Below are 56,775 nucleotides of genomic sequence, written 5' to 3'. Positions count from 1 at the left end.
GCACGCCGCCACTCCGACCTGCCACTGGCCCACTGGGTCGGGCTGGCAAGCTTTTTCTCACTCATGGCCATTCTTGCGCTGACCACTTTCTGGCCAGCCCCGGTGGAGGGCGCTTCCAAAGCCGCCATCCTGGCCATCAAACTCGTGCCTCTGGTCATTTTTGTGCCCGGGCTCCTGCGGGGCCGGAACATCACCTACATCTGGGCCTGTTTCATGATGATGATCTACTTCGCGCCCCTGTCGGTCAGCTCCTATCTGTACGGCTGGCCCCTGACGAGTGTTATTCCGCTGATCCTGACACTGGTCTTTTTCGTAGCGGCCCTTTTCAAGCTGCGCCAGGACCCGCGCAACCCCGGCATCACCTCGGGCTGAGCAACCATGGCGAGAGCATCCAGCCCCGAGCGTGACCAGCCACTGAGCCTGCCCCAGGTCTGCGATGCCCTGGTCAGGGATGGGCGCATTTCCGAGGAGGAAGCGCGCGAGGTACGCAACGCCAACCTGGGCTCGGATGCCCAGAGGCACCCGCTGGAGATGATTGCGGACGCGCAGCTCCAGGATGCCAATACCGGCCGCCTCCTGGACCTGGATACCCTCACACAGTGGCTGGCCCACTGGTCCGGGCTGGAATACGTGCACATCGACCCGCTCAAGGTGGATGTACCCTCGGTGGCGGACGTGATGTCGTACGCCTACGCCCAGCGCAATGGCATCCTGGCCGTGAAAGTCACCCGCGATGAGGTCCAGGTGGCAACCGCCCAGCCGTTCCAGCGCGAATGGATCAGCAACCTGGAACACATCACCCGGCGGACGGTGACCCCCGTAGTGGCCAACCCGGCGTCCATCCGCCGCTTCACCGTGGAGTTCTACCAGCTGGCCAATTCCGTCAGCAAAGCGGGTGGCGAGGATGCCAGCAAACACGTCCAGAGCTTTGAGCAACTGCTCGACCTGGGCGAAGGCAAGGCGGACGCCAATGACCAGCACGTGGTCAGCATCGTCGACTGGCTGCTGCACTACGCCTTTGAGCAGCGCGCCAGCGATATCCACATCGAACCCCGCCGGGAGATGTCCCAGGTGCGGTTCCGGATCGACGGCGTCCTGCACACCGTCTACGAATTCCCGATCAACGTGGGCATTGCCGTGCTCAGCCGGCTCAAGATCCTGGGCCGGCTGAACGTGGCGGAAAAGCGTCGCCCCCAGGACGGTCGCATCAAGACACGCAAGCCGGATGAGAGCGAAGTGGAGCTGCGCATCGCGACCATGCCCACCGCCTTCGGCGAAAAGATGGTGCTGCGGATCTTCGACCCGGAGGTGCTGCTCAAGCCCTTCGAGCAGATGGGCTTCTCGCGCGATGATCGCGAGCGCTGGCAGCGCATCACCGACAACCCCTACGGCATCATCCTGGTCACCGGTCCCACGGGTTCCGGCAAGACCACGACCCTCTACTCCACGCTGCGGCAGATGGCGTCGGACGATGTGAACATCTGCACCATCGAGGACCCCATCGAGATGGTGGAACCGGCGTTCAACCAGATGCAGGTCCAGCACGGCATCGATCTGACCTTCGCCCATGGCGTGCGCGCGCTCCTGCGCCAGGATCCGGACATCATCATGATCGGCGAGATCCGCGACCAGGAGACCGCGGACATGGCGGTTCAGGCCGCGCTGACCGGCCACCTGGTGCTCTCCACCCTGCATACCAACGATGCCCCCAGTGCCCTGACCCGGCTGCTCGAACTGGGACTGCCGAGCTACCTGATCCGGGCCACGGTCATCGGGGTCATGGCCCAGCGCCTGGTCAGGACCCTGTGCACCGGGTGTAAAACGGAAGGCAGCATCGATCCGGAAGCCTGGCGAACCCTTACCCGCCCCTGGAAAGCACCCACGCCGGAGCATCCCTGCGAGCCGGTCGGCTGCCTGCAGTGCCGCAACACCGGGTACCTGGGGCGGTCGGGGGTGTACGAGATCATGCCCGTGGAAGGCGCGGTTGAGGAACTGATCACGCCTGAATGCGACGTGAACCAGCTGCGCCGGGAAGCCTATAAGCAGGGCATGATGTCACTGCGCCTGTCCGGCGCCCAGAAAGTCGCTGCCGGGCTGACCACCATCGAGGAAGTCATGCGGGTCACCCCGGAAAGCCAGCGGTAGGAGCGCGCCTCGCGCGCGATGGCCCCGGCACAGCCGGGGCCCTTCATGGATCAGCCGAACAGCTTCACTGCCTGCTCCGCCACATGCTTACCCTGGAACCGGGCGATCGCCTTCTCGCGCTCGTCCGCCTGCCGGGAGCCGTCACCGCCTGCCAGCATGGTCGCCCCATAGGGGGTGCCGCCGCCGGGCTGGGAGATGTCGAAAAGCTCCCCCGTACCGTAGCCGATCGGCACAATGGTCATGCCGTGGTGGGCCAGGGTCACCCAGAAGGTGGTAATGGTCTGTTCCTCACCGCCACCGGTACCGGTTGAACCGAACACGCTGGCGAGCTTGCCGTGCAGGGCGCCCTTCGCCCAGAGCCCGCCAGTCTGGTCCATGAAGGTCCGCATCTGGCCGGCCATGTTGCCGAAGCGGGTGGGCGTGCCGAAAAGGACAGCATCGTAATCAGCCAGCTCGTTCGGGGTTGCCACCGGCGCCTGCTGATCGGCCTTGCCGCCAGCGTTTGCGAAGGCGTCGGAGTCCATGGTCTCCGGAACCCGCTTGACCGTCACCTCGGCGCCATCAACGCTCGCAGCGCCCTCCGCCACGGTGTTCGCGAAGTCTTCCATGTGACCATACATCGAATAGTAAAGAACCAGTACTTTCGCCATTTTCCATCTCCTGTGGTGTTGCGTGTGATCTGTTACTGCTGGTCAGACTAGCGCCCTGCCCGCCCCCATCAAAGCGGAACATTTCGAGCACCCTGTTCAAAATGACTGATGTCGCGATGCGGACTCCTGTCCGCACAACAACGGGGATTTCTCAAGTATCGCCATATGCAGCCGTTAACTGTTGTCACAGCGATATAAACAGGCGGACTCTTGATGATCCCGCCGCTATCATCTGCCGTAGTCGTCATGACCAGTCCTTCAAGAGGAAATGCCTGGATGAGTGAAGATTCCAGTAATGTCGTGGTCCTTGGTGCCCAGGTGGACATCTCCATGGCGGGCATGCTGTACCAGCAGCTCTCCAGCGCCCTGGATGCGGACGGTACTGCGATTCTGGATGGTACCGATACCGAAAGGGTCGATACCGCGGGCGTCCAGCTTCTGCTGGCATTCCGGCGACAGGCTGAAATGCAGGGGCGTGACTGGGAATGGCGTAACCGCCCGCGGTGCCTTGCCGAAGCGGAATCCCTTCTTGGCACCGAAACTGCGTGACTATTCTGAAACGCCGGCAAGCGGCAAGGAGTTGACGATGGCAAACATTCTCGCGGTGGATGATTCCGCCTCGATGCGGCAGATGGTCTCACACACGCTCAAGCAGAACGGCCACAGCGTTGTGGATGCCCCTGACGGCAAGGCGGCACTGGACAAGGCCAAACAGCAGAAGTTCGACGCGGTCATCACCGACGTGAACATGCCGAACATGGATGGCATCACGCTGATCAAGGAGCTGCGCAAACTGCCCAACTACAGGTTCACGCCGCTTCTGCTGCTGACCACCGAGTCGGCCCCGGAAAAGAAACAGGAAGGCAAGGCGGCCGGCGCAACCGGCTGGCTGGTCAAACCCTTTGATCCGGAAAAACTGATGGGCGCCGTCCGCAAGGTTGTGCGGTAAGCACCGAATTCACCGGAATCACAGGCCGGAGTGGCTATGAGCATCGACATGAACCAGTTCCTGCAGACCTTCTTCGAAGAAAGCTTCGAGGGACTGGACGACATGGAAAACGGCCTGCTCAACATGACGGCCGGCGAACCCGACGTCGAACAGCTCAATGACATCTTCCGGGCGGCCCACTCGATCAAGGGCGGCGCGGGGACCTTCGGCCTGAACTCAGTCACCGATCTGACCCACAAGCTTGAAACCCTGCTGGACCGCCTGCGGGAAGGCGAAAGCGAGGTGACCACCGACGGGATCAACCTGCTTCTGGCGTCCGTGGACTGCCTGCGCTCCCTGCTCCAGGCGGAGCGTGATGGCACTGAAGCGGATCCCCAGCAGGCGGCCGACATCACCACCCGGCTGGCGGCCATGGTCGACGGCGACGATGACGACGGCAGCAGCAGCGACGGTAATGCTGGTGATGATGCTGGCAGCACCGCTACGGCTGACGATGGCTCCGGCCCGGGCGGCGGCTGGCGGATCGGTTTTACACCCGAACCCCACCTGTTCATGACCGGCAACGACCCGCTGCGGCTGCTGGAGGAACTGAGCGAACTCGGTGAGATCCAGGTGAGCTGCGACAGCAGCAGTCTCCCCGCCCTGCCGGACCTTGACCCGGAACAGTGTGTTCTGAGCTGGACCATTGACCTGTATGGAGGTGTCGAGCGGCAAGCCATTGAAGAGGTGTTCGAGTGGGTCGAGGATGACTGCTCCCTGACCATTGAGCCTCTGGAACCGGCCGGCGGGGATACCACCACCGCGGCCCCGGAACCCGAGGCGGCCAGCGCCGGAGAGCCGGCGGGCGACGACACGCAACAGAAGCCGGCACAGCAGAGCAGCGGCGGCAATGCCAGCACCAGCAGCTCCATCCGGGTGGACACGGGCAAGATCGACAACCTCATCGATATGGTCGGTGAACTGGTCATCACCCAGTCCATGCTCAACGAGCTGGGCGAGAACTTCACCATGGACAAACTGGAGAAGCTCCAGGACGGCCTGGCGCAGCTTGAGCGCAACACCCGCGAGTTGCAGGAAAACGTCATGCGCATCCGCATGGTGCCGATCAGCTTCGCCTACTCGCGCCTGCCGCGCATGGTCCATGACCTGATGCGCCAGCTGGGCAAGAAGGTGGACCTGCAGCTCAACGGCGAGGAGACCGAACTGGACAAGACGGTGATGGAGAAGATCATCGACCCGCTTGTCCACCTGGTCCGCAACGCCATGGATCACGGCATTGAGCCCCCGGAAAAACGCGCCGAGCTGGGCAAGCCAGAGACCGGCACCCTGGAGATGAACGCCTACCACAAGGGCGGCTACATCGTCATCGAGATCAACGATGACGGTGGCGGCATCAGCCGTGACCGGCTGCTCAACAAGGCCCGCGAGGCGGGGCTGGTGGAAAACGGTTCGGAACTCTCCGACGAGCAGGTCTTCGACTTCATCTTCCATCCCGGCCTGTCCACCCATGATGAGGCCACCGACGTCTCCGGTCGTGGCGTGGGCATGGACGTGGTCAAACGCAACATCAAGGCACTGGGCGGCAACATCACCGTCAATTCAACCCCCGGCAAGGGGACGCGCTTCGCCATCCACCTGCCGCTGACCCTGTCCATCCTCGACGGGCAGCTGTTCCGGGTGGGCGACCAGGTCTATGTGGTGCCGCTGATCTCGATCATGGAGTCGCTGCAGATGCAGGGCGGCAAGATCAAGCGCATGGCCGGCACCTCCGAGCTCTATGAGTGGCGGGACGACTACATTCCCATCATCCGCCTGCGGGAGCTGTTCAACGAGGCCGGCGGGGGCGATCTGGAGAACGAGCTGATGGTGGTCGTGGAAGAAGACGACCGTTACGTCGGGCTCCACGTGGACGAACTCCTCGGCCAGCAGCAGGTCGTGATCAAGAGCCTCAAGAGTAATTATCGGCCGGTGACCGGCTTTGCCGGGGCAACCATCCTGGGCAATGGCACCGTGGCGCTGATCCTCGACATTGCCGGGCTTCTTGAGCTGGCCCAGGCACGCGACGAAGTGCTCACGAAGGGAGCCAATAACTGATGAGCGAATCCGCAAGCGACAAGACCAACAGCGTCGCTACCACCCAGCAGGATGCCGCACTCCAGGGCACCGTGGGCGACGGCGACCAGTATCTCACCTTCACGCTGGGGGATGAGGAATACGGTGTGGACATCCTCAGGGTCCAGGAGATCCGGGCCTGGGATACCGCCACCCCCATTCCCAACACCCCTCCCTACGTGAAGGGGGTCATCAATATGCGAGGCACCATCGTGCCGGTGGTGGACCTGCGCGAGCGTTTCGGCATGGAAACGCTGGAATACACCCAGTTCACCGTGGTGGTGCTGGTCAAGGTCATCCACGGCAACCGGGAGCGGATCATGGGTCTGATCGTGGATGCACTTTCCGAGGTCTATGGGATCAACGAAGACCAGCTCCGGCCACCGCCCGAGTTCGGCACCGTGATCCGGACGGACTTCATCCGCGGCCTCGCCACCATGGAGGACAAGATGGTGATCGTACTGGACGTGGACAGCCTGCTCGGCGAGGACGCCGGGGTGGGCGGGGACGGCGACTGACCCATGCGTGCTGTCGCGGTCCTGAACCAGAAAGGTGGTGTCGGCAAGACGACCACCAGCGTTCACCTCGCCCATGGTATGGCACGGCTGGGTGAATGGGTTCTGGGCATCGACATGGACCCGCAGGGGCACATGGGCACCAGCCTGGGCGCGGACAACCGCCTGCCCGGGCTCGACCGGGTGCTCCTGAACGAGGAGCGCCTGGTGGATCACCGCCAGAACGTTCGCGAACACCTGGATCTGATCTGTGCCGGCCCCGGACTGCGCAGCTTCGAGACCCTGGACGAGGGCGGCCCGGAGCGCGGCTGGTGGCTGAACGAAGCGCTGTACGAACTGGAAACGGAAAGCGCCAGCGAGGCACCGGAATGGGTGATCATGGACTGCCCGCCCTCCTCCGGGCTGCTGGCCATGAACGCCCTGCTCGCCGCCGATGACCTGGTGATACCGGTGTCCTGCGATTTCCTGTCATTGCAGGGGCTGTCCACGCTGATGCAGACGCTTTCAAAGGTCGAGGAACGGATGCAGGGAGCCAGCCGCAAGTGGCTGGTCCTGACCCGCTTCCAGACCCGGCGGCGACTGTCGCGCGAGGTGCAGGAAACCCTGGTGAACCACTTCCCGGGGCAGCTGCTGCAGACGCCGATCCGGGAGAACGTAGCCCTGGCGGAAGCGCCGGGGTTCGGCAGAACGGTTTTTGAATACCAGGCCACCAGTAACGGCGCCGCCGACTACGCGGCCCTGGTGGAGGATCTGAGATTGGGGAGAGTGCGCTGATGGCCGAGAACAACCGCAGTAACCGCAACGGCGGCTCCGGGCGCCGTGGCGGAGGCCGGCGGCAGAAACTGGGCAATGATCCGCTGGCATGGATGGAAGACAGCGACGGAACACCCCCGGAGCCGGAACCTGAACCGGCCACCGGCCCCAGAGACGAACAGAAGACACAACAGACCGAGTCACGGGAGAGCAAGACCATGGCCAGCACCAACCAGAGTAACCAGGTCACCATTGACCCGGCGGAATACGAGGCCCTCCAGCGCACCAAGCTGGCCCTGCATACCGCGACCACGGCAATGATGACGACGGACCCAGAGGGCCGCATCGACTACCTCAACGAACGCATGCAGGACCTGCTGCGCGATTATGAGCGCGACCTCGCTGAAGAGAACCGGGGCTTTCGTGCCAAGGGACTGGAGGGCGAGGATCTGGTGGATACCTTCCCCCAGCTGCGTTCCATTGCCCGCCAGATGAACAAGGTCCGCAATGACGCCATCCACGAGACTGTGGACATCGGCCGGCTGCGCTTCGACATCGCTATTACCGGGGAAGAGAGCGAGCGGGGCGAATTCCTGGGCAACACCATTGAATGGTTTGATAAGACCGAGGAGCGCGAGCGCGAGGAGAACGAGGAGCAGGTCCGCTCGGAACTCAAGGATATGATCAACCAGGTCCGTGAGGGGCGGCTCGACGAGCGGGTCGACACCGACGCCATGTCCGAGGGCTTCATCAAGGATCTGAGCGCGGACGTGAACAGGGTCGTGGACGCCGCCCAGCGGCCCACTCAGGAAGTGATCCGCGTCATGAAGAACCTCGCGGATGGCAACCTGCATGACAAGATGCAGGGCGAGTTCGAGGGCGACTTCGGTCGACTCCAGGAGGCGGTCAACGAAACCGTGGATGTGCTGCGCAACACGGTTGAACAGATCACCGATGCCACCGGCAACATCGACTCCGCGGCCAAGGAGATCGCCCAGGGCAACCAGGACCTGTCCCAGCGTACCGAGGAGCAGGCCAGTTCCCTGGAGGAAACCGCCTCATCGATGGAGGAGATCACCTCCACCGTGAAGCAGAATGCGGACAACGCCCAGGAATCCAACCAGCTGGCTACGGCGGCGCGCGAAAAAGCCGAGCGCGGTGGTGAGATCGCCCGCCAGGTGGTGGATGCCATGAGCGAGATCAAGAGTTCGTCCAGCGAGATCAATGACATCATCACGGTGATCGACGAGATCGCCTTCCAGACCAACCTGCTGGCCCTGAACGCGGCCGTCGAGGCAGCGCGTGCGGGCGAGCACGGGCGCGGATTCGGCGTGGTGGCCGCCGAGGTCCGCAACCTGGCCCAGCGCAGCGCCTCCGCCGCCAAGGACATCAAGAAGCTGATCAAGGACTCCAGCGAGAAGGTCGAGCACGGCACCAAGCTGGTGGACGAATCCACCGAGACCCTTAACGAGATCATCAACTCGGTCCAGACGGTGACTGACAAGATCGCCGAGATCGCGGCGGCCAGCAACCAGCAGTCCTCCGGGATCGACGAGATCAACAAGGCCGTTTCCCAGCTGGATGAGGTCACCCAGCAGAACGCGGCCCTGGTGGAAGAAGCAGCGGCGGCCTCCGAGTCCCTGGATGAGCAGACCACCTCACTGGTGGATCTGATGAGCTTCTTCGGCGACAGCGGCGCAGGCAGCCAGAAGGCGGCCAGCGGGAGCCGTGCCGGAGGCGGACAGCGCCAGAGCAGCGGTGCGGGCAGCCGCAGCCAGGGTCAGCGTTCCACACTGGCCCAGCGTGGCAATAATGGTTCAGGCACGGGGGCCAGGTCCGCCCAGAGCAGTGCGGCGGGCGGAGCCAACACCGGCGCGACGGCCCGGAACACCGGACAGCAGGCAGAAGACGGCAATGATGACAGTGAATGGGAAGAGTTCTGAGCGGGAGTAGGCGATAGTGTCCCGGGAGCGGGAATTCCAGTTCACCCGTGGGGACTTTGAGTGGATCCGCGAGAAGGTGACTGGCGAAACCGGCATCCAGCTCAATCCCTCCAAGGACCAGATGGTGTATTCCCGGCTCGCCCGTCGCCTGAGAGCGCTGGGCCTGCCGGATTTCGCCTCCTACAGGAAGCTGCTGGAACAGGACAATGGCGAGGAGATGGGCCAGTTCGTCAACGCCCTGACCACCAACCTCACGGCCTTCTTCCGGGAATCCCACCACTTCGATCATCTGGCGGGGATCCTTCAGGAATGGGCCGGCGAGCCCATCAACATCTGGTCCGCAGGCTGTTCCACCGGCGAGGAGGCCTACTCCATCGCCATGACGGTGCTGGAGAATCTCAGCGCACAGGATGCCGAAAGGGTGACCATCACCGCCACCGACCTGGACAGCAGCGTGGTGGAACACGGCCGCCGGGGCATCTACGACGAGGGACGGCTTTCCGGTGTGCCCGCGCTGCTGAAGAAACGCTACTTCCTCCGGGGAACCGGCCGCAATGCCGGCAAGGCGAAGGTGAAGGAGCCACTCAGGCGCATGGTCACCTTCGACACCCAGAATCTGCTCCACGACTGGCCCTTCAGCGAACGGTTCCGGATCGTGTTCTGCCGCAATACCGTCATCTATTTCAACAAGGAACTTCAGGCGCAGCTGTTCGAGCAGCTGCACCGCTACACCGCGCCCGGCGCCTGGCTCTACATCGGCCACTCGGAATCCCTGTGGAAGGTCACTGAACGCTTTGTCTCCCATGGCCGTACCATCTACGAACGAGTGGACTGACCATGGCGGAAGCAGCGATCACAACCCACCCAAGACAGCCCCGCGCCCTGCCCGGCTTTGAGCGGATCCGGCGCTACTGGGACCCGGTCAACCACGTCTGGGCGGCCAAACTGCTGCCCGGCGAGTTCTATGTGAGCCGGGGCGATGAGATGATCGTCACCACCCTCGGCTCCTGTGTGGCTGCCTGCATCCGGGACCCGAAACGCGGCGTGGGGGGCATGAACCACTTCATGCTGCCCACACGGGGCGGGGACCCGGAAAGCTGGGTGGACGACCCGGTCAACCTGGCCACCCGCTACGGCAATAACGCCATGGAGCAGCTGATCAACCGCATCCTGAAACTCGGCGCTCGCCGCCAGGACCTTGAGGTCAAGCTTTTCGGTGGGGGCCGTGTCCTGAAGGGTGTGACCACGGACATCGGGCAGCGCAATATCGAGTTCGCCATGGAATACTGCGCGACCGAATCCCTGGGACTGATCAGCCGGGACCTGGGAGGCGCCTACCCGCGCAAGGTACAGTTCTTCCCGGATACCGGGCGCGCCTTCAGCAAGAAACTCTACCGTACCCGCAACCAGACACTCATCGAACGCGAGGAGCACTACCTCCACGAACTGGAGGAAGAACCGGTGTCCGGCGGCGATGTGGATCTTTTCGAATAACCGATGAACCGGGAGTACCAGATGATCCGCACCATTGTGGTCGACGATTCGGCGCTGATCCGCCAGATGCTGACGGAAATGCTCAACGATGCCCCGGACATCGAGGTGGTGGACACCGCGCACGATCCGTATGACGCGCGGGAGAAGATCAAGGCCCACAATCCGGATGTGATCACGCTGGACGTGGAGATGCCGAAGATGGACGGCATCACCTTCCTGCGCAACATCATGCGGCTGCGCCCAATGCCCGTTCTCATGGTGTCCTCACTGACACAGGACGGCGCCGAGGTCACTCTGGAAGCGCTGGAGATCGGCGCCGTCGACTATGTCGCCAAGCCCCAGGTCAACGTCGCCAGCGAATTCCAGGACTACGCGCGGGAGATCCAGGACAAGGTCCGCATGGCCGCCTCCGCCCGGGTTACCGCCAGTTCCCGCCCGGCCGGGGAAAAGCGCAGCGCGGGCTCGGTGCTGCCCAAGCGCCGCCCCGGTGACCTGAAGAGCACCGAGAGGCTCATCGCCCTGGGCGCCTCCACCGGCGGCACCGAGGCCCTGCGCCACGTTCTGGAGCAGCTGCCCCCGGACAGCCCGGGGGTGGTCATCACCCAGCACATTCCCCAGGAGTTCAGCCGGGCCTTTGCCAACCGCATGGATGGCACCTGCGCGGTGACGGTCACTGAAGCCCAGCATGGCCAGCGGATCATTCCCGGCCACGTCTATGTAGCCCCCGGCAACCGCCACCTGACCGTCAAGCGTGACGGTGCCCGCTACACCTGCCAGCTCCATGACGGTGACCCGGTGAATCGCCACCGGCCCTCGGTGGATGTGCTGTTCCGCAGCGTGGCCAATGAAGCCGGAAAGAATGCCGTTGCCGCCCTGCTCACCGGCATGGGCGATGATGGAGCCAGGGGCATGAAGGAGCTGCACGAGCTGGGCGCCTACACCGTGGCCCAGAACGAGGAGACCAGCGTGGTCTGGGGGATGCCGGGAACAGCAGTGGAGATGGAGGCGGTCAGTGACACCCTGGCACTGGACCGGATCGCCGAAGCCCTACTGGGCCGGGCGCGTCAGTCCACCTGATCGGGGGTGAGCCGTTCCACGGCGGGCACGTCGTTACCCAGCGTGTCCACCAGGATCCGCTCGATCCCACCTTCCCGGCGCATGGCTTTCAGTGCCCGGTTGAAATCCTCGATGCGCTCGGCATTGCCCGCCACCTCGCGGGAGAGAAGCAGATGAAGCCGGTCCTCACGGACCGGTTCGGGATGCCAGGTCAACGCCTTCGCCTCTTTCTCACTGAGAAGATCACTGATTATCCGCTGGCCGACCACCCGGTCCATGGGAAACAGGTCAATGCGGCCCGCCAGCAGCTTATGGAAATTCAGCTCATCCGATGACACGGTTTCCGTGATGGCAATCCCCTGGCTCGTCACCCGGTCGATCACGTCGCCATAATCGTAACCGCGGGTCAGTCCAATGCGGTACTCGGCAAGATCGGCTGTGTTTTCCCAGTCAAACGGCATGTCCGCCCGGTGGAAGAACACGTATTCGGTGACGATCACCGGCCGACTGATGAAGAAGTCCTCGCGCCGCTCACTGGAAGGCATCCAGACCGCGGTGCCGTCACGCTGGCCCCTGCGGGCAAGATACAGGGACCGGGCCCAGGGGTGGAATTCATACTCGACCCGGTAGCCGGCGCGCTCGAACGCCCGGGTCACGATCCGGGAGGCAATGCCGTAACCGGGCTCTTCCCTGCCCAGATAGGGTGGCCACTCGCCATTGGTAATGTGCAGCGTGCGGTCCTGAGGGACTCCCTCGGCCAGCGCTGGGGCTGGCACCATCACAGCCAGCGCCAGAAGCACTGTTCTCAACCATGCCATTATACCCTCCCCCAGCGGACCACCGGACTTTCAGAAAAATTCCCCGCAGGGACAGGGTGGCAATACCCGGAACAGCTGTCCACCGAAACGCGGATTCAGCGTGTAAGAAGCACCAGGACAGGACCGCGGTGGCCGGACGGGTCAACAGGCATGCGCCACTCATAACCGCTCCCGGTCAGCCATTCGCGGATGGCGTTCCATTCGGCCTCGCCACCATCGTGGCCACGGTACACCATCAGCGACAGACAGCCGCCGGAGGCCAGCATTGCCATCGACTGTTCCAGAGCAGGGATTGTCGTGTCCGCCCCGGTGGTGCGGGTGCGGTCACTGCCGGGGAGATAGCCCAGATTGAACATCACGGCATCCAGCTGCCGCTCCCCGTGGGGCCTAACCTGCTCCCGGATATGGGCATGGCTTTCACAAAGGAGGGTCACGCGCTCGCCAAGCCCGGCGTCGGCAAGCTGGTTTCGGGTGGCCTCGATAGCAGCAGGCTGGATATCCATTGCCCAGACATGGCCCGTGGCGCCCACCTGCTCCGCCAGGAACCGGGTGTCATGGCCATTCCCGGCCGTGGCGTCCAGCGCCAGGCCGCCCTCGCCCAGCACCCCGGCAACCGCTTCATGGGCCTGACGGGTCAGTCTCACACCACCCACCGTTCCAGGGTGCCGGCGGCGAAGGCCTGCAGGTTGTCGGCGCTCTGCTGCACCATGCGCTGCCGGGCCTCCTGACTCGCCCAGGCACAGTGCGGGGTCACCAGCAGGTTGGGGATATCGTCGGCAAGCAGGGGATTGCCATCCACCGGCGGTTCCTGTGTCAGGACGTCCACGCCGGCGCCGGCAATGTCGCCCTGGCGCAGGGCATCCGCCAGCGCCTGCTCGTTAACGATACCGCCCCGGGAGGTGTTCACCAGCAATGCGGACTCCTTCATGGTCCTGAGAGCCTGCGCATCGATCAGATCCCGGGTGTCATCGCTCAGAAGGCAGTGCACGGAAAGCACATCCGCGACAGGGAGCAGCCTCTCCAGCGACTGCCGGGGGAAACCATCCGCCTCCCCTTCCGGCTGCCCGGGTCTGGCCGCGATCCGCACATCCATCCCAAAGGCCTGCCCCAGCCGGGCCACGCCCTGCCCCAGATCGCCATACCCAAGCACCACAAGGGTCCTGCCCTCCAGCTCGATGATGGGATGATCCATGCGACAGAACATGGGGCTCTGCTGCCACCAGCCGGCGCGTACATCCTGGACGTAATCCACCAGACGGTTGGCCAGGGCCAGAATCAGGGAGAACGTATGCTGGACCAGTACGGGCCGGGCGTAACGGATGGCGTTGACCACACGGATGCCCCTGGCCTCGGCCGCTTCCAGGTCGATGTTATTGACCCCTGTGGCGGTGACGACCACGACACGGAGATCCGGCGCCGCCGCGAAATGCTCATCCCTTAGAACCACTTTGTTCGTGACCACGGCTTCGGCATCCGCGATGCGCTCGGCCACCTGTTCGGGAGCACTGGTTCCATGGAGGGTCAGATCCGCGGCGGCCTGCATCGGGCCCAGGTCCACGTCCGACCCAAGGGTATCGGCATCCAGGAAAACGGCTTTCACGGTGATGATTCCTCCTGATCGGGTACAGCGATGACAGGCGTTATTGTCACCGCTGACCCCCGTTGAGGCAATCAGCCGATCACCGCAGCTCGCTGGAACTCAATCCCAGCAGGCGCCGGGCAATGATCAGGTTCTGGATCTGCTGGGTGCCTTCAAAGATGTCCAGGATCTTGGAGTCCCGGGCCCATTTCTCCAGCAGTTCCTCCTCGCTGTAGCCCAGGGTGCCCGCCAGCTCGGCGCAGCGCAGGGTGATCCAGTTACCCACGCGCCCGGCCTTGGCCTTGCACATGGAAGCCTGAACCGAATTGGGCTGATGGTTGTCCGCCATCCAGGCGGCACGCACGGTCAGCCAGTAGGCGGCCTCCCATTCCGCCTCCATGCGGTAGATCTCGGCCTCAACGGCGGAGCCATTGTCCACGGGCTGACCGTAATCCAGATTCACTTGGTCGACGAGGAGTTCCTTCAACCGTTCCAGCGCGGCACGGCCGCAGCCCACCGCCATGGCCGCCACCAGGGGACGGGTGTTGTCGAAGGTCTGCATGGCACCGGCAAAGCCCTTGCTGGTGTCGACCTCGGGACTCCCGAGCAGGTTCTCCGCCGGTACCCGACAGTCCTGGAAGTGGATGGCGGCGGTGTCCGAGGCCCGAATGCCCAGCTTTTTCTCCAGGCGCGCCAGCTCCATGCCGGGCGTGCCCCACTCCACCACGAATGACTTGATGGCAGCCTTGCCCATGGACGGATCCAGGGTTGCCCAGACCACCACGCAGTCCGCCCGCTCACCGGCGGTCACATAGATCTTCTCGCCATTGAGGACGTACTCGTCGCCCTCACGGCGAGCCGTGGTCCGGATGGCGCCGGAATCCGAGCCGCAGCCGGGCTCGGTGATAGCCATGGCCGCCCATTTACCTTCGAATCGCTGCTTCTGCTCATCCGTGGCAACAGCGGAAATGGCGGCATTGCCCAGCCCCTGGCGGGGCAACGAGAGCATCAGGGCCACGTCGCCGTAGCACAGCTCCATGGCGCCGAGACAGACGCCCATGTTGGAGCCGTTACGCACGCCTTCGGTGCCAGCCTCGCCACTGGCCCCGGTGGTCGCGGCGCCCGCCGAGTTGGAGGGATCGCCCTCGTTGAACCCATCCAGAATCGAAGCCAGCATATCCAGCTCCCTCGGGCGCTCATGCTCATGCCGGTCGTAATAGCGTGAAATGGGCCTGAAGGTGCCCGCAGCGACCTGGTGGGCATTGTTGACCAGTGAACGGAATTTCTTCGGGATTTCCAGGTTAATGCCATGCCCTCCCTTAAAGATGCAGGCCGCCGAAGGCGATACCGGTGGCCCGCAGGTCCCGGTACCAGCGTTCTACGGGGTATTCGTGGGTGTAACCGTGGCCGCCCAGGACCTGTACACCGTTGGTGCCGATGCCCATGGCCTTATCCTTGACCAGAGTCCGAGCCAGGTGCGCCTCACGCCGGAAGGGCAGGCCCTGCTCGGCGCGGCAGACAGCGCGCCAGGTGAGCATGCGCATGGCATCCAGCTCGATGGCCATATCCGAGATCAGGAAGGCCACACCCTGGCGGTGGCTGATCGGCTCGCCGAAGGCGGTACGTTCATTCGCGTAGGGGATCACGTAGTCCAGCATCGCCTGGCTGGTGCCGATGGCCAGGCTGCACCACGCCAGGGTGCCCAGGTCCACGAAGGCCCGATAGTCGAAATCACCGGCGCCGAGCCGGTTGGCCGCCGGCACCGTCACACCATCAAGGGTGACACGCCCCTGGCCGCCGGCCCGGACCCCCATGGCGAAATCCGCCTCGACACCGAGCCCCTGGCTGCCCCCTTCCACGATGAACACGCCGGGCCCGTCCTCGGTCATCGCGGCCACCAGGAAGAGCTCCGCCTGCGCCGCCAGCGGCACCAGGCTCTTGGTGCCTTTGAGCACGTAGTGATCGCCCCGGCGGCTGGCGGTGCAGGCCGGGCGCAACGGATCGAACAGGGGGGCGGGTTCGGAAACTGCGATGGTGGCCACCGGCGGGTGGTCGCCGGCGAATTCCACCAGGTAGGTCCCCTGCTGGTGGGCACTCCCCCACTGGGTGAGCGCATTCGCCACGGAAACAGGCGCGAGGATGGCAATGGCCTGCCCCATGTCCCCGTGCGCCAGGTCTTCCGCCACCAGCATTGAGGTGACCGGGGAACGTTCCGTGGCCGCCCCCCCCAGCGCCTCCGGCACGGCAAAGAGCGTCAGACCGAGTTCGGAGGCCTGCTCCAGGGTTCCGGGCGCGATGCTCTGCTCCGCGTCCGCGGGTTCCCCGCGCTCCCGGAGCACCTCGCGGGCGAATTCCTGCACGCTTTCACGGATCATGCGCTGCTCGTCCGTGATGTTCAGATCGAACAGGTCACGGGTCTCGCCGGAGGCCTGCAGGCGCTGGGGGCGTTTGAGGGGATTGAGGTTGCGGAACTGGCGGGCGCTGGTGCTGATCGCACTGAAGCTGGAACGACTCAGGTAATAGCTGATGTTCTCAGCAGTGCGCCGTACTCCCAGGCGGTCAAGCACCCCTGAACCAGCCAGATGGTTGAGCGCGCTCAGGGCGTATCCCATTGCATCGCGGGCCATGAGCCTCTCCTCGGATTGTGACTGATAATCCGATTATGACGAATCTGGCGCCATTGCCATTGACCATAATGCCGGTACGGACTGCTAACGGTGCAGCTATCCAACCGGATTCATACGGTGAAATGTGGATGATTCATCAATTCCAGCCCCGAACTGGATGAGAGGATTGACCGGAAAAACAGGCATGCCATGATCCAGCCTCAATGGAAAACCAATGGGCTTCAGGGACACAACTTCAATGAAACGCATCATTATTTTGGGGGCACTGCTTCTCGTTACTTCTCCGTTTGCCGTAGCCGGGCCGCAACGCCCCATCGATCAGGGTACAACCTTTCTTGGAGCCCAGTACGCCCGCCTGACGTTCTCTTCCGACCGGCTGATCACTTCAGCAACCCCCTCGATGATCACCCTGAGGGGTGGCGTTTTCGTACTGGACTATATTGCCGTTGAAGCCCGCTACGGCACGGGTATTGAGAATGAGAGCGCACTGGCGCCGGATGGTGAGCTGGTCAACACCAAGGTGCAGCATTTCGGTAGCACGTACATGACCGCCCATGCGCCGATAGGCAGCCGATCCTCGTTCTACATCTTCGGCGGGTTCAGTGAGTTCAAGGCCCGCTTTGAGCGCCCGGATTCCACGTTGAATAAAAGCGAATTTTCCGGTTCCTATGGCGCTGGGTTCCAGATCAATTTCAGCCGCGCCGCTGGGCTGAATATCGAATACAATCGTTTTCTGGAAAAACAGGGACACCGGCTGTACGGTTTTTCCATCGGAACCCAGCTCTATTTCTGAGCCAGAGCGCATCCCCTGCTCAGGATTTGAGACGATACCCCGTGCGGAAGATCCACCAGACCAGCGTCAGGCACAGGAGCATGAAGAAGAAGGTCATGCCGAGGCTGACCAGCAACGGGACATCCGAGACTTCATAGAAGCTCCAGCGGAAACCGCTGACCAGGTAGACCACGGGGTTGAACAGCGACACGGTCTGCCAGAACTCCGGCAGCACATCGAGGGAGTAGAAGGTGCCACCCAGGAAGGTCAGCGGAATGACCAGCAGCAGGGGGACCACCTGGAGCTGCTCAAAATCTTCCGCCCATATCCCGATGATGAAACCGAACAGGCTGAACGTGAAGGAGGTCAGCACCAGGAACGCCAACATCAGGAAGGGGTGAGCGATGGGAACGTCCACGAACAGCTGGGCGGTGAAGAGGATGATCAGCCCCAGCACCAGGGATTTGGTCGCCGCCGCGCCCACATAGCCCACCACTACCTCCAGGTAGGACACGGGCGCGGACAGCACCTCGTAGATGGTGCCGGTAAAGCGCGGGAAGAAAATACCAAAGGAGGCGTTGGTCACGCTCTGGGTCAGCAGCATGAGCATGATCAGGCCGGGGACGATGAAGGCCCCGTAGGGAACGCCCTCCACCTCCTGCACCCTTGAGCCAATGGCCGCCCCGAACACCACGAAATAGAGTGAGGTGGTCACGATCGGGGAAATGATCGACTGCAGCCAGGTGCGCAGGGCCCGGGCCAGTTCAAAATGGTAGATGGCATACATGCCGCGCAGATTCATGATCCGTTCACCAGGTCCAGGAAAATGTCCTCCAGCGAGCTCTGGGTCGTATGCAGGTCCGTAAAGCGGATCCCCGCCTCCCCCAGCGCCTGCATCAGGTCGTCAATACCGGTCCGGGCGGACTGCGTCTCATAGGTGTAGATCAGCGCGCTGCCGTCCTCGGAGAGCCCCAGATCGTAATCCGCCAGAGCTGCGGGAATGGCCTCCAGCGACTCGCGCAGCTGCAGCACCAGCTGCTTGGTCCCCAGCTTGCGCATGAGCTGCTTCTTGTCTTCCACCAGAACGATCTCGCCCTGATTGATGACGCCGATGCGGTCCGCCATCTCTTCCGCTTCCTCGATGTAATGGGTGGTGAGGATCACGGTGACGCCACTCTGGCGCAGGTACTCCACCGTCTCCCACATGCCCTGGCGCAGTTCAACGTCCACACCGGCCGTGGGCTCATCAAGGAACAGCACTGACGGCTCGTGAGCCAGTGCCTTGGCAATGAGCAGCCGCCGCTTCATGCCCCCGGAGAGCATGCGCAGCTGGCTGTTGCGCTTTTCCCACAGGGAAAGATCGCGCAGCACCTTTTCCAGATAGGCGTCATCGCGCGGCTTGCCGAACAGCATGCGGCTGAAGCTGACCTTGTCCCAGACGGTCTCGAACGCATCCCGGGTCAGCTCCTGGGGGACAAGGCCGATGCGGGAACGCGTCTGGCGATAGTCACGCTGGATGTCGTAACCGTCCACGGTGACCCGGCCGCCGGTGGCGTTGACGATGCCGCAGATGATACTGATCAGCGTGGTCTTGCCGGCGCCATTGGGGCCCAGGAGCGCGAAAATCTCCCCTTTGTGAATCGCCAGGTTGATGTTCCTGAGTGCCTGGAATCCGTCCGGGTAGGTCTTGTCGAGATTCTCAATGGAGAGGATGGGGCTCACGGGTCACCTCAATTGCTGGCAGCGGGGCAAAGGGTATCACACCCGTGCCGGGGCTGGCCCTTCAGGCGGGTTCATGGCCATTGGTGGGCGCCGCCCAGCGGGGATCGGCCGTGAACACCACATCCAGCACCAGTGACGGAACAATACGACGCAGGCGCCCGTCCAGATCGGTGCGGATACGGTCCTGCTGGCCCAGGGTCCCGTTGTCACTCGCCGCCGGAAGGACCACGTGCACCAGCAGGTAGAGAGTCCGGCCCGGGCGCACCATCCGCAGCGAAAAATCCTGTGCCCCCCATTCCCCCACCACGGCCTCCACCACATCATGCACCGGCTGACGCACATGCTTCGGCGGCGCCCGGTTGAGCAGTTCCTTGATGGCATCCGAAGCCATCCGGAAAGGCGTACTCAGGCAGAACAGCACCACCACCGTGGCCACCATCAGAGGATCCACATAGGGGGTGATCACGGAAAAGCCCACCGCCTCCGCCAGCGGGATCAGGCAGAAGGCCAGCAGCACCGAGGCCGAGATCACCGTGTTGATCCACCAGTTGGCGAAGTCCGCCTCCACCAGTGGACTGGTGGTATGACGCCGGGCACGGCGCAGCAACACAAAGGTCATAATGCTGCTGGTGGTTGCGATCACCGAATAAAGGATGGCCAGACCAGCGACGATCTCCCGGCCACCGGAGAGCAGCACCAGCACGGAATCCCCCAGGGCCAGCAGGGAAATTCCCAGGATGAGCAGGCCTTTGGCAGCATTGACCAGGGACTCGAAGTAGGCATGGCCGAAGGGATATTTCTCATTGTCCGGCATGGCCAGCAAGCGGGCGACCCGAACACTGAGAAAGGCCATAACGCTGTAGATGAGATTGAAGAGCCCATCGAGCAGGATCACCTGGGATCCCGTGATCACGGACAGGACCAGACCGGTCACCCCGAGAAAGAGTGCCATTCCGGCCGAAAGCATCAATGCGTCTGTCTCGGTTCGCATTCCAGAGCCATTTCGGGTACTTAGTCAGTGCATTTTACCCGCTCACGGGCTATTGTGATCGCATGATGCTGAAAAAACTTGGAAATCAGTACGGCAACATCCGTAAGAGGCTGTCGGATGACTTCCGCCTGTCCATCATCATGATGTTCTGTATTCCCGCCGCACTCGCCATCGGCGGCTTCGGCGTGTACCGCTACCTTCAGGGTGACTGGCTGATGACCATGGTGGACACCCTGCTGGTGGTGTTGCTGCTCAGCATCTCCGGTTTCGCCTGGATCACCGGCAATACAGTCCTCACGGGCATCGTGCTGGTGGTCTTTACCGGCATCGGCGTGCTCAGCGTGCTCTACCTGGCAGGGCTTGTCGGGCTTTTCTGGGCCTATGTGGACACCATTGCCACCTTTTTCCTGTCACCGCCCGCCTTTGCCATCCCCAAGGTCCTGTTCATGGTCGGTGCCAGCGTGGCTCTGGGATCCGCCAGCGGACTTGGGCCACTGGCGCTGATCTCATTCGCGACCACCGTCTTCGTGGTCTCGATATTCGCCTTTTCCTTCGCACGCCGCTCCCGCGCACAGGCGCGACTGCTGGAGGAACAGGCCATCCGTGATCCGCTGACCGGTGCCGGCAACCGGCGGGCCCTGGAAGAGGAGCTGTGCATCGCCATCGCAAGGGTCCAGCGGAGAGAATCCGGTGCCGGCCTTCTGATGCTGGACCTGGACCATTTCAAGGAGATCAACGACCGTTACGGCCATGCCAACGGCGATGAGGTGCTCAAGCGGTTTGCCGATCTGGTGCGTACCCATTCAAGGCATGAGGACCGCCTGTTCCGGTTCGGGGGCGAGGAATTTGTCCTGCTGCTCAATAACGTCCGGGATGAAAGCATGATCCTGGCCGCGCGCCATATCCAGCAGACCATAAGGGACCGGCTCAACACTCACGGCCAGCCCGTGACATGCTCGATTGGGGCCGCCCTGGCCTCGCCCCACGATGACTGGGAAAGCTGGCTTCACCGGGCGGACAATGCCGTCTACCAGGCCAAGACCTGGGGTCGGGACACCATCATTGTGGCGGATCATCTACCGGCAGGAAGGCGTTGATCTCGGCCTCGGTCAGGTCCCGGTAATCCCCCGGCTCCAGGCCCGGATCCAGATCGATGGGGCCAACCCGCTCACGATGCAGCCGGACCACGCGGTTACCCACAGCGCCCATCATGCGCTTGATCTGGTGGTAGCGCCCCTGGGTCAGGGTCAGCCGCAGTTCAGCCCTGCCGAGGCGCTCAATGTCATGGGCCACGGCAGCGGTATCCTCGCCCCTGAGCATGATGCCTTCTTCCAGGCTCGCCAGGGTTTCATCGTCAATGGGATCGGCAACCCAGACCCGGTAGGTCTTGGGGAACCCGTGGCGAGGCGAGGTGATGCGATGACTCCACTCGCCGTCAGTGGTGAGCAGCAGCAGACCAGTGGTGTCCTTATCCAGCCGCCCTACAGGATGCAGTCCGCGGCGCAGTTCCGGTTCCAGAAGATCCAGAACAGTGGGGTCGTAGTCGTCCTTCGTGGCACTCACCACGCCGGTTGGCTTGTTCAGCATCAGGTACCGTTCACCGGACTCCCTTTCCAGCTGCTGATCGTCCAGGAAAATCGCTTCCTCAACGCCGATCCGGGACTGGGCTTTCAGCCCCCCGATTTCACGGCCTTCGACCTCGATCCGACCGGCCTTGATCAGCTGCTTGGCTTCCTTACGCGTGATGCCGGTCAGCCGGGCAATCAGAAAATCGAGCCTGCGGCGCCGGCGTTTCTCAGGCTCCGTCATGGCAGCACTGCCTTCTGGGTTGATGCATGATTACTGGCGAGAAGACCCTCATTCTACATGAATGCCCCACCCCCGATGAGGGTTCTGACAGCATTTAAAACACAGTCGGCTAGGGGGATTACGCTATTGTACTACCGCCTGCAAACGCTACACTCAGTGCTCGGGCCCCAGTAACAAAGGCCTTTACCGATCACAGATTCAACAGGTGGGACAGATATGATTGTACGGGACATCAAGGACATCATCGGAACCGAGCGCGAGGTTGAGGGTCCGGGCTGGGTCAGCCGCCGGATGCTGCTGAAGAAGGACGGCATGGGCTTCTCCTTCCACGAAACCATCATTCCCGCGGGTGCCGAACTCCACCTGTGGTACAAGTACCATCTGGAAGCGGTCTACTGCGTTGCCGGTAACGGCAGCATCGAGGACCTGGCGACCGGCGAGACGCATCAGATCTACGACGGTGTCATGTACGCCCTGAACAACAACGACCGCCATATCCTGCGCGGTGGAACCGAGGACATGCGCCTGATCTGCTCCTTCAACCCGCCGGTTACCGGCCGTGAGGTGCATGACAAGGACGGCGCGTACCTGCCTGACGATTCCTGACACAAGCCGGCATCCTCCGCCCGGAGGGTGCCATTTTTTGCAAAAATTGACTCCTTGAACTTTAATCAGAGCGTCCAATCCACCAGCAAGGACAGCTTTGATCATGCCCAATGGGCAATATGAAGTTCCCAGCGGCATAGCCAGCCTGCCATTTGTAAAGAAGCCGCTTCTTCCCATACTGCTCCTGACTGCAGTCATGGCCGCTTCCACCCTTGCCCACAATGCGGAGTATTCGCCCTTTCTCCAGCAGCACAGCGCCGAGAGCGGGCGCACCGCACCACTTGACCTGACCTACCGGGAAGGCTCCATTGCGGAACTCCACCAGGAAGGCTGGCTGCGCTCTGACAGCGGATGGCGTCCCACCACACCTTCCTATTCCGCGCTCGGTTTTACCGCTCAGCCGGTCACCTTCCGGCTGAAGCTGAGTAACGCGTCCCAGCGGCCACTACAGCGGTGGGTGTCCGTGCCAGCCCCCTACATTGATCGGATCCGCGCAGCCAGGCTGAACAAACATTCGGGCCCGCTGATGCCCATGCGAACCCAGGGCAGCCTGCAGCCGTTTTCCAGCCGCCTGATTCCCCTACCCTCCTTCCATTGGCCGGTCACGATACCCGCCAGCGCCACCATCACGCTGTTTTTCGAGGTTTCCGATGCTGGCCCCACGGTCTTCCCGGTATCGGTTCACGGGGATGATGGTCTGGTCCACAGCAGCGTTAAGCGGGCAACCATCAACGGCATCCTTCTTGGGCTTTCCCTGTTCCTGCTGGCCATCAATCTTTTCCTGACCCTGCGGTTCCGCACAGTCATGCTGGCCTGGCTGACGGTTCTCACGGTTTCCGTCATCCACATCCAGCTGGTTCTCAATGGTTTCGGAGCATGGCTTTTCTGGCGGGGGATGCCAGCGCTCGACGCGGTCATCACCACGTCCATGCTGACCACCCTGATCGCATTCGCTCAACACACCCTGATTGCCCTGCAGCCACCGCGCCTATACAGGCATCTGCTTAACGGCCTGTCCCTTGCAGCTCTCACACTCATTCTTGTCGAGTTCACCGGAGCAGAACTTCCGATACAGGCAGTTACCATTATGCTGGGCATTCTGGGGTGCGTACTCTCCCTGTTCATTGCCGCCAGCCGTTTCCGGCACTCGCTCTACGCACGGTATTTCACGGCAGCGGTACTGATCCTGACAGCCGGCCTCATCACCAGCACTCTGCGTACCGTGGGCGCGGTGCCCGTCAACGTGTTCTCGGATTCAGCCTTCTCACTGGGTACCATTCTCTCAGCCGTCGTTCTTGTCGCCGCCGCCGTCCACTTCTTCTGGCGCGAGCAACGGCTGAGGCGGATCGCCGCCAGCGAAAGGGTCACAGAGCAGGAGCGCCGCCTTGCCGTTCAGAACCAACTGGAAGACAGCCTCCGGAAACACAAGGTAACCGGAAGACCCAACCGCTCCGCTCTGGAAGCCAGCCTGGCCAATCAGACATCGGGAGAACTCCAGATTGTGGTTCTCCGGCTCAACCGATTTCACGAGATTGAACACGTGGTTGGTCACCAGGTTGCAGAAAGGTTCGTGCGGGATTATCTGACGAGCCTTGAAAACCATCTCAGGCAGATGGGACCGGATACCGTCCGCTACATCGACAGCGCTCCTGTCGTCTCAATCGAAACAATGGATGCAGCGTTCGTTCTAACCCGGAGGATCGACAGGGAGGATCCATTCTGGCAGCAGCTCATCGACTTTGCGGCACCGGATTGCCGCTATCAGGGATACACCCTGAACTGGCGATGCTCCATTGGGGTCGCCAGCCTGCCCGATCATGGCGACAGCATCCAGGAGGTTCTGTCCGCAGCCGGCTATGCCAGTCTCCAGCAGGAGCCGATCAATTTCTACGACAACGCGATTCATGAACACCAGAAACACCAGCAACTGTTGATGCTCGATCTGGAAGATGCTTTCCGCTCAGACCAGATCCAGCTTGCCTACCAGCCGAAGGTAGACATCGGTACCGGGCAGCCCGAATCCGTGGAAGCCCTGGTGCGCTGGTACCACCCGGAGTTCCAGATGATCCCACCGGGTGACTGGATTCCGCTGGTCGAGGAACTCGGCAGCATAACCCGTGTGACCCGCTGGGTATTGAACCGCGCGGCCAAAGACCTGGCCCAGGTCCGGGAGCACTTCGGCCAGCAGACCCGCACAGCCATCAACATTTCCTCCAGGGATCTTTCGGTCCCGGAACTCGCGGATGATCTGGAAAGGATTGTCCGGCATCAGGGCTGCACACCGGATGATTTCATCCTCGAAGTCACCGAGACGAGTGTCATCCGGGATCTGGCGCTCACCACTGATCGCCTGGGGCAGCTCCGACACTGTGGTTTCGGTATTGCGCTGGATGACTTCGGTACCGGAACCTCATCATTGTCCGCCCTGACTGAATTTCCACTCGATGAGGTGAAGATCGACCGCAGTTTCCTGACGAGGATACTCTGGGATCAGCAGCGCCAGAAAGTATTCCGGGCCACGGTCGAACTGGCCCAGTCGCTGAACCTGCGTACGGTTATTGAAGGTGTGGAGGATGAGCAGACGGTCCAGTGGCTCGAACAGTTCAGCGGGCTCAAGGGCCAGGGCTACTTCTGGGGATACCCAACCGTGCCGGAATCCTAGGCGGCCTGCCTCTTGGCCAGCGCCCTCAACACCACCTGACACTGATTCTCCCCATAGGTTTTCAGGCACTGCGCAGCCCGTGCCGCATCCCTGGCCAACACCGCCTCGATGGTTTCACGCATGCACTCCACGGACTGTGTCAGTTCCGTGGTTTCCTCACGCAGTGCCATGAATGAGTAACGCTGCAGCAGTGGCATCAGATCCTCGATGGCATCCGTCAGGTACCGGTTGGTGGTCAGTTTCAGTCCTTCCCGGGCGAGGTCGAACGCCAGTTCATGCACCCGCTCCCGATCCTGCTCTTCCGCCTGTGCCTCAAATTCCCTGCTGATCGCCAGGAAGGGCTCAAGCTGGCCGGTCTGCCAATTGTGGGCCACGTCGCTGGCCAGACGCCCCAGAAGCAGAAAAAGGAAGTCGTAGAGATCACGCACATCCGCCTCGCCCACATCGCACACCCGGGCACCACGGCGTGGCTGGATCTCCACCAGATGCCAGCCCTGGAGAAGCCGGAACGCTTCACGCAGGGAATTAGTGCTGACCTCCAGCTCCCGCGCCAGTTCACTCTCGGGTAAGCGCTCCAATGGCTGGCGCTGCCCCCGGATGATCTCCAGTGAAAGGTGATGGGCGATGCGCTCACTGAGACTGAGTTGTTGCGGTAGGGCCATACTCGGATCGTCCTCTGGTGCTGTGCTGACGATTCTACATCAATCCGCCCCCACCCAAAACATGAGTTGTTTGACAATTCATGAGATCAAGGATTAGCCTGAATCCACAATCACACAAACCGCTTACAATAATGACAGGAGGATGCCCCGATGCTTTCCCGAGTCCCCCCGCACGTCATGGTGCGCATCAAGCGCTACGCCTACCTGCTGGTACTGGTAGTACCCGCGATCGCGGCATGGGTCACCTGGCAGTTGACCCAGGGTGGAAACACGCTTTTCTGGGCCTGGTTCCCGGCGCTCTTCATCTTCGGGTTCATTCCCATACTCGATTACATCATTGGCAAGGATCCGGCCAACCCCGACGAGGAGGTTGAGGTTCCGGACATGACGAAGGACTGGTATTACCGGGCTCTCACCCTGGTCTGCGTGCCCATACATCTGGCCGTTGTCATCTATGCCGGCTGGGCATTTGCGACGGTGGAGATGGGGCTGGCCGCCCAGATTGGGTGGTTGGTATCAATCGGGGTGGTCGGTGGCATCATGGCCATCAACATCGGCCATGAACTGATCCACAAGGATACGAAGCTGGAGACATGGACCGGCGGGCTTGCCCTTGCCAGCGTGACCTATGCGGGTTTCAAGGTGGAACACATCATGGGTCACCATGTGCACGTATCCACCCCCGACGACGCCAGCTCCTCGCGCTACAACCAGGGCGTCTACGCCTTCCTGCTGCAGGCCTTCCCGCGCAACTTCATGAATGCCTGGAGGCTTGAGGCCAAGAAACTGCGCCGCAAGGGCAAGACCCCCTGGGGGCCGGCCAATGAGCTGATCTGGTGGTATGCGATTTCAGCCCTGTTCGCGGTCGCGTTCACGGTGGCCCTGGGCTGGGTCGGGCTGGTGTTCTTCCTGGCGCAGAGCTTCTTCGCCGCCGCCACACTTGAGGTAATCAACTACATCGAACACTACGGGCTGCATCGCCGGGTTCAGGAGAACGGCCGTTTTGAGCGGGTCACACCGGCTCACAGCTGGAACAGCAACTACCTGCTGACCAACCTCTTCCTGTTCCACCTGCAGCGCCACTCGGATCACCACGCTTTTCCCCGCCGGCGCTACCAGGTGCTGCGCCACTACGATGAGAGCCCACAGCTGCCGGGCGGTTATGCAGCCATGTTCGTCCTGGCGCTGGTGCCACCGCTGTGGAAGAAGGTGATGAACCCGCGGGTGGAGGCCTACTACGAGGGCGAGCTGGATCAGCTGTTCCGGGAACAGAAGCCCTACAGCAAGGCCTGATCCGCTCTACAGACGCTGCCACAGGGACTGGTAGCGTGGCCACCAGGGATGGGCGGCTTCCAGCTGGGCCGCCAGCTGGAAAAGCGTGCTTTCATCCCCGTGGGGTGCCCCGAACTGGACCCCCACCGGCAGCCCTTCATCCGACCAGTGCAGCGGCACCGACATCGCCGGCGTACCAGTGAGATTGGCAAGCTGGGTGAAGGGCGTCCGCGCCAGGTTCTCCTGGGCCAGCTCCTCGACCATGCCACTCTTCAGCGCCAGACTGCCGGCGCGCAGTCCCACCAGCATCCGTGCGGCGAACTTCAGGTGCGTGGGCGTCTCAAGCTCTCCAATCCGTGCCGGTGGCTGACCGGTGGTGGGCGACAGGTAAAGATCGTAGTCGCCGAAGAACCGCCCCAGGGCCCTGGCGAAATCGTTCCAGCCACGGCGGGAGCGCACATAGTCGACAGCCCGCATACTGCGCCCCAGGGCACCCAGCAACCGGGTCTCGATCTCAAAATCGCTGTCACTGGCCTCAGTCTGCGCCCTGGCCTCTTCCATGATGGTCGAGACCTCGCCGAAATAGAGGGTCAGGTAGGCGCGAGCCATGGCCATGCCATCAAAATCAGGCATGGCCGGCTCCACGTGATGGCCCAGTGCCTCGAGCTGCCGCGCCGTCGCCTCTACCGCTTCCACGCAGTCATTATCCACCTCCGAACCGTAGGGTGATTCGGTGAAGAAGCCAATGCGCAGGGGCCGGGGGGAAGACCGGATGGCGTCCGCCCAGCGTTGTTCAGGAGCCGGAATCGTAAAGGGGTCACCCTTCGGATTACCCGCGATCGCATCCAGCATGGCCGCGCTGTCGCGTACGCTGCGGCTGACCACGTGATCCACGCTCGCTCCTGTCCAGGCTTCGCCCAGATAGGGGCCAGGTGAAACACGCCCGCGCGAGGGTTTGAGGCCGAACAGCCCGTTGTAGGCAGCGGGAATACGGATTGATCCGCCGCCATCGTTGGCGCCGGCCATGGGCACAATGCCAGCCGCTACAGCTGCGCCGGAGCCGCCACTGGAGCCGCCGGGTGTGCGCTCCGTATCCCAGGGGTTGCGGGTCGGGCCCCAGAGCCGGGATTCGGTGATGGCCTTGAGCCCGAGCTCAGGCGTGGCCGTGCGCCCCATCATCAGCAGACCCGCCTGGCGCCCCCGCCGGATGTATTCGGAATCCTGGTCCGGAACATACCCCAATAGCGCCCTGCTGCCCATGGTACTGGGCATGCCCGCCATTTCCTGGGCCAGATCCTTGGCCAGGAAGGGGACACCGGCAAACGTACCCCCGGCCTCCGGCTGCTCCTGGCGGACCTTTTCAAAGCGCGGCTGGCAGATCGCGTTGAGCGCGGGGTCGATCTGTTCCGCGCGGTTGATGGCCGCATCCACTACCTCGCCCGGCCGCACCTGGCCCTCGCGGATCAGGCGCGCCAGCCCAGTGGCATCCTGCCCGGTGTATTCCTCCGGTGTCATGACCGCCCTCCGTTTGTTGTTATCAGCTCGCCGCCTCGGCGCGGGTCGGAGCATTATGGTCCCGGGCCAGCATGATGTAGAACCCTGGCAGCACAAAGAGTGTGAAGAAGGTCCCGAAGCCCAGGCCGGTGGCCACCGTCAGGCCAATGGCGAAACGGCTCACTGCGCCCGGCCCCGAGGCCAGCAGCAGCGGCACCATGGCCACGATCAGCGCCAGGGAGGTCATGATGATCGGGCGTAGCCGGATGGCGGAGGCTTCGATCGCCGCCTCGCGGACGCTCATGCCCCGGTCCTTCTGAAGCAGGTTGGCGAACTCCACGATCAGGATCCCGTTCTTGGCCACAACACCGATCAGAGTGATCAGCCCCACCTGGGTGTAGATGTTCATGGTGGCCACTCCCAGCACGATGAAGATCATGGCACCGGCCACCGACAGAGGCACCGACACCAGTATGATGAACGGATCCCGCCAGCTCTCGAACTGCGCCGCAAGCACCAGGTAGATCACCAGCAGCGACAGGAAGAAAGTCATCATGAGCGCACTGCCCTGCTGCGCCAGCTGTCGGGACTGGCCCTTGTAATCCGTACCAAAGCCCTGGGGCAGGGTCTCGCCGGCCAGATTCTCCATGTAGGCCATAACATCCCCCATGGCGGTGCCCGGCATGGGAACCCCCTGAAGTGTGATGGAATTGAGCTGATTGAACTGGGTCCGACTGGAGGGCTCCACCCGTTGCTCAAAGTCGATCACCTGGTCCAGGGACACCAGCTGACCGGACGCGGACCGGACGTAGTAGTCGCGCAGTTTCTCCTGATCACTGCGGAAGGGCCGCGAAACCTGCGGGATCACATCGTAGGCCCGCCCTTCCATGTTGAAGCGGTTCACGAAGCCCTCACCCAGCATGGTGGACAGTGTCTCGCCCACATCCGCCATGGACAGACCGAGGTCCGCCACGCGCTCACGGTCCACACTGATTCCCGTCACCGGGCGGTTATAGTCAATGCTCTTCTCCAGGAAGATGAAATTGCCGCTCTGGTTGGCCTCCTGCAGCATCTCATCGGCCACCTCGTTGAGCTGCTCAAAGTCGCTGCCGGTGGTCAGCACGAACTGGAACGGCAGCCCGCCGCCGGAAGCCGGCAGGGGCGGGCGCGGAAAAGTCGCCACACGCAGTCCGGTCACCCGGTCCATTTCCTCCTGGAGCATGGGCTGGACCTCGAACTGGGAGATCTCACGCTCACTGCTGGGCTTGAGCTTGAAACCGCCGAACACTTCATTGGGCGCCGTAGCCCCCATGAGCATGAAGGACTCCTCATACCCGGGCAGCGTCTCGAACCGTTCCTGCATCTCGGCGCCGTAACGCTCGAGATAATCCAGGTTCGCGGTCTGTGGCCCGGTGCCCTGATAGAAGACAATGCCCTGGTCTTCGTCCGGCGCCAGTTCGCTCTGGCTGAAGGTCACCATGAAATAGATCGCCACCAGTATGGCCACACCAAAGTAGGCGATCACAGGGAGGCTGCTGACCACGCTGGTCAGCGCCCGGCGATAGGCATTGGACAGCCTCTCGAAGAAGGACTCGGCCATGCGTTCAAAGCGCCCGGACTCCCCGGCTGGCTTGAGAACGTTGGCAGAGAGCACCGGCGACAGCGTCAGGGCCACAACACCGGAAATGACCACGGTTGCCGCCAGCGCGAAGGCGAATTCCGTGAAAAGCGCCCCCACAAGACCGCCCATGAAGCCGATGGGGGCGAACACCGCCACCAGCGTGGTGGTCATCGCGATGATGGGCACCGCCATTTCCCTGGCGCCGTTGATGGCGGCATCAAAACGCTTCTCGCCCCGCTCAACGTGGCGGTGCACGTTCTCCACCATGATGATGGCGTCATCCACCACCAACCCGATGGCCAGCACCATTGCCAGCAGGGTCAGGAGGTTCACGGAAAAGCCCATCAGCAGCATCAGGAAAGCGCCCCCGATCATGGACAGGGGCACGGCCACGGAAGGCACAACGGCGGCACGGATACTGCCCAGGCAGAGGAAGATCACCACCAGGACAATGATCAGCGCCTCAACCAGGGTGTAGATCACTTCGTTGATGGAATCCTCGATGAACTCCGAGGCATCGTAGGGCAGGTCAACGTTCAGCCCCGAGGGCAACTGGGATTCGATGCCGGGCAGCTCACTGCGCACCCTGTCCGCCACATCGAGCGGATTGGCGCCCGGCGCCAGCTCGATCGCCAGGTAGGTCGCGGGGCTGCCCGCATAATAGGAAATCTGGTCGTTGTTCTCCGCGCCCAGTGCCACATCCGCGATGTCCTCGAGCCGGATCAGGGTGCCATCCACCTCCCGGACCACCAGCCTGCGGAACTGTTCCGGATCCGCGATGTCGGTATCCGCATCCAGGCCCACTCGGATCAGGTCACTTTCGATGGACCCTACTGCCGCCTGGTAGTTGTTGGCCCGCAGTACATCGACCACTTCACGGGGCGTGATATCAAGACTGGCGAGCCGGGTGGGATCCAGCCATACGCGCATGGCATAGGTGCGCCCGAAAAGGTCAGCCTTGCCCACACCGCTCAGTGCCTGCAGCTGGGGCTGCACGACACGTGTCAGGTAATCGGTGATCTGCGACACCGGCAGCGACTCGCTGTGGAAGGCGATGTACATCAGTGCCGTGGAATCGCCCGTTTCCGATTCAATCACCGGATCCCGGGAGGCCTCAGGCAGTTCGTTGCGCTGGCTGGCCACTTTCGCCTGGATCTCGGAGAGCGCGTCATTGGCGTCGTAGTTGAGGTCCATCTTGGCTTGAATGATGGAACTGCCCTGGCGGCTGGTCGCCGTCAGGTAATCAATGCCATCCGCCTCGGCAATGGCCTGCTGCAGCGGCGTCGTGACGAAGCCCTGCACCAGCTGCGAGCTGGCGCCGGGATAGGCGGTGGTCACGGTGACCGTAGTGCTTTCGAGCTCCGGATACTGCCGGATCTCCATTTCCATGGCCGAACGCACGCCCAGCAACAGGATCAGCAGGCTGACCACCGTCGCCAGTACCGGCCGGTGGACGAAGATATCGGTGAATCGCATCAGCCGTCTCCCTGTGCTGCACCACTGCCGCTGTCCTCAACGGTCGCTCCGGGCCTGTCATCCTCATCGGCGATCTGCACGCGCTGCCCTGCCCGCAGGCGCAGCAGGCCATTGGCAACGATCCGTTCTCCGGATTCAAGGCCGGACGCCACCTCCACCACGCCGTCGCGCTCAGCGCCCGTCTCAATGCTGCGGCGTTCGGTCACCAGCTCGCCCTCTTCGTTCTCATTGAGCACGTACACGAAATCCCCGTAGGTGTTGAAGGACACCGACGTGCGCGGAACCACCACCGCCTCGCGAGGCTCGGGCTCGAGGGTGCGGACGTCCGCGAACATCCCCGGCCGCAGGGCGCCGTCCCCGTTCTCAAGGGTCGCACGCACACGGACCGAGCGGTTTTCCGCCGTGACGGAGCTGTTGATGGCGCTGATCTCACCCTCGAACACACGATCCGGGTAGGCGGCCACCGATACGGTTACGCGGTCTCCCACCTCGACACCGCTGAGGTGTTTTTCGGGTATGGAATATTCGGCGTAGATGGGATCCACCATATTGATCTCCACCGCCGGGGTCCCAGTGGGCATGTACTCGCCCTGATCCACCAGCCGCAGGCCGGTCTTGCCATCGAAAGGCGCGCGCAGGATCTTCTTGCGCAGAAGAGCTTCCTGCTCCCTGACCCGGGCCCGGGCCGCGTCGTAGGCCGCCTCTGCTTCATCGAACTCGGCCTGGGAAACCGCATTCCGCTCAACCAGGTTCGACACCCGCTCAAAGGTCCGACGGGCACTCTCGGCTTCCGCCCTCCGGGTCTCCAGGGCCGCACGATCGGATTCCACATCCAGCTCCACCAGCACATCGCCTTTCTCGACCATGTCACCGGACTCGAAGCGGATGGTCTCAACCACACCGGGAAGCTCATTCGCGACCTTGATGCCGTTAACGGCACGGATGCTCCCCACGGAATTCAACGAGGGCACCCATTCGCGGGTTCCGGCCTGAACCGCCTCAATGACGGCGGGGGGTTTTTCCTTGCTGAGCTGCTGCTGCATCATGCGGAATTCAAAGGCTTTCCAGCCAAAGATCCCGCCAAAAACGATCACCAGCCCGATGGTGACTACGATGAATCGGCTTGAAGTAGACATAACGTCATCCTGACCCGTTGATCCAGGGCTGCGACAGAGCGCCCAAAAGGACGCTCAGTCTACTCTTTCGTTACGGGCTCGTCATGGTTTCGTTGCCGCAGGGACCTGGCGCCAGGACAATTGCTGGATGCCGAAGGTATGACGGATTTTCTTGCAGTTGAGCACGGCATTGGCGGGTTCCAGCCGCATCCAGGTATCTTCTTCGTCAATCAGATGCGGGCGCTGTGTCTCCGGGAGCTCCTCCAGGAGTTCCAGCCCCAGATCGTAGAGGGAAAGGGTGTCACAGCCGGCGTACTGGTAGGTTCCCCAGGCCTCCGCGCCACAGTCCAACTGCTGGACAACGGCGGTCATGACCCGGGCGCAATCCGACCAGGTGGTAGGCTGCCCCCGATAGCGGCTGCTCAGGCAGAGGGGTTCGCTCGGATCGTGGCTACGCACACGCTCCTGCAACCGTTCCAGCGACCAGCCGGTACGCAGGATCAGATGCCGCGGCAGCCGACTGCGCAGGGACTGCTCACAGTCCCACTGGCACTGGCCCAGAACGGACAGCGGATTGCCCGGATTACTGCTGATGTAGGGCTGCTGCTTGCGCCCGTCAAAAATCTGGCTGCTGGACAGGTTCATCATGGCAATGGCATGAAAAGCAGCCCTTTCCGCCAGTGCCACCGGCAGGTCATGCAGGCGGTGTCGCGTCTCTTGTGGCACCGGCTCGGCCTGCTCCGCATCCACACTGGTGATGGCGTTGATCACCAGATCGAAACAGGGCTCAACCCAGGACTGAAGCTGATCCAGTGCCACATCCGAGGGACGGCTCAACAGCAGCGGCGTGGGTTCGAGCCCAGCCGCAGCGAGCCTTGAAAGCAGCGCTTCACCGAGTTCCCCCGGTTCGTAAACCACCAGTATCTTCAAAACAGAGTCGCTTGCAGGTCCAGAATGTGACGGGTTGCACGATACGACAGCATAACCGCCATTTCAGCCAATGCCCAAGATGGATGCAATGCGTGTAATGGCGGCCATACAAAACACTTGTACACAAAGGAGTATGACCAATGCCCAAGCATCAGCACCATCTGGTAGCCCCCCTGCCGGAAGCCCAGTACCAGAAGGCCCTCGAGGTCATCAGTGACATCCGCAGCAACGGCGTGAGCAAACAGCGCCGGGACGACCTCTACAACCTGATCATGGAACTCACGGAAACCGGCACCGACTTCTTCTTTCTGGAACCACTGCGGCGGATGAATGCCGGTTCCATGCTCCAGAAGATGGCCAGCATGGGCATAAGCAGCATGCTCAAGGGCACCCGGATGGTCATCCACAACGTGCTCAAGAAGGCGGACGACGAGCACATTGAGGGCATCCTGGTCTTCCTGGAAGAGGTTCTGTTCGAACCCGAGAGCAACGCCTGATCAGCCGCCGCCCAAGTATGTCCGGGGGACTCGCGGGGAAACCCCGGTCAGCAGCTCATAACTGATGGTGCCGGCCATGCCGGCCACCTCATCAACACCCACATGGTGCCCCCAGAGCTCGACCGGTGTACCGGTTTCCGCCTCCGGGCACTGGCTCAGATCCACGGCGATCATGTCCATGGAAACCCGGCCGATAAGTCGGCACCGATGCCCAGCCACTGCCACGGGGGTCCCGCTGGGGGCGTGCCGGGGGTAACCATCGCCATACCCGATCTCCACAATCCCCATGCGGCAGTCGGCTTCCGCGACCCAGGTGGCGCCATAACCCACTGACTCACCCGCTGCCAGCTCACGCACGGCGATGATCCGGGACTCCAGGATCATAACCGGCTGCAGGCCGAGTGCTGGCCCTGTCGTGCCAATCAGGGGCGTCCCGCCGTACAGCATGATCCCTGGGCGCGTCCAGTCACAGTCCGGTGCCGGGTCATGGAAGTGAGCCGCGGAGTTGGCGAGGCTGACCTGCAGCTCCGGATGGTCATCCCGGATGCGCTGAAAGCACGCCTGCTGACGTCGGGTCATGGGATCCGAGAGATCATCCGCACAGGCATAGTGGGAAAGGAGACCGACCACCCGCAGACCCGGCTGGGTCTCAAGGCGCTGCCGAAAGGCCGCGACCTCCTGCGGCGCCACACCCAGACGGTTCATACCGGTGTTGCACTTGATCCAGACCGGCACCTCCCCGTTCAGGGCTTCAGCCCCAGCCAGCTGGTGATAGCTGTGCAGAACAGGCTGCAGCTCCAGCGCCGAAACAACCGGCCAGTCCGCCGCCTCATGCACGCCCTCAAGCAGAACAATGGCCGTGGTGATGCCGGCATCGCGCAGGCGCTGTGCCTCCCCGACAGTGGCAACGGCCAGGCAGTCAGTCTCCCCGGCCAGAACCCGGGCCACCGGCTCAAGACCGTGCCCGTAACCGTCGGCCTTGACCACCGCCATGGAGGCCGACTCGGGGGCAAGCTGCCGGGCCTTCCGGAAGTTACTCCTGAGCGCGTCCAGATCGATACGGGCCCGGGTATGGCGCGGCATTAATAGTCGCCCCCGTAATCCCCGTAGGCCAGGTCCTCGAACTTGGTGTACTGACCGAGGAATGCCAGCCGAATGCTCCCGACAGGGCCGTTCCGTTGCTTGCCGATGATGATCTCAGCGATGCCCTTGTCGGTGCTGTCCTCATTGTAGACTTCGTCGCGGTAGATGAAGGCGATCACATCGGCGTCCTGCTCGATCGCCCCGGACTCGCGCAGGTCCGAGTTGACCGGGCGCTTGTTGGGCCGCTGCTCCAGGCTCCGGTTGAGCTGGGACAGCGCGATCACGGGGCAGTTGAGCTCCTTCGCCAGGCCTTTGAGAGCCCTCGAGATCTCGGAGATCTCAGCGGTACGGCCCTCGTTATTGCCGGGCGCCCGCATCAGCTGCAGGTAGTCCACCATGATCATGCCAAGCTCGTTTCCCTGGCTGTCCATCTCCCGGGCAATACGCCGCGCACGCGAGCGCATTTCGGTCGGGCTGAGCGCCGGCGTGTCATCAATATAGAGCGGCTTGTCCTTGAGCAGGCTGATGGCGGAAGTGAGGCGCGGCCAGTCATCCTGTTCCAGGCTCCCGTTACGGATCCGGGTCTGGTCAATCCGGCCAATGGACGAGAGCATCCGCATCACGATGGCATCCGCCGGCATCTCCATGCTGAACACCAGACAGCCCTTGTCGGTTGCCATCAGCATGTTCTCGACCAGGTTCATGGCGAACGCGGTCTTACCCATGGAAGGGCGTGCAGCCACGATCACCAGATCCGAGGGCTGCCAGCCGGAGGTGATGTCATCCAGATCCTTGAAACCGGAGGTCAGCCCTGTCAGCCCACCCTCGGTTTCGAACAGCGACTCGATGCGCTCCAGGGTTTCCCTGAGGATGGGATTGATCTCACGGGGGCCGCCACTCTGCTGGACCTGGTGTTCAGCGATCCGGAATACCTGGCTTTCGGCGGCATCCAGAATCTCGGCGCTGGAACGCCCCTGGGGATTGAATGCGGAATCGGCAATATGGCCGGAGACTTCGATCAGCTGCCGGAAAACAGACCGTTCCTTGACGATCTCGGCGTAACTTCGAAGGTTGGCCGCACCGGGGGTCTGTTCGACCAGTCGGCCGAGGTACTCAAGCCCGCCACAGGCATCCAGATCTCCGGCCTGCTCGAGCCATTCGCCCACGGTGACCATATCAAGCGGCTTATCATTGGCGATCAGCCGCTCGCTGGCGTGGAATATCAGGCGGTGTTCGGAGCGGTAGAAGTCCCCGGAAGTGATGAGCCCTTCCACGAGCTCCCAACCCGCATTATCGAGCATCAGGCCGCCAAGAACGGCCTGTTCCGCCTCGATGGAATGCGGGGGCACCTTGACGCGGCTGGTGCGCTCGTCAGCTTCCGGTTCCTGCGCCATCAGCCGGGCACTCCCCTGCTCCGGGCCGGATTCAGCCCTTGACGATGTTCAGCTGGATCGTTGCCTGCACATCGGTATGCAGCTGCAGCGTGATCCCGTACTCGCCGGTCATGCGGATGGGGCCTTCCGGCAGCAGCACTTCGCTCTTTTCGACAGCGGTGCCGTTGGCGGAAACCGCTTCCGCAATATCACGGACCCCAATGGAGCCGAACAGCTTGCCTTCCTCACCGGCCTTGGCTTCGATGGTGACGGAGCTGCCCTCAAGCGCTTCGCCACGGGCCTGAGCGGCCTTCAGCCGTTCAGCAGCAGCCTTCTCAAGCTCTGCACGGCGTTCCTCAAATGCCTTGATGTTCTCTTCGGTGGCGGGAACCGCCTTGCCGTAGGGAACAAGGTAGTTACGCCCGAAGCCCGGCTTGACCTTCACCTGGTCACCCAGATCCCCGAGCTTGTGCATTTTTTCGAGCAGTATAACGTTCATCCCAATAACCTCTGTCTAAAGTCGCTGTCTGATATCAAGCCAGCTGTCGATGACGGCCGCGAAGACCAGCACCAGAAATAACCATGGAACCAGCACCACCAGGGCGATGTAAAAGCCCACAAGCCAGCCGGTACCGAGCCCGCGTTTGGCGAGCGTGCCATGTACCAGTGCGAGGCCCGCAAGCAGCAGCGGAACACCCAGCACCAGAAGGAGCAGCGTTCCATTGATCCCCACGAACTCGCCGACCGCCATGAGAACCAGCAGTCCCAGCGCCGTCGGCGCCGAGAGCCGGAATTCATGGAATTCCGCCTGCAGACCACCCGGATTGAAGAGCCGGGCCTGCCACCCCCTGGCAAGCAGGGACGCCGCAATGGCCAGCGCGTAGTTGAGAACCCCCAGTACCGCGATCATCATGGTGCGGATCACGTTTTCCGGATCCACATCCTCGGGCAGGTTCTCCATCATGCCGGCGTTCATGTCGCCGTAAACCTGCTGGGCCGTTGTGATCAACTGATCAAAAAATGCCGGCGCCACCAGCGGCAGTGCCTGGGCAATCCCTATTGCAAGCGCGGCCCCGGCCAGAAGGGCTTTTTCCCAGGAAACGGTCATCTGCAGCACGCTGCAGATGACCATTGTGATCAGCAGCACCACCAGCGGTGCCGGATCCATCCCGACCCAGAGCCAGGCTGCGCCCGGCAGCAGTGCCCAGAGCCCGGTAACCAGCCCTTTCTGGGGCCCCAGTCTGAGCGTTACGAGCCCAACTGCCGCAGCACCCAGCCAGAACAGGAACGGCAGGACCATACCCCCGACCGCAACAACGGCCGCAGGCATGGGGCCCCGCAGTATGAATTCGGCCAGACGCTGCATCAGCTAACCCGATGGCCGTTACTGGTCGTGGCTGTCGGCGTAGGGCAGCAGAGCCAGGTAGCGGGCGCGCTTGACGGCTGTTGCCAGCTGCCGCTGATAGCGGGCACGTGTGCCGGTGATCCGGCTGGGTACAATCTTGCCGGTTTCAGTAATGTAGCTGCGCAGGGTGTCGAGATCCTTGTAGTCAATCTCCTTGACCCCTTCCGCGGTGAAACGGCAGAACTTACGACGTCTGAAAAAACGAGCCATGAATCGGTATCCTCAGTTCTCTGATGCGTGTTACTCGGCGCTTTCGCCGGCTTCTTCGGTCTCGGAGTCGGAACTGTCTGTTTCCGTCTCCCCGGAATCACCGGAGGTTGTCTGCCGGCGCGGTTTGTCGTCGCCCCGTTCCTCGCGGTTCTCGGCCGCCTTCATGGGCGAGGGTTCAGTTACCGCCTCATCCTTGCGCACGATCAGATCGCGGATGACCGCGTCATTGAACCGGAAGTTGTGCTGCAGTTCACCCAGCGCCTCCTGGGTGCACTCGATGTTCATGAGGATGTAGTGGGCCTTGTGGATCTTGTTGATCGGATAGGCCAGCTGACGCCGCCCCCAGTCCTCGACCCGGTGGACTGTGCCGCCATCGTCGGTGACGAGCTTGGAGTAGCGCTCGATCATGGCGGGCACCTGTTCGCTCTGGTCAGGATGAACCAGTGTCACGATTTCGTAATGACGCATTATCGCTCCTTACGGTTTGAGCAGCTTCCGATCCGTCGCCGAAAGCAAGGAGTGGTGTTGACCCCGTGAAACGGGATCGCACATTTTATGCCCCGTGTACGCCTGATGCAATCGTACGCTGGCGACGGGCCTCAAAAAGGCAGACACCGGTGGCCACGGAGACATTGAGTGAGCTGACCAGTCCGGCCATGGGGAGATGGGCCAGCTGATCACAGTGCTCGCGGGTGAGACGGCGCATGCCCTTGCCCTCGGCACCCATGACCAGGGCCATGGGGCCTGTGAGATCCAGGTCGTGGATGCCCGCCTCGGCGGCATCCGAGGTGCCGGTGAACCAGATGCCCTGCTCCTGGCACCGGCGCATGAAGCGCGCCAGGTTGGTGGCCCGCACCAGCGGCACGGATTCCGCCGCACCACTGGCAACCTTCATGGCCACACCGTTGAGCGGCGCCGAATGGTCCTTCGGCACCACCACCGCATCGACGCCGGCCGCATCGGCCGTGCGCAGGCAGGCCCCCAGATTGTGAGGATCCGTGACACCATCCAGGAGGAGAATGAAAGGCGGGCGCCCCAGTGTTTCCAGGCGCTCCAGCAGCGCATCCTCGCTCAGGGCGACAGGCGGCTTGATGACGGCCACCACGCCCTGATGATTGCCACCGTCACTGGCCTCATCCAGAACCCGACGCTGGCACTGCTCCACGGCAACACCGAAATCATCGGCAAGCTGGCGCACCCGCTTCTGGCGGCCGTCCTCACGCCCCTGCTGCAGCTTCAGGCTGCGCACCCGTTCCGGATGCCGCTCCAGCAGGGTGGTGACCGCGTGCCAGCCAAAGAGGGTATGCTGCGCCATCAGACGTTCTCCGGATCAGCCTTCGCTCTTGCCGCCGCCACCACGGCCACCACGCCGACGGCGGCGCCCGCCGGATTTCTTCTTGGGCGCGGCCTCGTCGCCGGAATCAGCCTCTTTCGTCTGTTTCTTCTTCTGGTCACCGCCCTGCTGTTTGCCGCCACCCTGCTGGCCCTTGCCACCGCCTTTCCTGCGGTTGCCTGATCCCTTTCCGCCACCTTTCTTCGCGTCCGGAAGGGATTCCTCCAGCTCCAGATCAATCTTGCGGTCATCCAGGTCCACCCGGACCACCCTTACCCGCACCTGATCCCCGAGCCGGAAGGTTCGCCCGGTATGCTCGCCGATCAGCGTGTGGCGGATGCGGTCGAAGTGGAAGAAGTCACCACCCAGTGCCGAGATGTGCACCAGGCCCTCGGTGTAGACGCCGCCCAGCTGCACGAACAACCCGAAGCCGGTGACTGAGGCGATCACGCCGTCGAAGACCTCGCCCACGTTGCCCTGAAGGAATTCGCACTTGAGCCAGGCCTCGACGTCGCGGGTCGCATCGTCGGCCCGGCGCTCCGTCATGGAGCAGTGCTCGCCCAGCTGCTGGACGCGCTCCTGGGAGTAGCCGTACTGTGCGAGTTCCGGATCCGGTTTCTCCGCCGGCACCACGGTCTTCGCCTTCTTCTGGCTCCCGAACAGCGCCTTGATTCCGGCCATGGCACCGCCCCTCGCCTTGCGATGGATCACCGACTTGATACCCCGGTGGATCAGCAGGTCCGGATAGCGCCGGATGGGCGAAGTGAAGTGCGTGTATTCCTCGAAGCCGAGACCAAAGTGGCCCCGCTGCTCGGAGGTGTAGACCGCCTGCTTCATGGAGCGCAGCATCACCGTCTGGATGATGTGGGCATCCGGGCGGTTCTGCACCTGGCTGAGCACCTGCTGGTAATCCTGGGGTTCCGGGTCATCACCACCGGGCAGATCCAGGCCGAGCCCGCTCAGGAACTGCCGCACGTCCGCCAGCCGCTCCTGCGAAGGCGAATCGTGCACGCGGAAAAGCGTCGGAATCCGGTGCTGTTTCAGGAAACGCGCCGTGGCCACGTTGGCGCACAGCATGCATTCCTCGATCACCTTGTGAGCGGCATTGCGTTCAACCGGCACGATCTCGCTGATCTTGCGGTCACGGTCAAACCGGATCTGGGTATCCGTGGTTTCAAAGTCGATGGCGCCGCGTTGCTCGCGCGCCTCCCGCAGCATCTGGTAACAACCGTAGAGCGCCTCCAGATGGGGCACGACCTGGCTGTACTCATCCCGCAGCTTCTGCCCGTCATTCGATTCCGGGTGTTCCAGGATGGCACTGACCTTGTTGTACGTAAGGCGTGCATGGGAGTGCATCACCGCTTCGTAGAAGCAGTACTGGGTGATCTTGCCTTCCCGGCTCAGATTCATGTCCGCAACCATGCACAGGCGGTCAACGCCCGGGTTCAGCGAACAGAGGCCGTTGGAAAGCTTCTCCGGCAGCATCGGAACCACGTGGTCCGGGAAGTAGACCGAGTTGCCCCGGTTCTGGGCCTCCAGATCCAGCGCCGTCTCAGGACGCACGTACCAGGCCACATCGGCGATGGCGACAATCAACCTGTAGCCGCCGCCCCGGCGCTTTTCCGCGTAGACCGCATCATCGAAGTCACGGGCGCTTTCATCGTCAATGGTGACCAGGGGCATATCCCGCAGATCAACACGGCCCTGTTTGGCTTCTTCAGAGACCTCGTCCGGAATGCTCCGCGCCTGCTCGGTGACCGCCGGAGGCCACTGATCCGGGAGGCCATAGGAACGGATGGCCACGGTGATCTCCATACCCGGCGCCATGTGGTCGCCCAGGATCTCGACCACACGGCCGACCGGCTTGTTGCGCACTGTGGGTTGCTTCTCAATGGTAACGGTGACGTACTGGCCATGACCCGCGCCCTGGCAGGCCTCTTCCGGCACCAGTATCTCCTGGTTGATCCGGCTGTTCTCCGGAATCACCATCGAAACACCGTCCTCACGCTGCATGCGACCCACAACCTGGGTCGTGTTGCGCTCCAGCACCTCAACGATGACAGCCTCGCGCTTGCCGCGGGCATCTCTCTGATCCTCACGCACCAGTACCCGGTCGCCGTGGAAGACCTGCCGCATCTGACGGGCATTCAGGAAAAGATCGTCACCGCCGCCTTCGGGTACCACAAAACCAAACCCATCCCGGTGGCCCTGAACGTGACCCCGGGTGAGATCCGCCTCGGATATGGGCAGATAGGCGCCACGGCGATTACAGATGAGCTGACCATCCCGCGCCATGGCGATCAGCCGCCGGCGCAGTCCCTCAATGCGGTCCTCGTCGTCCAGGCCAAACTCTTCACAGAGTTTCTGGTGGGTCGCCGGCGCACCACGTTTTTTCAGGTGTTCCAGGATCGCTTCCCGGCCGTGGACTGGTTTCTCGTATTTCTGGGATTCACGATCCGCGTTGGGGTCGTCCTGAGGGATACCTGAGGCCATTGATTCCGCCTGTGACTGTTTGTTCTTGGATCTCAATTAATGAGACAGGAGAGAAGGGGAGGATAAAAGAGTGGTGCCGAGGAGTGGACTTGAACCACCACGTCCTTACGGACACTAGCACCTGAAGCTAGCGCGTCTACCATTTCCGCCACCTCGGCACGAGGCATCTGACTGTGTTCGGGCGCTGCCCGAATGTGATGCGTACTTTAATGGCCGCCCGCGGGGCTGTCAAACATTTTTTGGATTCCAGGTTACTGACTCCGGGTTCCTATGGATTCCAGATAGTCAGCGAAGCGCATGTATTCGTAGCCGATGTAATACTGCAGGTTCGCGGAACTTCCGGAAACGGAAAACGCCTCCCCTTCATCACCGCAGAACCGGGCACTTCGATCCAGCGAGTCCAGCGCTAGAGCCCGCACCGACAGTATACGGTCTGGCTGAACAACATTATCGGGGTTCGCATCAGCCATACCATCCGTCGGATATTCATACTCACGCAGAATGACGCCATCACCGACTGGCGCCGGATAGGTTTCCGCAAGCACCCTGAAGACATCTTCACCACTGGGCACATGGCCGTACCGTGTAAGCGTAAGCTCAGGCTGAGCGTCAGGTTCTGACCCCTCACTAACCTTCACAGTCTGCTTGTGGGTAATAGGCTCCACTGGTGTCCCATTATCGCACTCGTCCAAGCCCCCAGGCTTTCCATAGGTGATTGAGAGGCTCCCGATACTTTTCAGTTGGTCACCGACAACTGGCATGGCAATTGGAATCTGAGGTACACCCGACTCCTCCGACTCCACGTTTATTGATGCATCCACAGTGTCGACACCACTCGCCAACGGAGGCCGGCGTATCAGCGCCGCTGCCCCATCGGGCTCTACGTAAACCCTCTCCAGACGACCATCCGGGTGATCATCAGTACTTTCACCATCAATCCACCTGGAATCCAGACCGATACTTGGAGTGGCCCAGTCAATAGCGCCATCCGCTTCACCAAAGCGCTCATCCAGAACTTCGGATGAAAGTGCATCTCGCTCCACCGCCTCATCCAGGGCTGGACCCGTCTCCATATCCAGATAGGGGGCGTACCCGAGATCGACAGGGTTTCCGCCATCTTCACCGGCAGAAAGAAACCGGAATGCGCTCATGGACGGACGGGTCTGACCCCGTACGCTGATACGGCTGACCCTGCCCCCCGGACCGTAATCAAAAAAGACCTGCGCGTTGAGTTCGGCATCCTCGGCTGTCAGACGCCCCAGTCGCACTTCGTCGCCATTGTCCCCGGTCTCTAGAGCGCCGGGAGCAAAGTTCTCTTCATTCTCAGGATTCTCAAGCCGCGTGAAATAACGCTGTTCCACGGGAACCAGCGGGTTATCAAAATCCGGCTTAAAGTTCCGGATACTGTCCAGCTTCCCGTCCGCAGGCAGGGCATAGCCATCAACACCTCTGGCGTCAATGTCAGCATCCACTGCCCTGATCACGTTTGCCGCCTGATCCAGCATCACTGACCCTAAAACCTGAAAATCGTTCAACTCGAAGAACACTTCCCGCTGGCCCGGAGTCATGTTTTCCAGGCCATCCTCTACCGCTTTTTTGACCTTGCCATTCAGGGCACCAGTGACCTGTTTCTGCTGCAGCCGCCGCAACGCCGTCGCATAATGCGGTGCCCGGGTCGCTCCCTGTGCGTTCAGATAATCCTGGTAGATGCTGACCGGCTCCTGGGCGTCCAGGAGGTTCTCCTGCTGCAGGCGGCTCGCCGCAGCCGCGGCATCCAGGCTGTCACCGCGAAGCCAGCGGATGGTCTCGGCGAGTGTGGTGAACGGTGAGACAGTGCTGACACCGGGCGGCGCACTGAGAAAGAAAGCCCGATCTACCAGCTCACCACCGTTGCGGGTCTCGCCGGGTACGGCCACCACCATCAGGGAATAATCGGAAGGGTCCAGATCAGCGGCAACGCTTTCCGGGAGGTCCAGCGCACTAACATCGAGATCCAGATTGCCATCGGCGTCAGTGATGCCCCAGGGTTCCGTTAGCTTGAAGCTGTTATCAACGTCCAGCCTCGCCTTTGTCTCGTCATCCGCATCAGCCAGAACGTCATCTTCATAATCCTGGTGATCGTAAACGGAGAGAGCCTGATCACCATCCATATCAAGCCAGACCAGCGCCCGTTCCAGCCTGCCGTTACGGGCCTGCACCGGATAGGTACCAGGATCACCCGCTGCGGGGTTGCTGTCGTAGCGCGTGATGTCCTCACCGTACTCGTCGGAATCACTGTCCCCGAGGCAGCCGGCAAGGGCTGCAGCCGCCGCCAGAGCGAGACCGGTCCGGAGGATGTGTCTGATCATGGATGCGCCACCCGTTGTCCGCCTTGCGCCATTGTCCTGACGCGACTCTAACGGATGGGCCCACCCTGTACCTTGATCGGCTTGGCAATTACGGGAATCAGAGCGAGCGGGCGACGATCTCCTTCATGATCTCGTTGGTGCCGGCGTAGATGCGCTGCACCCGGGCGTCGGCCCAGGCCCGTGCGATGGGGTACTCGGTCATGTAACCGTAACCGCCGAACAGCTGCAGGCATTCGTCCATCACCCGGCACTGCAGGTCCGTGCTCCACTGCTTGAGCATGGCGGCGGTGGGCACGTCCAGCTTGCCCTCCAGGTGCATCTCCAGGCAGCGGTCCACGAAGGTGCGTCCGGCCGTAATGTCCGCCTTGAGCTCGGCCAGCTTGAAGCGGGTGTTCTGGAAACCGATGACCGGCTTGCCGAAGGCCTTGCGCTCCTTCACGTAATCCAGGGTCCACTCGAAAGCGCCCTCGCAGGCGGCCAGCGCCACCAGCCCCACCAGCAGGCGCTCCTGGGGCAGCTCCTGCATCAGCTGCATGAAGCCCTGCCCTTCCGCGCTGCCCAGCAGGTTCTCCCTGGGTACCTTCACGTCCTGAAAGAACAGCTCCGAGGTGTCCTGGGCCTTCATGCCCACCTTATCCAGATTGCGGCCCTTGTCGAAGCCCGGCCAGTCCGCCTCCACGAGGAAGAGGCTGGTGCCCTTGGCGCCCTCCTTGGGGTCGGTCTTGGCCACCACGATCACCAGGTCCGCCATCTGACCGTTGGTAATGAAAGTCTTTGACCCGTTGAGCACGTAATGCTCGCCATCCCAGATGGCGGAGGTGCGGATGCCCTGCAGGTCGGAGCCGGCGCCGGGCTCGGTCATGGCAATGGCGGTGATCATCTCGCCACGGGCCATTTTCGGCAGGTACTTCTGCTTCTGTTCCTCAGTGCCGTAGTGGTGGATATAGGGGGCCACAATATCCGAGTGCAGGAAGAACCCGATCCCGGACAGGCCGAGCCTGCTGACCTCCTCCATCACCACGGCACTGTAGCGGAAGTCCACCCCGGCACCGCCGTATTCCTCGGGCAGTGACGGGCACAGCAGGCCCAGTTCAGCGCCTTTTTCCCAGAGCTCGCGGCTGACCTGGCCATCCTTTTCCCACTGGTCGTGGTAGGGCACCGCCTCGTTCTGGAGGAAGCGGACGACGGTATCGCGGAACTGGTGGACGTCGCTGTCGTAGATCGGGCGTGAAAGCATCGGGGCGGACTCCGGTATTGTTGTTTCGGTCGCGCTCAGTGTCGCGATGCGCCGGAGCCGCCACAATGACCAAAGCGTTCAATCGGGTTGGCTGGAAGTACTAGCCGAATTCACCGCTGAAGGCGCGCCGGAACTGCTCGGCCGTGCGCCCACTGCGCCCGCCCCGGGCCAGCGCGAACTGCAGCGCCGCCCGGTGCAGGGCTTCCCGGTCCTGAACGTCCGGAAACAGGGCATCCACCGTCTCCAGGTAGGTGTCCTGATCGAAGGGGTAGAACGACAGCCAGAGCCCGAACCGATCCGACAGCGAGACCTGCTCTTCCACGGCCTCGGAGGGGTGGATCTCGCCGTTGACCATGGTGGTGTCCTGATTGTCCTTCATGTATTCCGGCATCAGGTGGCGCCGATTGGAGGTGGCGTAGACCCGGACGTTCTCCGGGGGCAGCTCGATGGAGCCTTCCATCACGCTCTTAAGCGGCTTGTAGCCCGGATCGTCGGTGCCGAAGGAGAGGTCATCGCAGTAGATGATGAAGCGCTCGCGGCATTCGCGGATGGGGTCCACGATCTCGTGCAGGTGGACCAGGTCGTCCTTGTCCACTTCAATCACCCGAAGGCCCTGGTCCCGGTAGCGGTTGAGCAGCGCCTTCACCAGCGAGGACTTGCCGGTACCCCGGGAGCCCCAGAGCAACGCATGATTCGCTGGTTTGCCATCCAGGAAGCGTTCGGTGTTGTGGGCCAGCTTCTCTTTCTGGGCCTCAATGCCGTGCAGGTCATCCCAGCGCACCGGGTCCGGGTGGGTAACCGCCCTCAGTTCCTGGCGCTGCGATCGCCAGATGGCGGCCGGAACCTGCTGCCAGTCAATCCCGCTCATCGGTGTTCTGCTCTCCTTTGGCGTCACGTTTCATGGCCAGCCGCGCCTCGCCCCAGCGCCCGACCAGGGTCTGCTCCACGCCCAGGTGGTCGAGGAGGCGCGCCACAATGAAGTCCACCAGGTCTCCCACGCTCTGCGGCTCATGGTAGAAGCCCGGGCTCGCAGGCATGATGGTGGCGCCCATGCGGGTGAGCGTGAGCATGTTCTGGAGATGGACTTCGGAATAGGGGGATTCGCGGGGCACCAGGATCAGCTGGCGCCGTTCCTTGAGAGCCACATCCCCTGCCCGCTCGATCAGGTTGTCGCTGGCGCCGTTGGCCAGCGCCGAGAGCGTACCGGTACTGCAGGGGCAGATCACCAGCGGCGCTTTCGGCCCTGAACCGGAAGCTGGCGGCGCGAACCAGTCCTCCCGCCCGAACAGGGTCAACTGCCCGGGCTCACCACCACAGCGTTCCGTCAGAAGCCGTGTGGCCGCATCGGTACTGCCCGGCAGGCGCAGGTCCGTCTCGGTGCTGATCACAACCTGGGCTGCCTTTGAGATCATCAGGCGCACCTCACAGCCGGCCGCCATCAGCTGCTCCAGCAGCCGCAGCCCGTAGGGGGCGCCCGAAGCGCCGGTCATGGCCAGGTTGACCACGGGTCGTTCAGCCAAAACAGGTCTCCAACTGGTTCCTGAGCCGTTCGCGCAGCCCGCCCATGCCACCATTGCTCATCAGTACGATGTGGCAGGGCCGGGGAAGGTCACCACAGAGCCCGGAGACCAGCTCCTCCATAACGCTGTAACGGCTGTGGCGTCCGTCGGCGCCGTCCAGCATGGCAGCGAGCCAGTCCTGTTCATCGTAGTCCACCCAGACCACCCGATCCGCCAGCATGGTGGATTCCAGCAGGCGGGCGCTGTGATGGCCCTGCTTCATGGTGTTGGAGCGTGGTTCCACCACTGCGACAACCGGATCCTGCCCCACCTGATGCCGCAGCCCGTCCAGAGTCGTAGCGATGGCGGTGGGGTGATGGGCGAAGTCGTCGTAGAGACGGATGCCACCCACGTCCGCGATCAGCTCCATGCGCCGCTTCACACCACCGAAACGCTGCAGGGCCGCGATGGCATGATCGGGCGTCACCCCGACGTGCTTGGCGGCGGCGATGGCGGCCAGTGCGTTGCGGACATTGTGCTGGCCCGTAAGGTTCCAGCGCAGCCGTGCCACGGGCTGCTCGTTGTGGACCACCATGAACTCGCTCCCATCGGCGGCGGTCAGTTCCGCACGCCAGCTGGCAAGATCCGACTCGCCACCAATGGCAGTACTCTGGATGGGCGTCCAGCAGCCCAGCGCCAGGGCGGAATCCAGGTTGCGATCGCGCGCCGGGCGCACAATCAGGCCCGTCGCTGGCACCGTACGCACCAGGTGATGCACCTGGCGTTCAATATCCTCAATGCTGTTGAAGATGTCCGCATGGTCGAATTCCAGGTTGTTGAGGATCAGGGTCCGGGGGCGGTAGTGGACGAACTTGGAGCGCTTGTCGAAGAAGGCGCTGTCATACTCATCCGCCTCCACCACAAAGAAATCGCTGCTGCCGAGGCGCGCGGAGTGCTCAAAGTCATTGGGAACACCGCCGATCAGATACCCCGGGTCGAACCCCGCCTGCTCCAGGATCCAGAGCATCATTGAGGCCGTCGTGGTCTTACCGTGGGTCCCCGCCGCGGCCAGCACCCAGCGCCCGTTCAGGACCTCCCGGGCCAGGAATTCCGGGCCTGACACATAGGGCATGTTGCGGTTGAGCATGTACTCCACGGCCGCGTTACCCCGGCCCAGGGCATTGCCCACCACCACCAGATCCGGAGCGGGCTTCAGAGCTTCACGGGTGTAGCCTTCGTGCAGACCGATGCCGGCCTGCTCCAGCTGGGTGCTCATGGGCGGGTAGACGTTCTCGTCCGAACCGGTCACCTCGTGCCCGAGCTCGCGTGCCAGCAGCGCCAGGCTGCCCATGAAGGTACCGCAGATACCAAGAATATGGATGTGCATAGTCCGCCGTTCCGGCCCGTTGCCCATGGATCACGCCATGGTATTGGAAATCCCGGATAAACCCAATCCAATGCCTTGTGGATCATGCACAACCACGGTGCTTTCAAGTATCATGCGTCACCATTCAGTCGATTGCAGGAGGCTCAACAACATGGCGCCCAAGAACGCTTTCTATGCCCAGTCCGGGGGCGTGACCGCGGTCATCAACGCCAGCGCCGCGGGGGTGATCGAAACTGCCCGCAAACACGGCGACCGTATCGGCAAGGTATTCGCCGGCCGCAACGGTATTACCGGTGCCCTCAAGGAGGAGCTGATCGACACCAGTTACGAGACCGATGACGAGATCCGCGCCCTGATCCACACGCCCGGGGGCGCTTTTGGGTCCTGCCGCCACAAGCTGCGGAATATTGATGAGAACCGCCATGAGTACGAGCGACTGATCGAAGTCTTTCGGGCCCACGACATCGGCTACTTCTTCTACAACGGTGGTGGCGATTCCCAGGACACAGCCTTCAAGGTCTCCCAGATGGCCGAGCGCATGGGCTACCCGCTCAACTGCATCGGCATCCCGAAGACAGTGGACAACGACCTGCCCTTCACCGACTGCTGCCCGGGCTTTGGCTCCGTTGCCAAATACGTGGCCACCTCCACACTGGAGGCGAGCCTGGACATCCAGTCCATGTGCGACACCTCCACCAAGGTCTTCATCCTCGAGGTCATGGGCCGCCACGCGGGCTGGATCGCCGCCGCCGGCGGGCTGGCCGGGAAGAATCCGGGGGACGCGCCGCACATCATCGTATTCCCGGAGCACCCCTTCGAACGTGAGGCGTTCCTGAACAAGGTCGACCAGTGCGTGAAGGATCACGGGTTCTGTGTGGTGGTAGCCTCGGAGGGCGCCCAGTACGAGGACGGCCGTTTCCTCGCGGAAGCCGGCCAGAAGGACGCCTTCGGCCATACCCAGCTGGGCGGCGTGGCACCGACACTGGCCAACATGGTGAAGCAGTCACTGGGGCACAAGTACCACTGGGCGGTGGCGGACTACCTGCAGCGCTCGGCGCGCCACATTGCGTCACAGACGGATGTGGAGCAGGCCTACGCCGTGGGTGAGGCAGCCGTGAACTACGCTCTGGAAGGCCGCAACGGCATCATGCCCATCATCAAGCGCGAATCGTCCGACCCCTATCGCTGGCACATCAGTGAGGCGCCGCTGAATGAGGTGGCCAACCAGGAGAAGAAGATGCCGATCCACTACACCACGGATGAGGGTTTCGGCATCACGGCGGACTGCCGCGAATACCTGGAGCCGCTGATCCAGGGTGAAGCCTTCCCGCCGTTCGAGAAGGGCCTGCCCAAGGTGGCGAAGCTTGAGAACCGGCCCGTGGAGAAGAAGCTCAAGGCCGACTTCAAGCTGTGAGGCGGTTCAGGACCCGGTGTCGTCGCTGCGGCGCCGGGTCATGGAACGACGCTGGAACTGTTTCCAGAGTTCCCCGGTGCTCTGTTCCTTCAGATGTTCATCCAGAGTGCTCCCCGTGACCTGCATCCAGTCCAGGTGCTGCTTCCAGCGTTCTTCCGGAATCGTTTCCGGGCGTTTCATGTTCTCGTCATCGGCCATACCCGCATTTCCTCCCTCGTGGTGATTCAGGCCTGGTTCTGTTCAATGTACCGGGTGAACTCGTCAAAACCACCGACATGACGGTCCCCAACAAAGATCTGCGGTACCGTGTGCACGGGGGTTCCAGCGATCTCGCTCAGATCCTGCTTGTCCAGTCCTTCCGAGATCATATCGACCCATTCGTGCTCAAGGCCCCGTGTCTCGCACAGGCGGCGTGCGCCGCTGCAGAAACCGCAGGACATACGGCCGTAGATCGTTACTTTCTCCATTGCTGACTCCTCGGATCATGCCTGTTTCGGGCGCAAGGATAGCATGGAATCCGCGGTCAGCCGGAGGTGCTCCCGGATTCCCCATAGAGATAGTGGCGCAGTACCGGTTCGCCATCGAACTCCGCCGCCAGCACGGCGATGAAGGTGTAGACGCCCACCAGCTTGCGGTTGAGGAAGACGAACTCCTTCGGGGGCATACGGAAGTAACGGTTGATGGCGGACCGGGTAGCCTCGCGCGCCACGCGGTTGGGCAGGTCGCTCTGCTTCCAGCGGTATTCACCACGCTCATTGACCGCGTAGTCCGGCTTCTCTATGGCCTCGCCACTCAGCGGCTCGAGCACCCGCATACAGACCCCGCCAAACCGCTCGAGGACCGGCCGGGGCCAGTCAGCCTGCATGAAGTTGAGCTTGATACCGCCTTCAATGACGGCGTCCAGATCCTGCTCGTAGGACGCCCGGATCATGTCCCGGACCGGCCCCAGGAACTCATCGGAATACCGCTGCACCGCCCCGAAATCGAGCAGCACAATGCAGTCCCGATCCCCGGTCTCCTCGGCCAGCCGGATCCGGTAGTTCCCGAAGTTCGGATCGGTCTGGATTTCGTTCCAGATGAACAGTTCGCTCAGGAACAGCTCCAGCGCCCCCTTACCCAGCGCGGAGCGCCGCTCCAGGGAGAGAGACTGGACCGGCTCGGAGCCCACCGGATGACCGGATTCGTAGGTCGACGCAATCACATGGTCACTCGAGTATTCCTCGACGACCCGGGGCACGATGAAACGCGGATCATCCAACAGCTTCTGCCGGAATGACTCGGTGGTGCGGGCTTCCAGGCGGTAGTCCACCTCCCGGTGCATCATGGCGCGGACTTCCTCCAGCCACTCATCGAAAGCCGGCCCCCAGGAAACCACACGGGCCATCTTGAGCACCTGGGCCACAGAGTTCAGGTCGGAGTCCACGGCATCGGCCACGCCGGGGTACTGGATCTTGAGAACCAGCTCCTCACCATCCTCACGACGGCGTGCCCAGTGCACCTGGCCCAGTGAGGCAGCACCAATGGGCTCCGGGTCGACTTCCAGCTCGGACAGCCGTTGCTCACCCAGTTCCGCCTTCAGGGTCCGCTCGATGGTGGCCCACTCCAGGGAGGTGGTGCGATCCTCAAGGGTGTGCAGGGCCTCGGTGACTTCCTCCGGAAGGAAATGCTCGCCATAGAGCGCCATGATCTGGCCGATCTTGACCACACTGCCCTTGAGCTGCCCCAGCTCCTCCACCAGGTACCGCGCCTGGCGTGACAGCATGTCGCTGCGGCGCTGCTGACGGCTCTCACGGTTTCCAAACCAGTTGGTGGCGTAATGGCCCGCCATGCGGGTGCCGGCGAAAAGCCCGGCCCGTGTCAGGCTCAGGCGGCGCTCAAAGCTGCCGGTCTTGATGCGTGACACCGAACTGCGTTTCTTCTCGGAGCCCATTCACTCGCTCCCGGCCTGTTGCAACCGCTCCAGCAGGGTCCGCTGGAGTACATCCGATACCGCGCCCAGAGACACGCTCTCACCCAGCTGATCCCGCAGCTGGGTGACGGGCATGCCCGCATAACCACAGGGGTTGATCCGTTGAAACGGTGAGAGATCCATGTCCACATTGAGTGCAAGTCCATGGTAAGCGCAGCCACGCCGCACCCTCAGACCCAGTGAGGCGATCTTTTCACCCGCCACGTAGACACCGGGCGCGTCCCGGCGGGGGGCGGCCTCGATACCCCAGTGTGCCAGCACTGCCACGGTGGTGTCTTCCAGCAGGCTGACGAGCTGGCGCACGCCCAGCCCGCGACGGCGGATATCAATCAGTGTATAGAGCATAAGCTGGCCGGGGCCGTGAAACGTGACCTGGCCGCCGCGGTCGACCTGGACCACTGGTATATCGCCCGGCCAGAGAAGATGTTCAGCCCGGCCGGCCTGGCCCTGGGTAAACACGGGGTCGTGCTCCAGCAGCCAGCACTCGTCACGGGTGTTGCCATCACGCTGGTCTGTAAAGGCCTTCATGGCCTCAAAAACAGGCTCATAGGCGCGCCGACCGAGCCACTCAAACCGGGGCTCCTCAGCAGGGGGGACAGACTGGCCCATCAGACCACCATGTGAACCTGACCGGTGGCCTTGAGTGCCGCGAACAGGTTCTGCAGCTGCTCTTCACCGGTGGCCCTGAGAGTAACGCGAACCGATATGAACCGGCCGTTGCGGCTCGGCTGGGCGGTGAGTGTCGCCGGGTCAAACGCCGGGTCGAACTGCTGCACAACCCGGGTCACCGTCAGTGCGAAATCTTCGCTGTGATCCCCGATCACCTTGATCGGGTAGTCACAGGGGAACTCGATCTGGGGATTCTGGCCTTCACTCATGCCCCTAGGTTACTGGAACAGCCCCAGGAAGAACAGCTTGATGGTGTCCCAGAGGCGGCGGAAAAGCCCACCCTGCTCCACGGAATGCAGCGCCACCAGCTCCCTTTCGGCGAGTGTGCTGTCTTCATGGGTCACCGTCAGATCCCCGAACACCTCACCGCGCTCGATCGGGGCCTCGAGGACGGATTCAACGGATACGGCAGGCTCCAGTTCTTCCCGCGATCCGTTCGGAACCGTGAGATACAGATCTTCCTGAATACCAAGATCCACCCGATCGCCAGCACCTTTCCAGACCCGGGCATCGGTCACCTTTTCCCCGCCCTCGTAAAGACGGAAGGTCTCATAGTAACGGAAACCGTAATTCAGAAGCTGCTGGGACTCACGCGCCCTGGCTTCTTCGCTGGCGGCTCCCATAACCACACTGACCAGGCGCATGCCGTCGCGTTCGGCGGATGCCGCCAGGCAGTAGCCCGCGTCATCCGTATGCCCGGTCTTGAGCCCGTCGACGGATTTGTCACGCCAGAGCAGCTGGTTACGATTGGGCTGGCGGATGCCGTTGTACGTGTAATGGCGCTTGGAGTAGAGATCATAGGTATCCGGAAAATCACGGATCTTGGCGCTCGACAGGAGTGCCATGTCCCGCGCCGTGGTGTACATATCCGGGTCAGGCAGGCCGGTGGGGTTGGTGAAGTGGGTATTGTCCATTCCCAGCTGGCTGGCCTGCTGGTTCATCATCTGGGCGAATGAGCCCTCGCCCCCGGCAATGTGTTCCGCCAGCGCCACGCTGGCATCATTGCCCGACTGCACGATGATGCCGTGCATCAGTTCCCGCACGGTTACTTTGGTGCCTTCCTTGAGGAACATCCGGGAGCCGCCGGTCTTCCACGCATTGACGCTCACCGTGGTTTCCTCATCCATGCTCAGGCGACCGGCCTCCATCTCGCGGTCCGCGATGTAAGCCGTCATCATCTTGGTCAGGCTCGCCGGTGCCACCCGCTGATCCGCGTTTTTCTCGACCAGGACCCGCCCGCTCTGGATATCCATGAGAATGTAGGAGTCCGCACCCAGCTCCGGTGGCGACGGTATCAGGCTCGATGCCTGAAGCGGCGCCGCCGCGGAAGCAATGCAGAAAACCAGTAGAATCGAGAACAGCTTACGCATGGTTGTATCGTCCTGATGGTCAGCCCGTGCTACCGACGGGCCGTGTAATGATGATGGGCTGCCCCAGCTCGTTCCGCTCAATGGCGCGGCGAGCCTGCTCGGCCGCTCCCCGCTCCCGGAAAGGGCCAACCCAGACACGATGGATCTGCTCACCGTTCCGACCCTCTACCAGGTGGACGTCGCCGGCTGTCACCATGTGAAGCTGGGCCTTGAGCTGCGTGGCGGCGGTTAAGTTACCAAATGCGCCCACCTGAACAAAGAGACGGTCCTCTTTGTTTCCCGATGGTAATGCGGGCTTTTCAGCGGTTCCGGTCTCGCCTCCCCTGGCCTCGGGACTGGCGCCCGAATCATCGGGGCTGGCCGCAACGGCCTCAATATGCACACGCGTCGTACCCTGGCCCTCGAATCCAAGCACCTTGGCCGCAGCATACGAGAGGTCAATCAGACGCTCGCCGTGAAAGGGACCGCGATCGTTGACCCTGACAATGGTGGAGCGGTCGTTCTCCAGGTTGGTGACACGGACATAGGTGGGCAGGGGCAGGTTGCGGTGAGCCGCGCTGAGCTCGTACATGTTGTAGGTCTCACCGTTGGAGGTCAGGTGGCCATGGAACTTGCGGCCATACCAGCTGGCCCGCCCCCGGGCCTCATACCCCTCCGCGGAGTCCATGACTTCATAGGTCTTGCCCCAGACTTCGTAGGGTGACTTGTTGCCGCCCTTGCTGGGGGGTTCATAACGCGGTTCCGGCTCCTCGATGCTGGCAATGTCGAGTTCCCGATCCGGGCCAGTGTCCTGGGACAGAGTGTAACGGTCATCGGATTGACGCTGCCCGGTACCGGCACATCCGGTAACCAGCAACACCAGCGCCAGCAACAGCAGTCGGGCCCCACTACTCATCCAGTGCGGCCTCCTGCAGACGCTGTGCCAGCGACCACGCCGCCATGGCGTACAGGTCGCTGTGGTTGTAGCGGGTGATGACGTCAAAGTTGGCATGCGCGATCCAGTCCTGTTGACGGCCCTCCACGGTCAACCGCAACAGCCGGGTCTCGCCAACGGGCCCACGCCACTGCTCCAGGGGCATGACCACCGGTGCTCCCGGATGCCAGTGATGTTCGTGGAAATAGTTGGCGACACTCCCAATGGCATCCACTGGGCTGTCGAACAGATCCACGACGCCATCACCATCAAAATCCACAGCGTAGTGCCGATAGCTGCTGGCGATGAACTGGCCATACCCCATGGCGCCCGCATAGGACCCCATGGGATCGCGCGGGTCAAACCCCTGATCCCGCGCCAGCAAGAGGAAGTGGCGCAGCTCCTCGCGGAAGAAATCGGCTCTGGGCGGGTAGCCGAAACCCAGCGTAAACAGGGCGTCCAGCACCCGGTCGTTTCCGGCATGACGGCCGTAGAACGTCTCAATCCCGATGATCGCCGTAACCAGCTCTGAGGGCACACCATACCGCCGTTCAGCCCTGGCAAGAGTCTCCCGGTGACGCGCCATGAAGGCCCGCCCCTGCTTGACCCGTTCCGGGGTCAGGAAGATTCCGCGGTACTCACCCCATTCCAGTACCTTTTCGGCGGGGGCACTGATGCGCTCGATCACTGCCTCATCATGGCGGGCGGCATCCAACCATGCGTTCACCTGCTCGCGTTCGAACCCCTCCTCCCGGACCATGCGCTCAACAAACCGCTCCCGGTCCGATGTGGCGGCCATCACAGACAGGCTGAAAAGGGCGATCAACAGAACAATCGGGAAACGGGTCATGGTATCGGGTCAGGACTCCAGCATGCGTCGATGGGTGTGCACGGCCATAAGAATACCGAAGCCCGCGAGCAGCGTCACGATGGACGTTCCCCCAAAGCTGACCAGCGGCAGCGGCACCCCCACCACCGGCATCAGACCGCTGACCATGGCGACGTTCACGACCACATACATGAAGAAGATGATGGCAAGCCCGCCGGAGAGAAGGCGACTGAACGAGGTCTGCGCCATGGACGCGATGTACAGGCAGCGGATCACCACCAGCGCGTAAAGGACCAGAAGCAGGGTCACCCCCACAAACCCGAACTCCTCCGCCAGAACCGCCAGTATGAAATCCGTATGGCCCTCCGGCAGAAAATCCAGATGGGACTGGGTGCCTTCTCCCCAGCCCTTGCCGTGAAGGCCGCCGGAGCCGATGGCGGTCTTGGACTGCGTGATGTTCCAGCCAGCGCCAAGCGGGTCACTGCCGGGGTTGAGAAGCGTCAGCACCCGCTCCTTCTGGTAGTCCCGCATCACGAACAGCCAGAGCATGGGTATGGAGGCGCCGCCCGCGGCCACCATCAACATGATCAGCTTCCAGCTCAGCCCGGCAAGGAAGAGCACGGCAAGACCGGAGGCGATGACAAGTACAGCGGTCCCCAGGTCCGGCTGAGCAATGATCAGCGCGCCCGGCAGCGCGGTCAGCCCCAGGGCCATGAGGATGGGCAACAGCCTGGGTGGCAGTGACAGTTGGGCCAGGAACCACGAGACCATCAGGGGAACCCCCAGCTTCATTGCCTCGGACGGCTGGAAGCGAGGCAGCCCCGGCAGCGCCAGCCACCGCTGGGCCCCCTGGGCACCGGCACCAAAGAGCAGCACCAGAACCAGTGACAGAATGCCGGCCAGATACAGCCAGGGCGACCAGCGCCGGTACAGCATGGGATCCAGTTGCGCGAAGAACAGCATCGCCAGCAGT

Annotated in this window: 55 protein-coding genes and 1 tRNA gene (2 of these 56 only partly in view); 18 read left to right on the top strand and 38 right to left on the bottom strand. The window is 62.5% G+C overall.

The window, feature by feature from the left end; genetic code table 11:
* Both F3089_RS11245 and tfpB read left to right on the top strand, forming a co-directional pair.
* A protein-coding gene (locus F3089_RS11245) for a DUF2069 domain-containing protein (RefSeq protein ID WP_151440890.1) crosses the window boundary here: on the top strand, positions 1-372 show its 3' portion. 12 nt of this gene lie to the left of the window's left edge; 372 of the gene's 384 nt are visible here — the last part of the coding sequence; its start codon lies beyond the left edge, outside the window; it ends in the stop codon at positions 370-372.
* 6 nt (positions 373-378) lie between these two features.
* Positions 379-2,145: a type IV pilus assembly ATPase TfpB gene (gene tfpB / locus F3089_RS11240; RefSeq protein ID WP_151440889.1), complete on the top strand. Its 1,767-nt coding sequence runs from the start codon at positions 379-381 to the stop codon at positions 2,143-2,145.
* 50 nt (positions 2,146-2,195) lie between these two features.
* Here the strand turns inward: tfpB and wrbA are convergent, their stop codons facing one another.
* Positions 2,196-2,795 (bottom strand): NAD(P)H:quinone oxidoreductase, encoded by a 600-nt coding sequence (wrbA, locus tag F3089_RS11235; protein ID WP_151440888.1) that lies wholly within the window; start codon positions 2,793-2,795, stop codon positions 2,196-2,198.
* 276 nt (positions 2,796-3,071) lie between these two features.
* Here wrbA and F3089_RS11230 point away from each other — a divergent pair, with 276 nt between their 5' ends.
* The 9 genes from F3089_RS11230 to F3089_RS11190 are packed head-to-tail and all read left to right on the top strand — an operon-like array spanning position 3,072 to position 11,638.
* On the top strand, positions 3,072-3,344 hold the full coding sequence (locus tag F3089_RS11230; RefSeq protein ID WP_160898635.1) for an STAS domain-containing protein: 273 nt from the start codon (positions 3,072-3,074) through the stop codon (positions 3,342-3,344).
* A 37-nt stretch (positions 3,345-3,381) separates the two neighbouring features.
* Positions 3,382-3,744: a response regulator gene (locus F3089_RS11225; RefSeq protein WP_151440886.1), complete on the top strand. Its 363-nt coding sequence runs from the start codon at positions 3,382-3,384 to the stop codon at positions 3,742-3,744.
* A gap of 36 nt (positions 3,745-3,780) precedes the next feature.
* Positions 3,781-5,838, top strand: a complete 2,058-nt coding sequence (locus F3089_RS11220; protein WP_151440885.1) for a chemotaxis protein CheA — start codon at positions 3,781-3,783, stop codon at positions 5,836-5,838.
* Complete coding sequence (locus F3089_RS11215) at positions 5,838-6,374, top strand: chemotaxis protein CheW (protein ID WP_151440884.1); 537 nt, start codon at positions 5,838-5,840, stop codon at positions 6,372-6,374. The genes F3089_RS11220 and F3089_RS11215 overlap by 1 nt, the downstream gene beginning before the upstream one ends.
* Positions 6,375-6,377: 3 nt before the next feature.
* Positions 6,378-7,145, top strand: a complete 768-nt coding sequence (locus F3089_RS11210) for a ParA family protein (protein WP_151440883.1) — start codon at positions 6,378-6,380, stop codon at positions 7,143-7,145.
* Positions 7,145-9,067: a methyl-accepting chemotaxis protein gene (locus F3089_RS11205; protein WP_151440882.1), complete on the top strand. Its 1,923-nt coding sequence runs from the start codon at positions 7,145-7,147 to the stop codon at positions 9,065-9,067. Before F3089_RS11210 ends, F3089_RS11205 begins: the two co-directional genes overlap by 1 nt.
* Positions 9,068-9,083: 16 nt before the next feature.
* Positions 9,084-9,902, top strand: a complete 819-nt coding sequence (locus tag F3089_RS11200; protein WP_151440881.1) for a CheR family methyltransferase — start codon at positions 9,084-9,086, stop codon at positions 9,900-9,902.
* A gap of 2 nt (positions 9,903-9,904) precedes the next feature.
* Positions 9,905-10,561 carry a chemoreceptor glutamine deamidase CheD gene (gene cheD, locus F3089_RS11195; RefSeq protein WP_151440880.1) on the top strand — a complete coding sequence of 219 codons (657 nt, stop codon included), beginning with the start codon at positions 9,905-9,907 and terminating at the stop codon, positions 10,559-10,561.
* Positions 10,562-10,564: 3 nt separating this feature from the next.
* The gene (locus F3089_RS11190) at positions 10,565-11,638 is read left to right on the top strand and encodes a protein-glutamate methylesterase/protein-glutamine glutaminase (protein ID WP_151440879.1); all 1,074 of its coding nucleotides are present in this window, start codon (positions 10,565-10,567) and stop codon (positions 11,636-11,638) included.
* On the opposite strand, the gene F3089_RS11185 is transcribed toward F3089_RS11190, so the two are convergent.
* The 5 genes from F3089_RS11185 to F3089_RS11165 form a co-directional block, all read right to left on the bottom strand.
* The gene (locus tag F3089_RS11185) at positions 11,626-12,435 is read right to left on the bottom strand and encodes a substrate-binding periplasmic protein (RefSeq protein ID WP_151440878.1); all 810 of its coding nucleotides are present in this window, start codon (positions 12,433-12,435) and stop codon (positions 11,626-11,628) included. The two genes, F3089_RS11190 and F3089_RS11185, sit on opposite strands and share 13 nt — an antisense overlap.
* Positions 12,436-12,530: 95 nt before the next feature.
* Complete coding sequence (gene mnmM / locus F3089_RS11180) at positions 12,531-13,079, bottom strand: tRNA 5-(aminomethyl)-2-thiouridylate-methyltransferase MnmM (RefSeq protein ID WP_192497355.1); 549 nt, start codon at positions 13,077-13,079, stop codon at positions 12,531-12,533.
* A complete protein-coding gene (locus F3089_RS11175; protein ID WP_151440876.1) occupies positions 13,076-14,035 on the bottom strand; it encodes a D-2-hydroxyacid dehydrogenase in 960 nt (319 codons plus the stop codon). Before F3089_RS11175 ends, mnmM begins: the two co-directional genes overlap by 4 nt.
* Positions 14,036-14,114: 79 nt before the next feature.
* A complete protein-coding gene (locus F3089_RS11170) occupies positions 14,115-15,320 on the bottom strand; it encodes an acyl-CoA dehydrogenase family protein (protein WP_151440875.1) in 1,206 nt (401 codons plus the stop codon).
* 13 nt (positions 15,321-15,333) lie between these two features.
* The gene (locus tag F3089_RS11165; protein WP_151440874.1) at positions 15,334-16,641 is read right to left on the bottom strand and encodes an acyl-CoA dehydrogenase family protein; all 1,308 of its coding nucleotides are present in this window, start codon (positions 16,639-16,641) and stop codon (positions 15,334-15,336) included.
* A 214-nt stretch (positions 16,642-16,855) separates the two neighbouring features.
* Between F3089_RS11165 and F3089_RS11160 the strand changes: the two genes are divergently transcribed.
* On the top strand, positions 16,856-17,434 hold the full coding sequence (locus tag F3089_RS11160; RefSeq protein ID WP_095617941.1) for an outer membrane beta-barrel protein: 579 nt from the start codon (positions 16,856-16,858) through the stop codon (positions 17,432-17,434).
* A gap of 19 nt (positions 17,435-17,453) precedes the next feature.
* Here the strand turns inward: F3089_RS11160 and F3089_RS11155 are convergent, their stop codons facing one another.
* From F3089_RS11155 to F3089_RS11145, 3 genes are all read right to left on the bottom strand, one after another.
* Complete coding sequence (locus F3089_RS11155) at positions 17,454-18,215, bottom strand: ABC transporter permease (RefSeq protein WP_095617942.1); 762 nt, start codon at positions 18,213-18,215, stop codon at positions 17,454-17,456.
* A complete protein-coding gene (locus F3089_RS11150; protein ID WP_095617943.1) occupies positions 18,212-19,135 on the bottom strand; it encodes an ABC transporter ATP-binding protein in 924 nt (307 codons plus the stop codon). Before F3089_RS11150 ends, F3089_RS11155 begins: the two co-directional genes overlap by 4 nt.
* A 61-nt stretch (positions 19,136-19,196) precedes the next feature.
* Positions 19,197-20,126 (bottom strand): cation diffusion facilitator family transporter, encoded by a 930-nt coding sequence (locus F3089_RS11145; protein ID WP_095617944.1) that lies wholly within the window; start codon positions 20,124-20,126, stop codon positions 19,197-19,199.
* A 62-nt stretch (positions 20,127-20,188) separates the two neighbouring features.
* On the opposite strand from F3089_RS11145, the gene F3089_RS11140 reads away from it, so the two are divergent.
* The gene (locus F3089_RS11140) at positions 20,189-21,223 is read left to right on the top strand and encodes a GGDEF domain-containing protein (protein ID WP_192497354.1); all 1,035 of its coding nucleotides are present in this window, start codon (positions 20,189-20,191) and stop codon (positions 21,221-21,223) included.
* On the opposite strand, the gene F3089_RS11135 is transcribed toward F3089_RS11140, so the two are convergent.
* Positions 21,186-21,935 (bottom strand): pseudouridine synthase, encoded by a 750-nt coding sequence (locus F3089_RS11135; RefSeq protein ID WP_151440872.1) that lies wholly within the window; start codon positions 21,933-21,935, stop codon positions 21,186-21,188. The two genes, F3089_RS11140 and F3089_RS11135, sit on opposite strands and share 38 nt — an antisense overlap.
* 216 nt (positions 21,936-22,151) lie before the next feature.
* Between F3089_RS11135 and F3089_RS11130 the strand changes: the two genes are divergently transcribed.
* Positions 22,152-22,541 carry an ectoine synthase gene (locus tag F3089_RS11130; protein ID WP_077528716.1) on the top strand — a complete coding sequence of 130 codons (390 nt, stop codon included), beginning with the start codon at positions 22,152-22,154 and terminating at the stop codon, positions 22,539-22,541.
* Between the two features lie 196 nt (positions 22,542-22,737).
* Positions 22,738-25,203, top strand: coding sequence for an EAL domain-containing protein (locus F3089_RS11125; protein ID WP_192497353.1), 2,466 nt, complete (start codon positions 22,738-22,740; stop codon positions 25,201-25,203).
* Here F3089_RS11125 and F3089_RS11120 read toward each other — a convergent pair.
* The gene (locus F3089_RS11120; RefSeq protein WP_151440870.1) at positions 25,200-25,865 is read right to left on the bottom strand and encodes a GntR family transcriptional regulator; all 666 of its coding nucleotides are present in this window, start codon (positions 25,863-25,865) and stop codon (positions 25,200-25,202) included. The genes F3089_RS11125 and F3089_RS11120 overlap by 4 nt on opposite strands.
* A 150-nt stretch (positions 25,866-26,015) precedes the next feature.
* Between F3089_RS11120 and F3089_RS11115 the strand changes: the two genes are divergently transcribed.
* Complete coding sequence (locus F3089_RS11115; protein WP_151440869.1) at positions 26,016-27,158, top strand: alkane 1-monooxygenase; 1,143 nt, start codon at positions 26,016-26,018, stop codon at positions 27,156-27,158.
* Positions 27,159-27,164: 6 nt separating this feature from the next.
* Here F3089_RS11115 and F3089_RS11110 read toward each other — a convergent pair whose 3' ends face one another.
* From F3089_RS11110 to F3089_RS11095, 4 genes are all read right to left on the bottom strand, one after another.
* Complete coding sequence (locus tag F3089_RS11110) at positions 27,165-28,652, bottom strand: amidase (RefSeq protein WP_151440868.1); 1,488 nt, start codon at positions 28,650-28,652, stop codon at positions 27,165-27,167.
* 22 nt (positions 28,653-28,674) lie between these two features.
* Positions 28,675-31,728 carry an efflux RND transporter permease subunit gene (locus F3089_RS11105; RefSeq protein WP_095617952.1) on the bottom strand — a complete coding sequence of 1,018 codons (3,054 nt, stop codon included), beginning with the start codon at positions 31,726-31,728 and terminating at the stop codon, positions 28,675-28,677.
* Positions 31,728-32,864 carry an efflux RND transporter periplasmic adaptor subunit gene (locus F3089_RS11100; RefSeq protein ID WP_095617953.1) on the bottom strand — a complete coding sequence of 379 codons (1,137 nt, stop codon included), beginning with the start codon at positions 32,862-32,864 and terminating at the stop codon, positions 31,728-31,730. The genes F3089_RS11105 and F3089_RS11100 overlap by 1 nt, the downstream gene beginning before the upstream one ends.
* Before the next feature lie 81 nt (positions 32,865-32,945).
* Positions 32,946-33,761 carry a sugar nucleotide-binding protein gene (locus tag F3089_RS11095; protein WP_192497352.1) on the bottom strand — a complete coding sequence of 272 codons (816 nt, stop codon included), beginning with the start codon at positions 33,759-33,761 and terminating at the stop codon, positions 32,946-32,948.
* A 152-nt stretch (positions 33,762-33,913) separates the two neighbouring features.
* Here F3089_RS11095 and F3089_RS11090 point away from each other — a divergent pair, with 152 nt between their 5' ends.
* Entirely contained in the window at positions 33,914-34,270 is a 357-nt protein-coding gene (locus tag F3089_RS11090; RefSeq protein WP_095617955.1) for a hypothetical protein, read from the top strand.
* On the opposite strand, the gene alr is transcribed toward F3089_RS11090, so the two are convergent.
* From alr to mpl, 14 genes are all read right to left on the bottom strand, one after another.
* Positions 34,271-35,353 (bottom strand): alanine racemase, encoded by a 1,083-nt coding sequence (gene alr / locus F3089_RS11085; RefSeq protein WP_151440866.1) that lies wholly within the window; start codon positions 35,351-35,353, stop codon positions 34,271-34,273. It abuts the gene before it with no gap.
* Positions 35,353-36,747 (bottom strand): replicative DNA helicase, encoded by a 1,395-nt coding sequence (gene dnaB, locus F3089_RS11080; RefSeq protein ID WP_095617957.1) that lies wholly within the window; start codon positions 36,745-36,747, stop codon positions 35,353-35,355. The genes alr and dnaB overlap by 1 nt, the downstream gene beginning before the upstream one ends.
* Positions 36,748-36,778: 31 nt before the next feature.
* The gene (rplI, locus tag F3089_RS11075; protein WP_095617958.1) at positions 36,779-37,225 is read right to left on the bottom strand and encodes a 50S ribosomal protein L9; all 447 of its coding nucleotides are present in this window, start codon (positions 37,223-37,225) and stop codon (positions 36,779-36,781) included.
* Between the two features lie 15 nt (positions 37,226-37,240).
* The gene (locus F3089_RS11070) at positions 37,241-38,092 is read right to left on the bottom strand and encodes a hypothetical protein (RefSeq protein ID WP_151440865.1); all 852 of its coding nucleotides are present in this window, start codon (positions 38,090-38,092) and stop codon (positions 37,241-37,243) included.
* Between the two features lie 18 nt (positions 38,093-38,110).
* Complete coding sequence (gene rpsR, locus F3089_RS11065; protein ID WP_095617960.1) at positions 38,111-38,341, bottom strand: 30S ribosomal protein S18; 231 nt, start codon at positions 38,339-38,341, stop codon at positions 38,111-38,113.
* A 30-nt stretch (positions 38,342-38,371) separates the two neighbouring features.
* On the bottom strand, positions 38,372-38,809 hold the full coding sequence (gene rpsF / locus F3089_RS11060) for a 30S ribosomal protein S6 (protein WP_095617961.1): 438 nt from the start codon (positions 38,807-38,809) through the stop codon (positions 38,372-38,374).
* Between the two features lie 85 nt (positions 38,810-38,894).
* Positions 38,895-39,656, bottom strand: coding sequence for a 23S rRNA (guanosine(2251)-2'-O)-methyltransferase RlmB (rlmB, locus tag F3089_RS11055; protein ID WP_151440864.1), 762 nt, complete (start codon positions 39,654-39,656; stop codon positions 38,895-38,897).
* A gap of 15 nt (positions 39,657-39,671) precedes the next feature.
* Positions 39,672-42,167 carry a ribonuclease R gene (gene rnr / locus F3089_RS11050; RefSeq protein ID WP_151440863.1) on the bottom strand — a complete coding sequence of 832 codons (2,496 nt, stop codon included), beginning with the start codon at positions 42,165-42,167 and terminating at the stop codon, positions 39,672-39,674.
* 71 nt (positions 42,168-42,238) lie between these two features.
* Positions 42,239-42,325: transfer RNA gene (locus F3089_RS11045), tRNA-Leu, on the bottom strand.
* Between the two features lie 93 nt (positions 42,326-42,418).
* On the bottom strand, positions 42,419-44,515 hold the full coding sequence (locus F3089_RS11040; protein WP_151440862.1) for a hypothetical protein: 2,097 nt from the start codon (positions 44,513-44,515) through the stop codon (positions 42,419-42,421).
* A 97-nt stretch (positions 44,516-44,612) separates the two neighbouring features.
* Positions 44,613-45,752, bottom strand: a complete 1,140-nt coding sequence (locus F3089_RS11035) for an acyl-CoA dehydrogenase family protein (protein ID WP_151440861.1) — start codon at positions 45,750-45,752, stop codon at positions 44,613-44,615.
* A gap of 100 nt (positions 45,753-45,852) precedes the next feature.
* Positions 45,853-46,620, bottom strand: a complete 768-nt coding sequence (locus F3089_RS11030) for an ATP-binding protein (RefSeq protein WP_151440860.1) — start codon at positions 46,618-46,620, stop codon at positions 45,853-45,855.
* Positions 46,607-47,242, bottom strand: coding sequence for a flavin prenyltransferase UbiX (locus F3089_RS11025; RefSeq protein WP_225741741.1), 636 nt, complete (start codon positions 47,240-47,242; stop codon positions 46,607-46,609). The genes F3089_RS11030 and F3089_RS11025 overlap by 14 nt, the downstream gene beginning before the upstream one ends.
* Before the next feature lie 22 nt (positions 47,243-47,264).
* Positions 47,265-48,638, bottom strand: coding sequence for a UDP-N-acetylmuramate:L-alanyl-gamma-D-glutamyl-meso-diaminopimelate ligase (gene mpl / locus F3089_RS11020; RefSeq protein WP_151440858.1), 1,374 nt, complete (start codon positions 48,636-48,638; stop codon positions 47,265-47,267).
* 151 nt (positions 48,639-48,789) lie between these two features.
* Here mpl and F3089_RS11015 point away from each other — a divergent pair, with 151 nt between their 5' ends.
* Positions 48,790-50,052: a 6-phosphofructokinase gene (locus F3089_RS11015; RefSeq protein ID WP_151440857.1), complete on the top strand. Its 1,263-nt coding sequence runs from the start codon at positions 48,790-48,792 to the stop codon at positions 50,050-50,052.
* Positions 50,053-50,058: 6 nt separating this feature from the next.
* Here the strand turns inward: F3089_RS11015 and F3089_RS11010 are convergent, their stop codons facing one another.
* The 9 genes in view from F3089_RS11010 to rodA are tightly spaced (at most 56 nt apart) and all read right to left on the bottom strand, a layout consistent with a single transcriptional unit that may run on beyond the window.
* Positions 50,059-50,250 carry a hypothetical protein gene (locus tag F3089_RS11010; protein WP_077528693.1) on the bottom strand — a complete coding sequence of 64 codons (192 nt, stop codon included), beginning with the start codon at positions 50,248-50,250 and terminating at the stop codon, positions 50,059-50,061.
* 26 nt (positions 50,251-50,276) lie between these two features.
* Entirely contained in the window at positions 50,277-50,519 is a 243-nt protein-coding gene (locus F3089_RS11005) for a GrxA family glutaredoxin (RefSeq protein WP_151440856.1), read from the bottom strand.
* A 56-nt stretch (positions 50,520-50,575) separates the two neighbouring features.
* On the bottom strand, positions 50,576-51,982 hold the full coding sequence (locus tag F3089_RS11000) for an ABC1 kinase family protein (protein WP_151440855.1): 1,407 nt from the start codon (positions 51,980-51,982) through the stop codon (positions 50,576-50,578).
* Positions 51,983-52,630: a lipoyl(octanoyl) transferase LipB gene (gene lipB / locus F3089_RS10995; protein ID WP_151440854.1), complete on the bottom strand. Its 648-nt coding sequence runs from the start codon at positions 52,628-52,630 to the stop codon at positions 51,983-51,985.
* A complete protein-coding gene (locus F3089_RS10990; RefSeq protein WP_095617973.1) occupies positions 52,630-52,899 on the bottom strand; it encodes an HP0495 family protein in 270 nt (89 codons plus the stop codon). The genes lipB and F3089_RS10990 overlap by 1 nt, the downstream gene beginning before the upstream one ends.
* Positions 52,900-52,908: 9 nt before the next feature.
* Complete coding sequence (locus tag F3089_RS10985) at positions 52,909-54,060, bottom strand: D-alanyl-D-alanine carboxypeptidase family protein (protein WP_151440853.1); 1,152 nt, start codon at positions 54,058-54,060, stop codon at positions 52,909-52,911.
* Positions 54,061-54,079: 19 nt separating this feature from the next.
* The gene (locus F3089_RS10980) at positions 54,080-54,955 is read right to left on the bottom strand and encodes a septal ring lytic transglycosylase RlpA family protein (RefSeq protein WP_151440852.1); all 876 of its coding nucleotides are present in this window, start codon (positions 54,953-54,955) and stop codon (positions 54,080-54,082) included.
* Positions 54,948-55,823 (bottom strand): lytic murein transglycosylase B, encoded by an 876-nt coding sequence (mltB, locus tag F3089_RS10975; protein WP_151440851.1) that lies wholly within the window; start codon positions 55,821-55,823, stop codon positions 54,948-54,950. The genes F3089_RS10980 and mltB overlap by 8 nt, the downstream gene beginning before the upstream one ends.
* A 9-nt stretch (positions 55,824-55,832) precedes the next feature.
* Positions 55,833-56,775, bottom strand: the 3' portion of a protein-coding gene (rodA, locus tag F3089_RS10970) for a rod shape-determining protein RodA (protein ID WP_340162441.1). 203 nt of this gene lie beyond the right edge of the window; 943 of the gene's 1,146 nt are visible here — the last part of the coding sequence; its start codon lies off the right edge, out of view; it ends in the stop codon at positions 55,833-55,835.

It is taken from the genome of Halospina sp. K52047b (assembly GCF_008709855.1).
Lineage (GTDB): Bacteria > Pseudomonadota > Gammaproteobacteria > Pseudomonadales > Oleiphilaceae > Halospina > Halospina utahensis_B.
Note: the sequence above shows the minus strand (reverse complement) of the source record. Positions and strands in the feature narration are given on the sequence as shown.

Bases quoted from the DNA above. Each gene is read 5' to 3' on its own strand.
- tfpB (WP_151440889.1), top strand. From the start codon at position 379: ATGGCGAGAGCATCCAGCCCCGAGCGTGACCAGCCACTGAGCCTGCCC.
- wrbA (WP_151440888.1), bottom strand. From the start codon at position 2,795: ATGGCGAAAGTACTGGTTCTTTACTATTCGATGTATGGTCACATGGAA.
- F3089_RS11230 (WP_160898635.1), top strand. From the start codon at position 3,072: ATGAGTGAAGATTCCAGTAATGTCGTGGTCCTTGGTGCCCAGGTGGAC.
- F3089_RS11225 (WP_151440886.1), top strand. From the start codon at position 3,382: ATGGCAAACATTCTCGCGGTGGATGATTCCGCCTCGATGCGGCAGATG.
- F3089_RS11220 (WP_151440885.1), top strand. From the start codon at position 3,781: ATGAGCATCGACATGAACCAGTTCCTGCAGACCTTCTTCGAAGAAAGC.
- F3089_RS11215 (WP_151440884.1), top strand. From the start codon at position 5,838: ATGAGCGAATCCGCAAGCGACAAGACCAACAGCGTCGCTACCACCCAG.
- F3089_RS11210 (WP_151440883.1), top strand. From the start codon at position 6,378: ATGCGTGCTGTCGCGGTCCTGAACCAGAAAGGTGGTGTCGGCAAGACG.
- F3089_RS11205 (WP_151440882.1), top strand. From the start codon at position 7,145: ATGGCCGAGAACAACCGCAGTAACCGCAACGGCGGCTCCGGGCGCCGT.
- cheD (WP_151440880.1), top strand. From the start codon at position 9,905: ATGGCGGAAGCAGCGATCACAACCCACCCAAGACAGCCCCGCGCCCTG.
- F3089_RS11190 (WP_151440879.1), top strand. From the start codon at position 10,565: ATGAACCGGGAGTACCAGATGATCCGCACCATTGTGGTCGACGATTCG.
- F3089_RS11185 (WP_151440878.1), bottom strand. From the start codon at position 12,435: ATGGCATGGTTGAGAACAGTGCTTCTGGCGCTGGCTGTGATGGTGCCA.
- F3089_RS11165 (WP_151440874.1), bottom strand. From the start codon at position 16,641: ATGGCCCGCGATGCAATGGGATACGCCCTGAGCGCGCTCAACCATCTG.
- F3089_RS11160 (WP_095617941.1), top strand. From the start codon at position 16,856: ATGGGCTTCAGGGACACAACTTCAATGAAACGCATCATTATTTTGGGG.
- F3089_RS11155 (WP_095617942.1), bottom strand. From the start codon at position 18,215: ATGAATCTGCGCGGCATGTATGCCATCTACCATTTTGAACTGGCCCGG.
- F3089_RS11145 (WP_095617944.1), bottom strand. From the start codon at position 20,126: ATGCGAACCGAGACAGACGCATTGATGCTTTCGGCCGGAATGGCACTC.
- F3089_RS11140 (WP_192497354.1), top strand. From the start codon at position 20,189: ATGATGCTGAAAAAACTTGGAAATCAGTACGGCAACATCCGTAAGAGG.
- F3089_RS11135 (WP_151440872.1), bottom strand. From the start codon at position 21,935: ATGACGGAGCCTGAGAAACGCCGGCGCCGCAGGCTCGATTTTCTGATT.
- F3089_RS11130 (WP_077528716.1), top strand. From the start codon at position 22,152: ATGATTGTACGGGACATCAAGGACATCATCGGAACCGAGCGCGAGGTT.
- F3089_RS11125 (WP_192497353.1), top strand. From the start codon at position 22,738: ATGGCCGCTTCCACCCTTGCCCACAATGCGGAGTATTCGCCCTTTCTC.
- F3089_RS11120 (WP_151440870.1), bottom strand. From the start codon at position 25,865: ATGGCCCTACCGCAACAACTCAGTCTCAGTGAGCGCATCGCCCATCAC.
- F3089_RS11115 (WP_151440869.1), top strand. From the start codon at position 26,016: ATGCTTTCCCGAGTCCCCCCGCACGTCATGGTGCGCATCAAGCGCTAC.
- F3089_RS11110 (WP_151440868.1), bottom strand. From the start codon at position 28,652: ATGACACCGGAGGAATACACCGGGCAGGATGCCACTGGGCTGGCGCGC.
- F3089_RS11105 (WP_095617952.1), bottom strand. From the start codon at position 31,728: ATGCGATTCACCGATATCTTCGTCCACCGGCCGGTACTGGCGACGGTG.
- F3089_RS11100 (WP_095617953.1), bottom strand. From the start codon at position 32,864: ATGTCTACTTCAAGCCGATTCATCGTAGTCACCATCGGGCTGGTGATC.
- F3089_RS11090 (WP_095617955.1), top strand. From the start codon at position 33,914: ATGCCCAAGCATCAGCACCATCTGGTAGCCCCCCTGCCGGAAGCCCAG.
- alr (WP_151440866.1), bottom strand. From the start codon at position 35,353: ATGCCGCGCCATACCCGGGCCCGTATCGATCTGGACGCGCTCAGGAGT.
- dnaB (WP_095617957.1), bottom strand. From the start codon at position 36,747: ATGGCGCAGGAACCGGAAGCTGACGAGCGCACCAGCCGCGTCAAGGTG.
- rplI (WP_095617958.1), bottom strand. From the start codon at position 37,225: ATGAACGTTATACTGCTCGAAAAAATGCACAAGCTCGGGGATCTGGGT.
- F3089_RS11070 (WP_151440865.1), bottom strand. From the start codon at position 38,092: ATGCAGCGTCTGGCCGAATTCATACTGCGGGGCCCCATGCCTGCGGCC.
- rpsR (WP_095617960.1), bottom strand. From the start codon at position 38,341: ATGGCTCGTTTTTTCAGACGTCGTAAGTTCTGCCGTTTCACCGCGGAA.
- rpsF (WP_095617961.1), bottom strand. From the start codon at position 38,809: ATGCGTCATTACGAAATCGTGACACTGGTTCATCCTGACCAGAGCGAA.
- rlmB (WP_151440864.1), bottom strand. From the start codon at position 39,656: ATGGCGCAGCATACCCTCTTTGGCTGGCACGCGGTCACCACCCTGCTG.
- rnr (WP_151440863.1), bottom strand. From the start codon at position 42,167: ATGGCCTCAGGTATCCCTCAGGACGACCCCAACGCGGATCGTGAATCC.
- F3089_RS11040 (WP_151440862.1), bottom strand. From the start codon at position 44,515: ATGATCAGACACATCCTCCGGACCGGTCTCGCTCTGGCGGCGGCTGCA.
- F3089_RS11035 (WP_151440861.1), bottom strand. From the start codon at position 45,752: ATGCTTTCACGCCCGATCTACGACAGCGACGTCCACCAGTTCCGCGAT.
- F3089_RS11030 (WP_151440860.1), bottom strand. From the start codon at position 46,620: ATGAGCGGGATTGACTGGCAGCAGGTTCCGGCCGCCATCTGGCGATCG.
- F3089_RS11025 (WP_225741741.1), bottom strand. From the start codon at position 47,242: ATGACCGGCGCTTCGGGCGCCCCCTACGGGCTGCGGCTGCTGGAGCAG.
- mpl (WP_151440858.1), bottom strand. From the start codon at position 48,638: ATGCACATCCATATTCTTGGTATCTGCGGTACCTTCATGGGCAGCCTG.
- F3089_RS11015 (WP_151440857.1), top strand. From the start codon at position 48,790: ATGGCGCCCAAGAACGCTTTCTATGCCCAGTCCGGGGGCGTGACCGCG.
- F3089_RS11010 (WP_077528693.1), bottom strand. From the start codon at position 50,250: ATGGCCGATGACGAGAACATGAAACGCCCGGAAACGATTCCGGAAGAA.
- F3089_RS11005 (WP_151440856.1), bottom strand. From the start codon at position 50,519: ATGGAGAAAGTAACGATCTACGGCCGTATGTCCTGCGGTTTCTGCAGC.
- F3089_RS11000 (WP_151440855.1), bottom strand. From the start codon at position 51,982: ATGGGCTCCGAGAAGAAACGCAGTTCGGTGTCACGCATCAAGACCGGC.
- lipB (WP_151440854.1), bottom strand. From the start codon at position 52,630: ATGGGCCAGTCTGTCCCCCCTGCTGAGGAGCCCCGGTTTGAGTGGCTC.
- F3089_RS10990 (WP_095617973.1), bottom strand. From the start codon at position 52,899: ATGAGTGAAGGCCAGAATCCCCAGATCGAGTTCCCCTGTGACTACCCG.
- F3089_RS10985 (WP_151440853.1), bottom strand. From the start codon at position 54,060: ATGCGTAAGCTGTTCTCGATTCTACTGGTTTTCTGCATTGCTTCCGCG.
- F3089_RS10980 (WP_151440852.1), bottom strand. From the start codon at position 54,955: ATGAGTAGTGGGGCCCGACTGCTGTTGCTGGCGCTGGTGTTGCTGGTT.
- mltB (WP_151440851.1), bottom strand. From the start codon at position 55,823: ATGACCCGTTTCCCGATTGTTCTGTTGATCGCCCTTTTCAGCCTGTCT.